At 63.5% G+C, this 57,671-nt stretch carries 48 protein-coding genes and 1 tRNA gene (1 of these 49 cut by a window edge); 12 read left to right on the forward strand and 37 right to left on the reverse strand.

What is annotated here, in order from left to right:
- From exbB to XH80_RS38760, 4 genes are all read right to left on the reverse strand, one after another.
- Positions 1–59: the 5' portion of a tonB-system energizer ExbB gene (gene exbB / locus XH80_RS38745; protein WP_271603159.1), read on the reverse strand. The gene continues 949 nt to the left of window position 1, outside the view; the window shows 59 of its 1,008 coding nt (coding positions 1–59); it begins with the start codon at positions 57–59; the stop codon falls past the left edge of the window.
- Entirely contained in the window at positions 56–745 is a 690-nt protein-coding gene (locus XH80_RS38750) for a Fe2+-dependent dioxygenase (RefSeq protein ID WP_271603160.1), read from the reverse strand. Before XH80_RS38750 ends, exbB begins: the two co-directional genes overlap by 4 nt.
- Positions 746–764: 19 nt before the next feature.
- Entirely contained in the window at positions 765–3,326 is a 2,562-nt protein-coding gene (locus XH80_RS38755) for a TonB-dependent receptor (protein ID WP_271603161.1), read from the reverse strand.
- A 337-nt stretch (positions 3,327–3,663) separates the two neighbouring features.
- Entirely contained in the window at positions 3,664–3,903 is a 240-nt protein-coding gene (locus XH80_RS38760; protein ID WP_271603162.1) for a hypothetical protein, read from the reverse strand.
- A gap of 390 nt (positions 3,904–4,293) precedes the next feature.
- On the opposite strand from XH80_RS38760, the gene XH80_RS38765 reads away from it, so the two are divergent.
- From XH80_RS38765 to XH80_RS38775, 3 genes are all read left to right on the forward strand, one after another.
- Positions 4,294–5,469: an efflux RND transporter periplasmic adaptor subunit gene (locus tag XH80_RS38765; protein ID WP_271603163.1), complete on the forward strand. Its 1,176-nt coding sequence runs from the start codon at positions 4,294–4,296 to the stop codon at positions 5,467–5,469.
- Complete coding sequence (locus tag XH80_RS38770) at positions 5,466–8,606, forward strand: multidrug efflux RND transporter permease subunit (RefSeq protein ID WP_271603164.1); 3,141 nt, start codon at positions 5,466–5,468, stop codon at positions 8,604–8,606. The genes XH80_RS38765 and XH80_RS38770 overlap by 4 nt, the downstream gene beginning before the upstream one ends.
- Positions 8,607–8,669: 63 nt before the next feature.
- The gene (locus XH80_RS38775; protein WP_220001943.1) at positions 8,670–9,239 is read left to right on the forward strand and encodes an invasion associated locus B family protein; all 570 of its coding nucleotides are present in this window, start codon (positions 8,670–8,672) and stop codon (positions 9,237–9,239) included.
- Positions 9,240–9,258: 19 nt separating this feature from the next.
- On the opposite strand, the gene XH80_RS38780 is transcribed toward XH80_RS38775, so the two are convergent.
- From XH80_RS38780 to XH80_RS38845, 13 genes are all read right to left on the reverse strand, one after another.
- Positions 9,259–10,122: an FkbM family methyltransferase gene (locus XH80_RS38780; RefSeq protein ID WP_220001942.1), complete on the reverse strand. Its 864-nt coding sequence runs from the start codon at positions 10,120–10,122 to the stop codon at positions 9,259–9,261.
- A 64-nt stretch (positions 10,123–10,186) separates the two neighbouring features.
- On the reverse strand, positions 10,187–12,193 hold the full coding sequence (locus XH80_RS44175) for an O-linked N-acetylglucosamine transferase, SPINDLY family protein (protein ID WP_442869201.1): 2,007 nt from the start codon (positions 12,191–12,193) through the stop codon (positions 10,187–10,189).
- 268 nt (positions 12,194–12,461) lie between these two features.
- Complete coding sequence (locus XH80_RS38795; RefSeq protein ID WP_271603167.1) at positions 12,462–13,943, reverse strand: porin; 1,482 nt, start codon at positions 13,941–13,943, stop codon at positions 12,462–12,464.
- A gap of 762 nt (positions 13,944–14,705) precedes the next feature.
- Positions 14,706–14,779: transfer RNA gene (locus XH80_RS38800), tRNA-Gln, on the reverse strand.
- Positions 14,780–15,045: 266 nt separating this feature from the next.
- Positions 15,046–16,071, reverse strand: coding sequence for a 4-hydroxythreonine-4-phosphate dehydrogenase PdxA (pdxA, locus tag XH80_RS38805; RefSeq protein WP_271603168.1), 1,026 nt, complete (start codon positions 16,069–16,071; stop codon positions 15,046–15,048).
- Positions 16,068–17,174, reverse strand: a complete 1,107-nt coding sequence (locus tag XH80_RS38810) for a four-carbon acid sugar kinase family protein (RefSeq protein WP_271603169.1) — start codon at positions 17,172–17,174, stop codon at positions 16,068–16,070. Before XH80_RS38810 ends, pdxA begins: the two co-directional genes overlap by 4 nt.
- A gap of 22 nt (positions 17,175–17,196) precedes the next feature.
- Positions 17,197–18,087, reverse strand: a complete 891-nt coding sequence (locus tag XH80_RS38815) for a dihydrodipicolinate synthase family protein (RefSeq protein WP_271603327.1) — start codon at positions 18,085–18,087, stop codon at positions 17,197–17,199.
- Between the two features lie 260 nt (positions 18,088–18,347).
- Positions 18,348–18,551, reverse strand: a complete 204-nt coding sequence (locus XH80_RS38820) for a hypothetical protein (RefSeq protein WP_220001937.1) — start codon at positions 18,549–18,551, stop codon at positions 18,348–18,350.
- A gap of 119 nt (positions 18,552–18,670) precedes the next feature.
- Entirely contained in the window at positions 18,671–19,576 is a 906-nt protein-coding gene (rnz, locus tag XH80_RS38825) for a ribonuclease Z (protein ID WP_271603170.1), read from the reverse strand.
- Between the two features lie 48 nt (positions 19,577–19,624).
- Positions 19,625–20,608 carry an antibiotic biosynthesis monooxygenase gene (locus XH80_RS38830; protein ID WP_271603171.1) on the reverse strand — a complete coding sequence of 328 codons (984 nt, stop codon included), beginning with the start codon at positions 20,606–20,608 and terminating at the stop codon, positions 19,625–19,627.
- 10 nt (positions 20,609–20,618) lie between these two features.
- Entirely contained in the window at positions 20,619–22,016 is a 1,398-nt protein-coding gene (gene guaD, locus XH80_RS38835) for a guanine deaminase (protein WP_271603172.1), read from the reverse strand.
- Positions 22,013–23,248, reverse strand: a complete 1,236-nt coding sequence (locus tag XH80_RS38840) for a multidrug effflux MFS transporter (protein WP_271603173.1) — start codon at positions 23,246–23,248, stop codon at positions 22,013–22,015. The genes guaD and XH80_RS38840 overlap by 4 nt, the downstream gene beginning before the upstream one ends.
- Before the next feature lie 413 nt (positions 23,249–23,661).
- The gene (locus XH80_RS38845; protein WP_271603174.1) at positions 23,662–25,053 is read right to left on the reverse strand and encodes a serine hydrolase domain-containing protein; all 1,392 of its coding nucleotides are present in this window, start codon (positions 25,051–25,053) and stop codon (positions 23,662–23,664) included.
- A gap of 448 nt (positions 25,054–25,501) precedes the next feature.
- Between XH80_RS38845 and XH80_RS38850 the strand changes: the two genes are divergently transcribed.
- On the forward strand, positions 25,502–26,476 hold the full coding sequence (locus XH80_RS38850) for an ABC transporter substrate-binding protein (RefSeq protein ID WP_271603175.1): 975 nt from the start codon (positions 25,502–25,504) through the stop codon (positions 26,474–26,476).
- Positions 26,477–26,701: 225 nt separating this feature from the next.
- Entirely contained in the window at positions 26,702–27,445 is a 744-nt protein-coding gene (locus XH80_RS38855; protein ID WP_271603176.1) for a class I SAM-dependent methyltransferase, read from the forward strand.
- 49 nt (positions 27,446–27,494) lie between these two features.
- Here XH80_RS38855 and XH80_RS38860 read toward each other — a convergent pair whose 3' ends face one another.
- A complete protein-coding gene (locus XH80_RS38860; RefSeq protein WP_271603177.1) occupies positions 27,495–29,609 on the reverse strand; it encodes a methyl-accepting chemotaxis protein in 2,115 nt (704 codons plus the stop codon).
- Between the two features lie 232 nt (positions 29,610–29,841).
- The gene (locus XH80_RS38865) at positions 29,842–30,444 is read right to left on the reverse strand and encodes a TetR/AcrR family transcriptional regulator (RefSeq protein ID WP_271603178.1); all 603 of its coding nucleotides are present in this window, start codon (positions 30,442–30,444) and stop codon (positions 29,842–29,844) included.
- 202 nt (positions 30,445–30,646) lie between these two features.
- On the opposite strand from XH80_RS38865, the gene XH80_RS38870 reads away from it, so the two are divergent.
- Both XH80_RS38870 and XH80_RS38875 read left to right on the forward strand, forming a co-directional pair.
- Positions 30,647–31,888, forward strand: a complete 1,242-nt coding sequence (locus tag XH80_RS38870) for an efflux RND transporter periplasmic adaptor subunit (protein WP_271603179.1) — start codon at positions 30,647–30,649, stop codon at positions 31,886–31,888.
- Between the two features lie 170 nt (positions 31,889–32,058).
- On the forward strand, positions 32,059–35,259 hold the full coding sequence (locus XH80_RS38875; RefSeq protein ID WP_271603180.1) for an efflux RND transporter permease subunit: 3,201 nt from the start codon (positions 32,059–32,061) through the stop codon (positions 35,257–35,259).
- 37 nt (positions 35,260–35,296) lie between these two features.
- Here the strand turns inward: XH80_RS38875 and XH80_RS38880 are convergent, their stop codons facing one another.
- From XH80_RS38880 to XH80_RS38905, 6 genes are all read right to left on the reverse strand, one after another.
- Positions 35,297–35,794 carry a hypothetical protein gene (locus tag XH80_RS38880; protein ID WP_271603181.1) on the reverse strand — a complete coding sequence of 166 codons (498 nt, stop codon included), beginning with the start codon at positions 35,792–35,794 and terminating at the stop codon, positions 35,297–35,299.
- Between the two features lie 94 nt (positions 35,795–35,888).
- Complete coding sequence (locus XH80_RS38885) at positions 35,889–36,335, reverse strand: MaoC family dehydratase (RefSeq protein ID WP_271603182.1); 447 nt, start codon at positions 36,333–36,335, stop codon at positions 35,889–35,891.
- Between the two features lie 387 nt (positions 36,336–36,722).
- Positions 36,723–37,145: a hypothetical protein gene (locus tag XH80_RS38890; protein WP_057758277.1), complete on the reverse strand. Its 423-nt coding sequence runs from the start codon at positions 37,143–37,145 to the stop codon at positions 36,723–36,725.
- Positions 37,146–37,157: 12 nt separating this feature from the next.
- Positions 37,158–37,379: a hypothetical protein gene (locus XH80_RS38895; protein ID WP_057758280.1), complete on the reverse strand. Its 222-nt coding sequence runs from the start codon at positions 37,377–37,379 to the stop codon at positions 37,158–37,160.
- A gap of 113 nt (positions 37,380–37,492) precedes the next feature.
- Complete coding sequence (locus XH80_RS38900; RefSeq protein WP_271603183.1) at positions 37,493–38,311, reverse strand: lytic murein transglycosylase; 819 nt, start codon at positions 38,309–38,311, stop codon at positions 37,493–37,495.
- A gap of 234 nt (positions 38,312–38,545) precedes the next feature.
- The gene (locus tag XH80_RS38905) at positions 38,546–40,405 is read right to left on the reverse strand and encodes a flavin-containing monooxygenase (protein WP_271603184.1); all 1,860 of its coding nucleotides are present in this window, start codon (positions 40,403–40,405) and stop codon (positions 38,546–38,548) included.
- A gap of 224 nt (positions 40,406–40,629) precedes the next feature.
- On the opposite strand from XH80_RS38905, the gene XH80_RS38910 reads away from it, so the two are divergent.
- Positions 40,630–41,739 (forward strand): glycoside hydrolase family 172 protein, encoded by a 1,110-nt coding sequence (locus XH80_RS38910; RefSeq protein WP_271603185.1) that lies wholly within the window; start codon positions 40,630–40,632, stop codon positions 41,737–41,739.
- Positions 41,740–41,770: 31 nt separating this feature from the next.
- Here XH80_RS38910 and XH80_RS38915 read toward each other — a convergent pair whose 3' ends face one another.
- From XH80_RS38915 to XH80_RS38930, 4 genes are all read right to left on the reverse strand, one after another.
- Positions 41,771–42,637 carry an efflux RND transporter periplasmic adaptor subunit gene (locus XH80_RS38915; RefSeq protein ID WP_271603186.1) on the reverse strand — a complete coding sequence of 289 codons (867 nt, stop codon included), beginning with the start codon at positions 42,635–42,637 and terminating at the stop codon, positions 41,771–41,773.
- Positions 42,634–42,840, reverse strand: a complete 207-nt coding sequence (locus tag XH80_RS38920; RefSeq protein ID WP_271603187.1) for a DUF1656 domain-containing protein — start codon at positions 42,838–42,840, stop codon at positions 42,634–42,636. Before XH80_RS38920 ends, XH80_RS38915 begins: the two co-directional genes overlap by 4 nt.
- Entirely contained in the window at positions 42,837–44,888 is a 2,052-nt protein-coding gene (locus XH80_RS38925) for an FUSC family protein (RefSeq protein ID WP_271603188.1), read from the reverse strand. The genes XH80_RS38920 and XH80_RS38925 overlap by 4 nt, the downstream gene beginning before the upstream one ends.
- 165 nt (positions 44,889–45,053) lie before the next feature.
- Complete coding sequence (locus XH80_RS38930) at positions 45,054–45,962, reverse strand: amino acid ABC transporter substrate-binding protein (protein WP_271603189.1); 909 nt, start codon at positions 45,960–45,962, stop codon at positions 45,054–45,056.
- A gap of 190 nt (positions 45,963–46,152) precedes the next feature.
- Between XH80_RS38930 and XH80_RS38935 the strand changes: the two genes are divergently transcribed.
- The 3 genes from XH80_RS38935 (at position 46,153) to XH80_RS38945 (ending at position 49,110) form a co-directional block, all read left to right on the forward strand.
- The gene (locus XH80_RS38935) at positions 46,153–47,394 is read left to right on the forward strand and encodes an amidohydrolase family protein (RefSeq protein ID WP_271603190.1); all 1,242 of its coding nucleotides are present in this window, start codon (positions 46,153–46,155) and stop codon (positions 47,392–47,394) included.
- 36 nt (positions 47,395–47,430) lie between these two features.
- Positions 47,431–48,636, forward strand: a complete 1,206-nt coding sequence (locus tag XH80_RS38940) for an amidohydrolase family protein (protein WP_271603191.1) — start codon at positions 47,431–47,433, stop codon at positions 48,634–48,636.
- A gap of 150 nt (positions 48,637–48,786) precedes the next feature.
- A complete protein-coding gene (locus XH80_RS38945; RefSeq protein WP_271603192.1) occupies positions 48,787–49,110 on the forward strand; it encodes a hypothetical protein in 324 nt (107 codons plus the stop codon).
- 14 nt (positions 49,111–49,124) lie between these two features.
- On the opposite strand, the gene XH80_RS38950 is transcribed toward XH80_RS38945, so the two are convergent.
- From XH80_RS38950 to XH80_RS38975, 6 genes are all read right to left on the reverse strand, one after another.
- The gene (locus XH80_RS38950) at positions 49,125–50,042 is read right to left on the reverse strand and encodes a DUF1932 domain-containing protein (RefSeq protein ID WP_271603328.1); all 918 of its coding nucleotides are present in this window, start codon (positions 50,040–50,042) and stop codon (positions 49,125–49,127) included.
- Positions 50,039–50,908: an ABC transporter substrate-binding protein gene (locus tag XH80_RS38955; protein ID WP_271603193.1), complete on the reverse strand. Its 870-nt coding sequence runs from the start codon at positions 50,906–50,908 to the stop codon at positions 50,039–50,041. Before XH80_RS38955 ends, XH80_RS38950 begins: the two co-directional genes overlap by 4 nt.
- Before the next feature lie 44 nt (positions 50,909–50,952).
- Complete coding sequence (locus XH80_RS38960; RefSeq protein ID WP_271603194.1) at positions 50,953–51,666, reverse strand: PIG-L deacetylase family protein; 714 nt, start codon at positions 51,664–51,666, stop codon at positions 50,953–50,955.
- 50 nt (positions 51,667–51,716) lie between these two features.
- Complete coding sequence (locus XH80_RS38965) at positions 51,717–52,601, reverse strand: amidohydrolase family protein (RefSeq protein WP_271603329.1); 885 nt, start codon at positions 52,599–52,601, stop codon at positions 51,717–51,719.
- A gap of 29 nt (positions 52,602–52,630) precedes the next feature.
- Complete coding sequence (locus tag XH80_RS38970) at positions 52,631–53,341, reverse strand: TetR/AcrR family transcriptional regulator (protein ID WP_271603195.1); 711 nt, start codon at positions 53,339–53,341, stop codon at positions 52,631–52,633.
- A gap of 106 nt (positions 53,342–53,447) precedes the next feature.
- Positions 53,448–54,593 carry a mechanosensitive ion channel family protein gene (locus XH80_RS38975; RefSeq protein ID WP_271603196.1) on the reverse strand — a complete coding sequence of 382 codons (1,146 nt, stop codon included), beginning with the start codon at positions 54,591–54,593 and terminating at the stop codon, positions 53,448–53,450.
- A 121-nt stretch (positions 54,594–54,714) separates the two neighbouring features.
- Between XH80_RS38975 and XH80_RS38980 the strand changes: the two genes are divergently transcribed.
- Positions 54,715–55,965, forward strand: a complete 1,251-nt coding sequence (locus XH80_RS38980) for a DUF763 domain-containing protein (RefSeq protein ID WP_271603197.1) — start codon at positions 54,715–54,717, stop codon at positions 55,963–55,965.
- Here XH80_RS38980 and XH80_RS38985 read toward each other — a convergent pair.
- Both XH80_RS38985 and XH80_RS38990 read right to left on the reverse strand, forming a co-directional pair.
- Positions 55,866–57,173, reverse strand: a complete 1,308-nt coding sequence (locus tag XH80_RS38985; RefSeq protein WP_271603198.1) for a cytochrome P450 — start codon at positions 57,171–57,173, stop codon at positions 55,866–55,868. The genes XH80_RS38980 and XH80_RS38985 overlap by 100 nt on opposite strands.
- 74 nt (positions 57,174–57,247) lie before the next feature.
- Entirely contained in the window at positions 57,248–57,574 is a 327-nt protein-coding gene (locus XH80_RS38990; RefSeq protein ID WP_057758324.1) for a hypothetical protein, read from the reverse strand.
- Between the last annotated feature and the right edge of the window lie 97 nt (positions 57,575–57,671).

The following is a 57,671-nucleotide window of genomic DNA, read 5'->3' on the forward strand; positions in this document are numbered from 1 at the left end:
CAGGCGGCCGCGAGCAGCGCGGTTGCAACGAGGCTTGCGTGGAAAGATGCGAACTTCATACTTCGGCCCAGTTGCGAATGAGGTTGTGATAGATACCCGTCAATTTGACCGTTTCGGGATCGTCGCGCCCGAGCCGTGCCACCAGCGCCTGAATGGCGGTGTCGAGGTCAAAGATCATGCTGCGGGCTTGATCGTCCCGTATCATGCTCTGGAGCCAGAAGAAAGACGCAACCCGGGCCCCCCTCGTCACCGGGGTGACCAGATGCAGGCTGGTCGAGGGATAGAGCACGCAGTCCCCAGCTGGCAACTTCACTTCGTGCGAACCGTAGGTGTCCTCGATCACAAGTTCGCCACCATCGTAATCTTCGGGCTCGCTGAGGAATAACGTGACCGACAGATCGGTGCGAATGCGAAGGCCGGTCAGGCGGTCGCCGCGGATCGCGTTGTCGACATGCAGGCCGAAATAGTGGCCGCTGTCCGCCGCATAGCGGTTGAACAGCGGCGGAAAGATCTGGAGCGGGATTGCGGCCGCCAGGAACCGCGGGTTCGCCGTCAGCGCCGAGATGATGCGATGGCCGAGCTTGCGCGCGACCTCACCGTCCGGCGGCAACTGCTCGTTGCGCTTGACCATGGCTGACTGCGCGCCCGCGGTGGAACGGCCGTCTTCCCATTCGCTGGCATCCATCATGCGGCGAAACTCCGCCACATCATCCTTGCTCAGGACGCCTTCAATGCATGTCAGCATGGCACCTCGTTACTCTCCATCAGTAGCGCGCCGAGATCACCAGATAGGCGGCGCGCCCGGGCGCCTCCAGCACGAACGGCGTCGCGCTCTGGTACAGCGCGTCGTAGTAGCGCTTGTCGAAGATGTTGTTGACGAACAGCTTCACCTGCCAGTTCTTGTTGATCTTGGCTTCCGCGAACGCATCAAAGCGCCAGTAGCTCGGAATCGACGTGCCCTGGTTGGCCGCGAGCAAAGTGCCGCCATAGATCTTGGAGCGGTACACCGCCTGCCCGCCGAGCTCCCAGGTGTCGTTGAGCTGGTACTTCGAGAGCAGGCTGAACGACTCGTGCGCGATGTTGGCAAGCGGACGCCCGACATTGGAGGCGTAGAGTGTCGTATTGGCCGGCGGGGCCAGGGACTTCGTCACCTCCGACTGCATCAGCACGAGGCCGCCGAACACGCTCCATTTGTCCGTGATCTTGCCACCCACCCCGAGATCGATGCCGCGGACGCGATAGGCAGCGCCCGCCGTGATGCACGACACGGTCTTTGCCGGAGCCAAGGGGGCGAAGGTACAGCCAAGCGCCGCCGCCGCCGCCGTGCTGCCGACGTTCTGCGCCTCGCGCGCGTTTTCCTTGGTCGTCTCGAACAGCGCGGCAGTCAGCAGCAGGTGGCGATCGAACAACTCCCATTTGGTGCCGAGCTCTATGGCCTTGTTCTTTTCGGGCCCGAAGATCTGGTTGTTGCCACCGGCCAGATTTGGATTGATGCCGCCATAGGCGGTGCTGGTGCCGTCGAACTCCGAGCCCACGGGATTCGCCGAGGTCGCATAGGCGGCATAAACGCTGCCGTTGGGCAGCGGCTTCAGCGTGAGGCCGAGGTTGTAATCCGGAACCAGGAATTGCGCGGACTGCTGCCCGAAAGCACCCGCCGCCGTGAAAGCCGATGTCTTGATGCTGTAATCGTCATAGCGGAAACCGCCGTTGAGGATGAGGACATCGCGATAATTCGCGCTGTCCATGACGTAGCCGCTGATGGTTTCAATCCCAATCTTGGTCGGCCTGCCGGTCAGGCCCCCCGGTATCGGAAACGGATTGTCGGTGGCCTGAGGATAAAACACGCTGACGCCGGACGTCGATCCCGAGCCGGTGAAAGGCGTCGTCCCGGTCGTGATCTCCGAGCCAAGCCCGGTGTAAGTGTCGATCGACGATCGCTCGTTGTCGTATTCGATGCCTGCAAGCAACGTGTGCCTGAAGCCGGCATGATCGTCGAACTTGTACGTCGCCTCGGTCTGGTTGGCGAACACGTCGGTGGCCTGGTAGCGGCTCTGCGGGTTGGCGCTCACAGTATAAGCCGTGAACGGAGCGCCTGCGGCCAGCGTCGGCGATTCCGGCAGTGTGCCGATGTAGTTCTGCGTCGAGTGCGATTCCCGGATCTTGTTGGTGAGCAGCAGATCGGGCGTGACCTGAACTTCTGCATTGATCGTGCCGATATCCTGGCCGGTCCGGTAGAAATCGCGATTGACGAAGCCGTAGAAATTATTCCGGTTGACCCCGAAGTCCGGGAAAGGCCCGCCTGATGTCGACGACGTGCTCGGCCGATAATACGGCACGCCGAAATCGGGAATGCCCGTCAGCTCGGTGTGGATGTAATTGCCGGTGATCTTGATGGCGTCGGTCGGCTTCCAGGTCGTGGCGACGAAGGCGCCATCGCGGTTGTCCTTGACGCGATCCCGCCCCGCAACGTCGGCATCCTGAAACAGGCCCCCGGCGCGAACGGCGAGCGACGGGTTGATCACCTGGTTGACGTCGAGCGTGACACGCTTGGTCTGGTCGGTGCCAAACGTCGTGTCCATGTTATAGAAGCTCTTCTCGGTCACGGCCTGCTTGGTGACGATGTTGATGGCGCCACCCGCCGTGCCGCGGCCCGCGAAGGACGACGCTGGACCGCGCAGGATCTCGACCTGCTCGGTGAAGAAGTTCTCGCGCACGCTGACGCCGGCATCGCGCACGCCGTCGATGAAGACGTCGTTGCGGGCGTCAAAGCCGCGGATGAAGAAGCGATCGCCGAAAGCGTTGCCGCCCTCGCCGGTGCCGAGGGTCACACCGGCCGTGCTCAGGATCGCCTGCTTCAGCGTGGTGGCGCCCTTGTCCTCGAGGACTTCCTTGCTCAGCACCGTGATCGACTTCGGCGTATCGACCAGCTTCTCCGGAAACTTGCCGCCGGCCTGGACGTGATCGACCTTGTAGGGCGCAGCCGGATCTGCATAGGGATTGCGATCGGGCGACGGTGCGGCCGCATCGACGACCGGGGCCACTGCAGCCTGCTGACGTTGTTGTGCCGCACGCCGCAGCGCGTTGCGGGCGCGGACCTGATCGGGCGTCGGTTTCGCGGTGGTGGAGCGCGGCCGCTCCTTGGGCGCGTCGACGTTGACGGGTGGCAGACTTGTCTGCTGCGCTTGTGCTGCGCTCGATACCGACGCGACTGCGATCAGGCCTGCAACGGTGGAAGCAGTCTTGCCAGCCGTACCATCGAAATTGCCGACCAATGCTTGCCGTACCGCGGTCGAACGCAACGACCGCGGAGCCCTTGCCATACCCATCCTACGCCCCCATTCCAATTGCTGCAGTGTGTCGCACCGTGACAGAGCGACACACTGGTCGTATCGAGCGGGGCAATGAGGGTCAACGCAGTCACGGCATGAGCAACGTTGAATCCATCCAGATCAAAACGATTCTAAATTTGAGTTTGAAACCGTTCTAAGCTCGAGCTTGTAAGCGTTCTAAACTGGAGCCGATGTTTGTCCTTGCGATGCGCGGTTCGTGCATCGCGCTTTGCGTCAAAGCACGGGACGCCTGTCGCAGCAGGCATTGTCGCGCGACACGTTGATGCAGCGGGACATAGCGACACTCGTCTTCGTGCATCATCTTGCGCAGCCGTCAGTCGCTGCTCGGGGGCTTCATCAGCGAGAACAATTCATCGACGGTGCGCTGCGCGGTTGCACGCACGCGATCGGTGTTGTCCATGCCCACGATGTTGACGCCGCCAACGACGGCTTTGATCTCGTCGCGGAAGTCGGTGAGAAAGCGCAAGGGATCGCGCTGCTCATTGGCTACGCGAGCGATCAACCCCGTAATCAGAATCTGGCACGCGATCAGCTTGCCGTTCAATTCGTCCATTCCGCACTCCTGACGTGGCGGCGCCGATATGAACGATGCTGGTTTTGGTGACAACCGAAACGCGACCGGAGCGGTTTAGAACCGTTCTCGCGAAGGCAAATGCGCCCGCACCTGCACAGCGCGTTCGCTCGCGTCCTCCATCGCAACGTCACGACGCCTGCGAGTATTCTCTGTCTCTTGCACGCTCCTCGCTCGTCACAAGAGAATGCAGCACTGCACACCGGCGCGTCACCCGGTTGCCTACGGGGTGCAAAGCTTTCCAATTGTTTAGGATTCTCAACTGATAGTGCTGTTTACACTGGAACTTGGCGTGTAATATACAAGCCTTGCTGGAACCCTTTGATTGCCCCGCCATTCGTTGTTTTGGGCATACAAGCCGATACGCTCACAATGAAAAAGTCACGGCCGATCCTGTGGATTGTCATCATCGCAGCCGTGGCCGCCGGCGGCTATTACGGCTGGCAGCGATACCAGGCCGCGGAGGCCGGGAAAGCCCAGACTGCACAGAAGGGTGCGCCGCGCGCGCCCGCCGTGCCGGTCAGCATCGCGCCGGTCCAGAAGACCGATTTCCCGGTTTACCTGACCGGTCTCGGCACCGTTCAGGGCTTCAACACCGTACAAGTCCGGACCCGGGTGGATGGCCAGATCGACAAGATCGCCTTCACCGAAGGCCAGATCGTCAAGCAGGGCGAGTTGCTGGTCTCGATCGATCCCCGCCCCTATCAAGCCACGCTCGACCAGGCCAAGGCCAAGAAGGCGCAGGACGAGGCTAGCCTGGCCAATGCCAATCTCGAGCTGCAGCGTGCGATGAAGCTCGGCGAATTCGCGACCGCACAGCGCGTCGATACCCAGCGCTCGACCGTCGCCCAGCTCACCGCCCAGATCGCCGCCGACGAAGCCGCGATCGCCAACGCCCAGACCCAGCTCGACTACACCCAGATCACGGCGCCGATCACGGGCGTCGCCGGCCTGCGCCAGGTCGACATCGGCAACATCGTCAACGCCTCGAACCAGACCGGTGTCGTCACCATCGCGCAGGTCGAACCGATCACGGTGATCTTCACCGCGCCGGAGGACCAGCTGCCCTATATCAGCGAGGGCCAGAAATCCGGCGAGCTCAGGGTGATTGCGTTCACCACCGACGGCAAGAAGACGCTGGCCGAAGGCAAGCTTGCCGTCATCAACAACCAGGTTGATACGACCAGCGGGACGATCAGGCTGAAGGCGGTGTTCGACAACAAGGAGCACACGCTGTGGCCGGGACAATCGGTGTCGACGCGGCTGCTGGTGCGGACGCTGAAAGACGCGACCATCGTTCCCGATGACGCGGTCCAGCATTCGACCAACGGCCTCTACGCCTATACCGTCGGCCAGGACAACAAGGCCGAGGTTCGCAAGATCAAGGTCGCCTATTCCATCGACGGACGCTCGGTCATCGAGGAAGGCTTGAGTCCCGGCCAGCAGGTGATCACCGGCGGCCAGTACAAGGTTCAGCCCGGCAGTCTGGTCTCGACGACTGTCGCGAGTTCGGATCCGGTCCAGAAAAACAAGGTCCAACAGGAATGACCGACGGCGGGATTTCGGCACCTTTCATCCGTTATCCCATCGGCACATCGCTGCTGATGGCCGGCATTCTTTTTGTCGGCCTCGTCGCCTATCCGCTGCTGCCGGTGGCGCCGCTGCCGCAGGTGGACTTCCCGACCATCCAGGTCACGGCCAACTTGCCGGGCGGCAGCCCGGAGACGATGGCCTCGTCGGTCGCCCAGCCGCTGGAGCGCCAGTTCGCCCAGATTCCCGGCATCGCGCAGATGACCTCGACGAGCTATCTGGGCACCGCCTCGATCACCATCCAGTTCGACCTCAACCGCAGCATCGACGGTGCGGCGAACGACGTGCAGGGCGCCATCAACGCCGCCAGCGGCCAATTGCCGAAGAACCTGCCCTCGCCGCCGACCTACCGCAAGGTGAACCCGGCCGACTCCCCGATCCTGCTGCTGTCGGCGACATCGGACACACTGCCCCTGACCACGGTCAGCGATTCGATCGACGCCCAGCTCGCCCAGCAGATCAGCCAGATCTCCGGCGTCGCACAGGTCTTCATCGGCGGCCAGCAGAAACCCTCGATCCGCATCCAGGTCGATCCGGCGAAGCTGGTCGCCAAGGGCCTGTCGATGGAGGACGTGCGTAGCCAGATCGCGATCACCACGGTCGACAGCCCGAAGGGCAATATCGACGGCGAGAAGCGCGCCTACACGATCTACGCCAACGATCAGCTCACCCAGTCCAAGGACTGGAACGACGTCATCATCGCCTACCGCAACGGCGGCCCGCTGCGCATCCGCGACATCGGGCAGGCGGTCAGCGGCGCCGAGGATGCCAAGCAGGCGGCCTGGGCCAATGGCAAGCGCGGCGTATTCCTGGTGGTGTTCAAGCAGCCGGGCGCCAACGTCATCGAGACCGTCGACCGGATCAAGGCGACCCTGCCCCGCCTCGTCGCAGCGATCCCGCCCGCGATCAAGATCGAGCTCATCAGCGACCGCACCACGACCATTCGTGCCGCGGTCGAGGACGTCCAGTTCACGCTGCTGCTGACCATCGCCCTCGTGGTCATGGTCATCTTCGTGTTCCTGCGCAGCTTCTGGGCGACGGTGATTCCCACCGTCACGGTTCCGCTGGCGCTGCTGGGGGCCTGCGCCCTGATGTGGGTGTTCGGCTATTCGCTCGACAATCTGTCGCTGATGGCGCTCACGATCGCCGTCGGCTTCGTGGTCGACGACGCCATCGTGATGCTGGAGAACATCACGCGTTACATCGAAGAAGGCGAAAAGCCGCTCGCTGCCGCCTTCAGAGGCTCCAAGGAGATCGGCTTCACCATCGTCTCGATCTCCATCTCGCTGGTCGCCGTGCTGATCCCGCTGCTCCTGATGGGCGGCATCATCGGACGCCTGTTCCGCGAATTCGCGGTCGTGCTGGCGATGACGATCTTCGTGTCGATGTTCGTGTCGCTGACCCTGACGCCGATGATGGCCTCGCGCTTTCTGCGTGCCCATGGCGAAGTGACCCACGGCAAATTCTACAAATGGAGCGAGAGCGCCTTCGACGCGATGCTGCGCGGCTACGAATGGGGGCTCGACCATGCCCTGGCCTGGCGGCGCACCACCCTCGTGGTCTTCTTCGCCACGCTTGGGCTGTCGATCTATCTCTTCGTCCTGATCCCGAAGGGCTTCTTCCCGCAGCAGGACGTCGGCCTGATAACGGCGACCTCGGAGGCCTCGCAGGACATCTCCTTCGCCGAGATGCAGCGCCGGCAGGTCGAGCTCGGCAAGATCGTCATGCAGGACCCCGACGTCGCGACGATCGCGATGAACATCGGCGGCAGCGGCCGCGCCGGCAACAACGGCAACATGTTCATCACGCTGAAGCCGCGCGACAAGCGCGAGGCATCGGCACAGCAGATCATTGCGCGGCTGCGCCCCAAGCTCGAGAAGGTATCGGGCGCCCGTCTGTACATGCAGGCGGCCCAGGATGTCCGCCTCGGCGGCCGGCCGACCCGCACGCAGTTCGAGTTCACCTTGCAGGATGCCGATCTCGCCGAGCTCAACGACTGGGCACCGAAGATCCTGGCCAAGATGCAGACGCTGCCGGAGCTGCGCGACGTCGCCACCGACCAGCAGACCCAGGGCACGACGGTTCAGCTCAAGATCAACCGCGACACCGCCGCGCGCTATGGCATCCAGCCGCAGCTGATCGACGACACGCTGTACGACGCCTTCGGGCAGCGGCAGGTGACGCAGTATTTCACCCAGCTCAACACCTACAAGGTGATCCTGGAGATCCTGCCGGAAATGCAGGGCAATCTCGACAGCCTCAACAAGCTTTATCTGAAGTCGCCGCTGACAGGCGACCAGGTGCCGCTCTCGACCTTCGCGACTTGGACCACCGACCCGGTCCGCCCGCTCTCGATCAGCCACCAGGGCCAATTCCCGGCGATCACCATCAGCTTCAACCTCGCCCAGGGCGTTGCGCTCGGCCAGGCCACCGAGGCCGTGCAGAAGGCGATGGCCGATCTCGGCGCGCCGGCGACGCTGAACTCGAGCTTCCAGGGCACCGCGCAGGCGTTCCAGCAATCGCTCGGCACCGTGCCGCTTTTGATCCTCGCGGCGCTGGTCGTGGTCTATCTGATCCTCGGCATCCTCTACGAGAGCTACATCCATCCGATCACGATTCTGTCGACCCTGCCCTCGGCCGGCGTCGGCGCGCTCGCGATCCTGATGGCCGCCGGATTCGAGTTCAGCCTCATTGCCTTGATCGGCGTCATCCTGCTGATCGGCATCGTGAAGAAGAACGGCATCATGATGGTCGACTTCGCCATCGCGGCCGAGCGCGACGAGCACAAGACGCCGGAGGAATCGATCCGGCAGGCCGCGCTGCTGCGCTTCCGCCCGATCATGATGACGACGATGGCAGCATTGCTGGGCGGCGTGCCGCTGATGCTCGGCCACGGCACCGGCGCCGAGATCCGCCAGCCGCTCGGCTACGCCATGGTCGGCGGCCTCATCGTCAGCCAAGCGCTGACGCTGTTCACCACACCGGTGGTCTATCTCTACCTCGACAAATTCTCCAACCTGTTCAAGGGCGGCTCGGCCGACGAGGATGGGCTCGAGACGTCGGAGCACGGCACCGTCAAGGAAGCCGCCGAGTAGCTTGCGTCGCGACATCCGCGACGCTACAGCCAAGCCCTCGGTTCAAGCCAACGCGGTCACGCCATGCCCATGCAATCCAGACTTGTCGCCCTTGCCGCCGCTGTTCTGTTGTCGACGGGCGCTGCGTCTGCCCAGCAGGGCAGCAAGAAGAACGCGGCTTCCCCTGCCCCCGCCGCCCAGCCGACGCCTGCACCAACCCAACCGCAGGCCGAGAGCACGCCGCCTCAGCCCGGCTGGATCGCGCGCTGCACCAGCGCGAGCCGCGACGCCCCGCTCGAATGCGCGATCGAGCAGAACGCAGTGCTGACCAAGACCGGCCAGACCATCGTCTTGATCAACATCCGCGTCGCGCCCGACACCCGCACGCCGGTTGCGCTGCTGCAGCTGCCTCTCGGCCTCAATCTCCCGCTCGGCGCCAAGCTTCAGGTCGACGAAGGCAAGACGATCGATCTGCAGATCCAGACCTGCGAGAACCGCGGCTGCTATGCCTCGACGCCGATCGCGCCCGACCTGCTCGCGAGCCTTCGCTCGGGCAAGCAGCTGAAGGTCTCCTTTCAGAACATGGCCAAGGAGACGATCGCGATCCCGATGCCGTTGAACGACTTCGCCGCGGCCTACGACAAGATCAAGTAATTTGCGCGGCCAGCTCTGATCAGCGTTGCGGAAGCTGGATGGACGCCATGTAGTCGCGGATCGACCGATCAGGGATCGACTTGCGCGCAATCAGGTGATGAATACAGTTCGCAGCAAGGTCGAATGAGCGGTAGCAATGATGAGCGATCATTGCCAGATGCTTGAGTTGCTCGACCGTCATGTCAGTCGGCCGCATGAAGTTTCGCACATAGACGATATCGGCCTCCAGCAGCTGGTTCATCGCCGCGTAGGGATTGGATGGGTCGCTCAAGGGAGCGATCATACGCCGGTTGATGGCCGTAAAGGCGTGAGGAACGAACCCCTGCTTGCGCAATTCGCCATCGATATCGCCGAATGTCGGCTGCTCCTTGTAAAGGCAAAGAAACGAGACCTCCGTTTGAATGGCGACGGCCTGCTTCAGCTTCTGCCGCCCGCTTCCGAAGACCGCCAGCTCGGAGCCCTGAACGTCGATTTTCAGGAAATCCAGATCCCGGATTTCGGCGATATCGTCGAGCCGGCGGGTCTGAACCGGATGTTCGCTGACGACGCTGCCCCATTCGGAAAATTTCGCAAAATGCGACAGCACATTCTGATCCGGAAGCAGCAGGCTCGTCATTCCCGGGATTCGGCACAGACGCAGCTTTGCCTTGTGCCCATTGCCGACGACATAGTGATAGTAGCTCTCGAGGTCGCTCTTGCGGGCATTGAGCTCTGCAAGCGCTTCGTCCTGCGGTTCAAAGCCAACGACGGTACAAAGCCTTCGTTGCAGCATCGCCTTGTAGGGCGGCTCGCCATCGATCGGATTGGCTCCGACATCCACGACCGCGGTCAGCCGTGCGGGCCGGATGAGATTGTTGAGAAGGTCCGGTTCGTTGTCAGTCATTTCAGGAGAAGCCTCTGGAAGGAATGACATGAGGCTTCACGCCGAGGCGACCTCATGATGAGATTTACACGGCAAACGAGGCCGGCGCTTCGCCAGCGCAATGCCGACGCCACATTTCATCGAAAGCCTTTTCGATGTGCCGCGTCATGCGGGCGGTATCGAACAGCGGCGAAGTGGTCCGCTGCGACACCAGCTTGCTCTTCAGGGCGCTTCGAAGTTCGGAATCATGCGCGATCCGAAGCGCCAAGCTCTCATAATCGTTTAGCGATTGCGTCACCAGTTCAGGCAGGCCGACAGCGTTCAGGATGCTGGCTGCAACGCGTCCCGCAAAGGCGGTGCCGAGGCAGGTCACAACGGGCAAGCCGGCCCAGAGAGCGTCGCTGGCCGCCGTATGGGCATTGTAGGGCAGTGTGTCCAGGTACAGATCGGCGAGTTGGTGGCGCGCCAGGTGCGCGTCGGCAGCCACTTGTGGGGCGAACACGATCCTCTCTGCCGCGATGTCGCGCGCAACGGCCTCACGCTTCAGGTTCTCCCTGGCGATCGGGTCGCCATCAAGCAGCCAGAGGACGCTGCCGGCGGTCTCGGCAAGCAGCCGCATCCAGACATCGAACAGCACGGGCGTGATCTTGGATGTTCTGTTGAACGCACAGTAGACGAACGCATCGTCCCGCAGTCCGACCTCGCTTCTGGCAGGTACATTTGCAAGCGATCGCCTTGCGTCAGTCGCCTGATAGCTGTCCGGAAGGTAAATCACCTTCTCGGCGTAGTGCTTCTGCTCGGCTTCGGGAATGACGATCCGGTCGGCCATGATGTAGTCGATATAGGACGCGCCCATCGTGCCGGCAAAGCCGAGATAGTTGACCTGGATGGGAGCGGCCCGGTGCGCGAGGATTTTCGGCCTCGCGCCCGCGGTGAAGCCTCCGAGATCGACGAGAACCTCGATGTCGAGCTGGCGGATCAGCTTGACCACATCCTCGTCGGCAAGATGGCTGACATCTTCAAAGCGTTCGAATGCTGCCTCCATCCGACGGCGCATCGCGCTGCGGTCATCCGGCCCGTAGGACATGGCGCTGACGGCGAAGCGCTCACGGTCGTGCGCCTCAAAAACCCCGGCCATCAAATTTGCGGTGGCGTGATTGCGAAAATCGGCGGACAAGTACCCGATCCGCAGCCGGGAAACCGGTGACGGCGTTCTGGGTCTCGCCGCACCTCGGTCCGGGGCGACCTCGGCGACGAATGTCTTCGCACAGGTCAATTGGCGTGCGGGAGACGACGAAGCATGAAGGAACATGAAGGGATCGACCGCCACGCCGGATTCGACGGCCTCGTCCAGGCCGGCCTGTTCACGTTCGAAATCGCGCCAATCGGCCCACTTCCGCCTGGCATCGACGAGCTTGCTCAAGGCGAACGGGAAGGCCTTGTTGAGTGCGACAGTTCTTTCGAGTGCTCCGATCGCTTCGTCGTGTCGGCCCATTTGGCCAAGGACCTCGGACAAGACGAAATGAAGCTGCGGATTCGACGGTGCAAGCGCGACGGCTCTTTGGTAGCAGCCAAGCGCTTCGTCGAGCTGACCGAGCTGCCGGAACGCACTGCCCCGGTTGGCGAACGCTGCGCTCGATGGCGCGATCGCAATGGCGCGATCAAATTCCGCGATGGCCCCGTGAAGCTCCTGCCGAGCCATCAGGATCGCTCCGCGATTGAGATGCGCATCGGCGAAATCAGGCGACAGGGCAATCGCTTTCGCGAACCAGGCCAGCGCATCGTCCGTCTTGTCCAATGCACGCAGCACGTTGGCATAGTTGAAAACGACGTCGGGATTGCCGGCATCGACGCGGGCGGCCTTCTTGAGCAGCGGCTCGGCGTCCGCCAAATTGCCGCGCTGAGCGTGCAACAGCCCCAGCATATGCAGCGCGACAGGATGCGTTTTGCTTCCCTTCAGGACTGAAGTATAGGCCCGCTCCGCCTCCAACAGATTGCCCGAACGGTGCGCCGCAATGGCCTGGTCCAGACTAGCCGAGGGATGGAACGAGATGGGGGCCGACGCTCCCTTGTTGCGGCTTTGCTGCGCCATAAGACTGGTTCTGCACCCGACGACGGTTGGTCTCTTGGTGAATTGGTGCAAAAACTCTAGTCGCCTTCGCTAGAGAGAACAACGGCCCGCGCCATCGCGCTGCAAGGCACGAAATCACTGCGCAAATGCCCATTTTCGCACGCGGTAATCGATGCCGACCAACTCGGCTTTTCGATCCTTCGCGCGGTGACGATGTTCAAAGTGACCTGCAAAAAAATGACCCCCAGCGAAACCGCTGGGGGTCTTTGTCGTCGGCTCAGGACTGAGCTTAGAAGTTACGCTGAGCGCGGAGGAGCAGGGCGACCGAGTCCTGGTCCTTCAGCTCATAGAGAGCTGCCGGCTTGGCAGCGGCCGCAAGGCCCGGGCTCGCGATGGTGCCCGAGTACTTCTGGTCAAGACGCGACCAGCTCACGTCCGCCGTGAAGGCCAGGTTCTTCACCGGGGTCCACACGGTGTTGACACCGATCACAGCGAAGTTGAAGTCCGGGTTGCAGTTGCCCGTGAGACCAAGCAACGTGACCATGTTCGCGCAGATCGCGGCCTTGCCGCCGGAACCGTACTGAATGGCGCCGTAGCCACCATAGATCGCGCTCGCCCAGTTCGGGCTCCAGTTGTGGGTGTAGCCACCGCGGAAGCCCCAGGACTTGACGGATTCGATGCCAGAGCCGGTGGTGTAGACACCATCAGCAATGCCGGCGAAGCCGAGGCCCTGATAGGCAATGCCGCTACCGCTGTACATGAAGAAGGTCTGCGGGAACAGGCTCTGGAAGTTGTAGCGGCTCGCACCGTCGGTGTAGACCGCCTGCAAGTTGATCGAGTCACCCGCGCCAGTCGGGATGTTCTTGATCGACAACGAACCCTGGACCGCCCAGCCCCACTTGTCGCCCGGGTGACCCGTGGGTTCCGTCGCGCCGTAGTAGGCAGCATGCATGTCATGCGCAGCAACCGAGATCTGAGCCAGACCCCAGGCCTGGTCAACACGGATCGCACCGGTGATGTCGGGCGAGCGCGTTCCACCCCAGTTGTTGGCGCCGTACGCACCTGTGATGATGCCGCCCGCAGTCGCGCTCGACAGGTTCCACAGGTTCGACTGACCACCAGCGGAGGTCGTTTCATCCTCGAGCGCGATCGAGCCGGTGATGCCCTGGCCGAAGTCAGCGGTATAGGCGACCTGGTTGATACCGGTCACGTGGTTGGAACCGCCCGGAAGGGTATCGGGACCGCCAGCCGGATAGCTCTGCCACGGGGCGTCGAAGATCGAGACCGTGCGGCCGAAGGTGAAGCCGGCGAACTGGATGAACGCATGGTACAGGCCGAGCGAGGCCGAAGTGTTAGGCGTACCATTGAGGGTCGACGGGTTGCTGTTGCTGACAGCTTGCGTATCCCAGGTGAAGACCATGTCGGCGAAGGTGCGAACCACGCCGTACTCGGTCGCCGTGCGCGTATCGACCGTGAGGTCCATACGAGCGCGCATGCCCCAGTAGTTCGTCAGACGGTTGTTCGAACCCTGGTTCGCGCCCTGACGGAAGCCATAGTCGCCGCCCTGGGCCCAGTAGTCAGCGCGGACGTAGCCGCCGAACTTGATGCAGGTATCGGTGCCCGGCATGTAGTAGAAACCCGCACCGTACAGGGAGCAGATCTTCACGTATTCGACCGCCTTGGCCTTCACGGGGAGATCGGCTGCTTGAGCTCCGCCCACGGCGATCAGACCCGCCGCTGAGCCGAGCAAAAGGCTCTTAACCAACTTCATGTTAAACCTCCAAGTTGCTCTTCAGGGAAGGTCACTGACCCGAACGGCCAATTCCCCAACCCCCTTTAAATCACCGCTTTGGCCGCCTTCGCGTCTTCGGACACACCCGCATGAACGCGAGGGACTTAAGCGAAAGACCTAAACGGGACGACCTTGGGATGCCCCCCTCCGTCGCCCGATCACCATGATGGATGGCCGATGCACACGCAACATCCGAACGGGCCCAAACACCGCCGAACAATCCGAATCCGGGCAGGTGTTGCACAAAAATCACGCAACATTTTTTCGGCCAAGATCGAATAATCATTTGATTTTACTTCATAAAATATCGATCACAGCTGCGTGACGCCCAGGGTCCCCGACGGAACCCGCCGCTATGCGGTTTGCAGGCGAACCCTGGAGACCGCACTTCAGGGCTTGGAAAGGTCGAATCGGGCCGCGTGGAAAGAGCGGTCCGCACCACACGTCATCGCAGCAGCGACACGCGCCTTTCAAATTATTACTGTTACGCGGACGCATCAGTTCACGAGCCGTATTTTGCGCGGCGAGTGAAGATCGCAGCTATGCGAAGGCGAATCGCCACGGCCCAGGTCGGTCACAACGCGATGAGCTGCTGAACAGAGATTGCCGGACGAGGATGGTGACCGCGTTCGCTCATCGCAACGTCGGAGCGCGGGCGCGCCGACAACGCGAGCGCGGCGCCGGGCCAGGTGTTCCGCGCTCGGCCGATCAATGGACGATCCAGGCCGGGAATCTGACGCTTGGCTGGGGAACCTGGATTCGAACCAAGACAAACAGAGTCAGAGTCTGTTGTGCTACCGTTACACCATTCCCCAACGGAATAGCCGAACAAATTCAACGTCTTACTGATTTGTCCGACTGTGGCCGGCAGCGCGGTTTGCGCAAATCGCGGCTCAGGCGTGCAGCCTTCTACCTGCTCAGCCATAGGCTGGCAAGCGCGGCTGTGCATCTGGAGGATCGCACGACGATCGCACTTGCCGGATCGATCGAACGCGAGTTCGGCGGGTTCGCCGCCGCCGCCGCTCGCGCGCGGCGACGACGGCTAGAACGCGATGAGATTGGGATCAATCATCATCGCGCTTCAGGAAGCGCCGGCGGCAAGACGCTCGGCATAATCAACGGCCTCGATCAGGCTGTGCTCGTTGGCGATGCCCCTGCCGGCAATGTCGAAAGCGGTGCCGTGATCGACCGAGGTGCGGATGATCGGCAGGCCCAGCGTAATGTTGACGCCTGAGAGCTCCTGCCAGCGACCAGTCGTGGGATCGACCTGGAAGCCGAGCAGTTTTACGGGAATGTGCCCCTGGTCGTGATACATCGCGACCGCCGCATCGAACTGGCCGGCGCGCAGCTTGACGAAGATGGTGTCGCCCGGCACGGGGCCGACGACGTCCAGACCATCGGCGACGGCTTTGGCGATCGTCGGCGCGGAAACGTCGATATCCTGCCGGCCGAAAAGACCGCCCTCGCCGGCATGCGGATTGAGCGCGGCGATCGCGATCTTGGGCTTTGCAATGCCGAGCCGACGCAGCGCGTCATTGGTGAGATCAATCACCATGCGCAGTCGCTCCGGGGTCAGACGCTTCGGCACGTCCTCCAGCGCCACATGGGTCGAGACATGGCTGACGCGCATGTTGCCATGGGCGAGCAACATCACCGAGCCGCGCACGCCGGTGAGATGCGCCAGCATCTCGGTATGGCCCGGGAAGTGGTAGCCGGCCTTGTTGAGCGCTTCCTTGTTCAGGGGCGCCGTGACGATCGCCGCGGTGCGGCCGGACTGCGTCAGCCGGACGCCCTGCTCGATCGCCTTATAGGCAAAGCGGCCGCCATCGGCACTGAGCACGCCCGGCTTGATCGGATCGCCTTCGGCGTCGGCTTGCAGGTAGCAGAGATTGGGCCAGTCGCGATCGTCGGCGGTGACCTCCGGGATCGCAACGTTGGCGCCGAGCGTAGCCTTCGCGCCATCCAGCGCCGCGCCGCTGCCGATGATGAGCAGGCGGAGATCGCCTCTGGCAATCCGTTCCTTCAATCCGACGCAGGCCTTGACGATGATCTCTGGCCCGATTCCGGCGGGATCGCCCATGGTGACGGCGAGGTGACGAGAGGTCATGTCGGACTCTCCAAGTTGAGCAAATGATTGTCCCGCAGCAGATCGCGCCACAACTCGCGCACGCCGAATGCCCCGGATTTCGAGATGACATCGACGTCGGCCCAGCGGCCACCCTGCAGCGTCGAGCGGGGCAGGCCGGGCACGATGCGACCCGTAACCTGAAGCGCATGCGCACCGAGCGCAACGCATACGGCCTTCAACGTCTCGCCGCCGGCAACGATCAGGGTTCCCGGCGGATCGAGGGCAGCGGTGAGCGCCGTCAATTCGCGAGCGATCCGTTGCGCGGCCTCGGCGCGCGACAGGTCATCGGGAAGCGCGAATTTCACAAAGGCCACGCCGCCGTCTTCGAGTTTGCGCTGAACGCGCATGCTGCTTTCACCTTCGGCCAACGAAATTGTCGCCTCACCGCACGCTGCAAGCTGCGCTGCGGTTGCGGCTTGATCCGAGCCGAACAATCCGAGCACGGGCCGCTTAAGTTGAGGCGAAGCATCGGCGCGATGATTGCGCGCAAGCGCACCGGCCAAACCGCCGCTGCCGCACCAGAGCACAGGTCCCGGCATGCGTCGCCCCATTTCGGCGACGCGGTCGAGATCGAGGTCGCTCTCAGCGTCGAAGACCTGAACACCGCCCTGTGACAGCGTGTCGGAACAACCCCGCTGCGCCGCGATGCCCTCCTGCCTTAGCTGATCCAGCAGATTGTCGCCAACGCGATGCCAGTCGCCCTGCACGGTGCGCGCATATTGCTGGCCCTCGACTGTGCGGCGTCCCTGATAGTCGAAAGCAGGTGCGACCACGCAAGACGCCCAATGGCCGGTGTTCAGGCAAGCGCCGAGTTCGGCCGCCCACGCACCACGAAGCAGGCTGTCGACTTTCTTGTAGGCGACCTCGCCGTCCTGAAGCAGCGGCGCCAGCCGAGTGACGATCTCGACACTCTCGGTCTTCGAACGCTCACGAGTGCCGCTGTCGATGGCCAGGCTCCGCAAGACTGACGCAGCGGACGCCTCCGACCAGATCACGTCGAACGGCCCGCACAGGCCGACGAACTCCGCCGCGGCGTCGAGCGCGCCGGTAAGATCGTCGGCAAGCATACGGACGCGCGTCATCGCCATGCCTTGTCGTTAGCCTCTAAGCGGCTTTCGCGAATGCTGCGGCACTTGCGAGCAATTCTTTCACTTGAGCTGCCGGCAAGGTCTCGAGCGGCGGCCGCAGGCGCTGCCAGCCGGCGTGACCTGTGCGCTCAGCCATCAGCGCCTTGAGCGACGGCATCTGCACGAAGCGCGAGACCAACTCGCGCGCCTTGACGATGCGCGCCTGCGCTGCGGCGAGGCTTGCATCGCCGTCGCTGTCGCGGAAATGCTTGAAGACATAGGCAAGGTCGCGGGCGACGAGGTTCGAGGTCGCGGTGATGCAGCCCGCGCCGCCCTTGCGCAGCAGCGGCAGCAGCAGCGGGTCGGCGCCCGTCAGCACCGCAAAGCCCGGGAAACGCTCGACCATCGCGGTCATGTTGGCGAAGTCACCGGAAGAGTCCTTGATGCCGACGATGGTCGACGGATAGTCCTTGCGCAGCCGCTCGATCAGCGCATGCGAGATCGGCTGCATCGACATCTGCGGGATGTGATAGAGCACGATCCTGAGCCTGGGATTGGCGATGCGCTGGATGATCTCGCTGTAGGCGGCATAGACGCCGTCGTCGCTGACGTTCTTGTAATAGAACGGCGGCAGCATCACCACGGTCTCGACGCCGACCGACAGCGCGTGGCGCGTCAACGCAACAGTCTCGGTGAAGGCCGCGACGCCGGTGCCCGGCAGCAACTGGTTGGGCTTGATGCCGCCAGCGATCACGGCCTCCAACAATGTGGTCCGCTCGGAGACCGAGAAGGAGTTCGCCTCCCCCGTCGTGCCGAGCATTGCGATGCCGTCGCAGCCTTCTTCCAGCAGATAGCGGCAATGCGCGATGAAGCGCGCGTGATCAGGCGCGAGCTCGGCGTCGAGCGGCGTCAGCGCGGCGGAGAACACGCCATGCGGGTGCAAGGACTGTGAGTGCGAGGAGTCGGGTTGCAGCGATGATGTCGACAAAGCTTCCTCCGTTCGTTGGATCGACGTTGTTCGAAGTGCGAACATCCATGATCTGATCCGTTGGTAAGAGCCGGCCGCCGCGGCGTCAACGGCCGCGGCTGTCATGCAGGGCATTCGGGCACGGCCAAGGTGCCCGGTACAGGATCTCGCGATCAAGTCGGAACTATCGAGGTGATCGCGGGATGCGATCCAGGCGGCGGCTATTCCGGAACGAGCGTCGCAAGCCCGGCTTCGATGATGCTGATTTCCTCGCTGACCTGCGCGATGGCCTGCTTCGGGTCGACACCGGTCACGGCCACCAATTGCCGCAGGAGGTCCTGGCGATGCGTCAAAATACCTTCGAGCGCACGGCGATCGTTCAGCCTCACATAGCCCTCGACGATCAGTTCAACGGAACGCGACATCAATACTCTCAATACAACCTGATTTCTGATCTCGCGAAAATACCGCGCTGACGCGCGGCTGCGGGAATGAAGTCGCGTCAACCTTGACCGGTAAGATTAATGAACGTGCAACGCACGGCCTAAACAGTGATCCGATCCAGATCAGCGGCGATCCTGACGCTCGGGAAGATCCTTGCAGCTTCGGCCAGGATCTCGTCGTTCTCATAACGACCCGACAGATGAGTCAGAACGAGCTGCCGGACGTTGTTGGCAGCCGCGAACCGCGCCGCCTCTGCTGCCGTGAGGTGGCCGTAGTCTCGCGCCGTCGCAGCATCCTTGTGCAGGAACGTCGCCTCGATCACGAGCAGATCGGCAGCCGCGACGTGCGTCGAAAGTCCCTCGGTGGTCTCGGTGTCGCCGATCACCACCAACTTCTTGCCGCCGCTTGGCGGCCCCAGAACATCCTCCGGGTCAATCGTCCGGCCCCCTTCAACGACGATCGGCCGACCTGCGGCCAGCTCACCGCGCATGGGTCCATCGGGCACACCAAGTGCCGAGAGACGATCAGACAACAGATGACGGCGCGCCGGACTCTGGAATGAGAAGCCGAAACTGTCGGTGTCGCGATGGCGGACCGGAAAGCAGTCGATGCTGAAGTCGCCTGCGTTGATGACCTGCCCTTCCGACAGGGGCACAAACTCCAGTGCTATCGGCGCCCTTCCCGCGCCCCACAGGCCTGCAAGCATGCGGATCACGATATCGAGCGTTTCAGGCCCGCCATGGATGGTCATCACGTCGGAAGTCTGCCGAAGCCCCATCGTCGAGAAGAGACCGGGGATGCCCAGCACGTGATCGAGATGTCCATGCGTGAGAAGAATGCGATCGAGCCGCCGAAAGCCGGCGCCACTTCGCAGCAACTGGCGCTGCGTTCCCTCCCCGCAATCGATCAGCATGCGCGTGCCCGCGGCCTCGAGCAGGAGCGCCGGATGATTGCGTTCAGCAGACGGAACGCTTGCGGAGGTGCCAAGGAATGTCAGGGCGAACATGGTGGTCAGTTGTCCAGCGGATCGGCCGAGGCCCGCCCCCAGACGGCCTCACCGTCCCCAATGCCACGTGAGCAGCAGTGCGTATAGCCCCATTGATGCGGCATAGAGTGCAGCAAGCAGTGCGTAGCCCGCGATCTGACGGCCAAACGCGGCCTTCGGCGCGATCCACCAATCGAGCGCCTTGAACGCAGTAGGCACGAGCCACCAGCCGAGCAGCTGAGTGCTGACGAGATTGCCGACGAAGAGCGACAGCCAGATCGGCACCCCATGGCTGTCGATCAGCGGATGGCTGATGAAAGTGCCCCAGAGATAGACCACGGGATAGAGCACCAAGAGGACGATGAGGTTGCTCTTCCAGATCAGGTTCAAACTTTGCTCCGGGGCCTGGGCCTTGCCGGCCGGGAACCAGAAATTGAAGCCGTAGCTTGCCCTCTTCACGCTCATGCCGGCGTTGAAGCGCGCACCCTCTTTCAACAGCGTCTGCCGCAAGGGCGAGTCGAGCCAGGCGCTGAGGTTCGCATCGCTGTCGAACGACAGGATGATGATCCACTCATCGTGCAGGCCCGGAATTGGCCGCTCGATCTTGTGGCGGAGGAATCCCTTGAACTCGGCTTCTGCGGCCTGAATGCGCTGCTGCCATTTGAGGAAGTCGTCCTCCAACCCAACTGGCACCTTGAAGGAAATGACGGCGGAGACGGCGCTGTCGCGCTCGACGCCGGTATCGGGCAGGATATGGACATCCTCCGAACCGACGAAGTAGCGCTGCACCTCCGCGATCAGTTTCGCCCGCACCTCGCTCTGAAGCCAGGCGCGCGCCGCGGCCGGGCTCGCAAAACGCACGATCGTCACCCAGTCGACATGCGCCGGCGGCTGTGGCGGAACCACCTCCTGGCCGAGAAAGCCGGGCCATGCCTTGAGCACCTCGCCCACCTCGCCGTTCCATCGGGCGAACGCGGCAAAGCCATCGTCGGCGATCCGGCGCTGGATGACGAGTGCGACCGCCTGACCGGCCTTGTCGGGTGATCCGTTCATCGCGTCCGTTTCAGCTCTTCTTGTAGAGACGCTTGCCCATCACCCAGGTCTCGTCGACGCAGCGATCGTCACCGACCATCATGACGGCGAACAGCATGCTCGCGGCCTCATCCATCGTGCGCGGACCGGCGCCGTCGGCGATCAGCGACTGGTGCCAGGCTTGCGCGATTTGCCCGCCGTTGGGATCGAGCGCGACGAAATCGGCCTCCTTGCCCGGCTCGAAATTGCCGAGCTTGTCGTCGATATAGAGACCTTCCGCCCCGCCGAGCGTGATCGACCAGAAGCCACGATAGGGCGAGAGCTTGTTGCGCTCGGCTTCGGCAAGATCCTTGCGCGCCGGATCAATGCTGCCATCGAGCAGCGTGTTGTTGCACATACCGACCTTGTAGGCGTCATCTAACACGGAGATCATCGAGAAGCGGTTGCCGCCGCCGACGTCGGTGCCGAACGACATTTTCACGCGATGCTCCGGATCGGTGGCGCGGCCGAGGCGGAACAGGCCGCTGCCGAGAAACAGGTTCGAGCACGGGCAGAACACCACCGCCGCCCCCTTCTTCGACATGCGGCGGAACTCGTTGTTCGAGAGGTAGACGCCGTGGCCGCCGGAGAATTTCGGGCCGACCAGATCGAACTTCTCGTAGACGCCGAGATAGTCCTGGCAGTCCGGATGCTCGACCAGCACCCCAGTGCACTCGGCCGGGTTCTCGGAGATGTGGGTATTGACCCAGCAGTCGGGATGCTCGTGCTTGAGGCGCTGGCACGCCTTCAGCAGCTCCGGCGAGGCGCCGAAAGCAAAGCGCGGCGTGATGGCATAGAGGTTGCGGCCCTTGTTGTGGTACTGGGCGATCAGCCGCTTGCTGTCGCGATAGAAATTCTCGGGAGTATCGATGAAATCGGCGGGTGCGTTGCGATCGATCCCGGTGAGGCCGGCGATAACGCGCATGTTGCGGCGCGCCGCTTCCTCGAACAGCTCTTCGGTCGAGACCGGCGAGGAGCTGGTAAAGGCCTGGCAGGTGGTGGTGCCGGACGCCAGCAGCGCGTCGAGGAAACGCTTCACGCCCTCGCGCGCGTAATTGCGATCGCGGTATTTGAGTTCTTCCGGATAGACCCATTTCTGCAGCCAGGGCAGCAGCTGCTCGCCATAGGCACCCAACACGCGGGTCTGCGGCAAATGGATATGGCCGTCGATGAAGCCGGGGACGATGATGCGATCCTTGATGTCAGTGATCTCGACGCCCGGATGCGCGGCCGCGATCTTCTCGTAGGGCCCGAACGCCTTGATGATGCCGTCGGTGACGACCATGAGGCCGTCCTGATGGAAGCGCGCTGCGGCCTGCTCGTTGCCGACGTGCTTCCAGGGATCGTCGACGAAGTCGAAGAACGTGCCGCGAATACCGACTGTGGTCATGACGTGATTCCTTCTTGTGTCTGGGTGGCCTGGCGCGCCGCGGGCAACGAGATCGCGAGCAGCACGCCCGCGATGGCGCAGAGGCCGAGATAGAGCAGTCCGATCGGCGCCTGTGTCTCTTCGGGCAACACCGCCGCGATCGCCATGGCGCCGCTGACGGCGAGATAGCAGAGCGCGCTGATGAGGCCGCCGATCAGGCCATGGTCCCGCTCGAACAGGCCGAGCCCCATGCCGTACATCATCGGGCACAGCACGCCGCAGCCGCCGAGCACCAGCGCGCCGCCCAGTGTGATCGACGCGAAGTCGAGGCCGAGCGTCATGCCTGTTCCGGTCAGGACGCCGGCGCCGGCAACAAACAGCGCGAAGGCGCCGAAGCCGAGCAGCCGGGCCGGCAAAAGCTGCGCGAAATGCGCGCAGCCGAGTTCGCCGGCGAGATTGACGCCGCCAAGGCCGAGCGCGACGAGGCCGTAGATGGCCGCGGAGTAACCGAGCCCGGTCTGATAGAAGAACGGCGCGACGACGCCGAACGCCAACTGCGCGCTGGCGGCCGCAGCGAAGACCAGCACGAAGGCGAGGAAGCCCGGACGCAGCAGCGCATCGCGCAGGATGCCCGCGGTGCGGCGCGGATCGAATGGCGCACGTCGTTCGGCTGGCAGCGTCTCGGGCAGGAGGAACACGACGATCATGGCGACGGTGCTTGCGGCGATGGCGATGACGATGAAGACACCGCGCCAGGATGTGAGGTCGACGATGAAGCCACCGGCCGCCGGCGCAAGCACGGGTGCGAGCCCCCAGGCGGCGCCAAGCAGACCGGAGATCGCGGTCAGCTCACGGCCGCGATAGCAGTCGGCGGCAACCGCATAGGCGACCACGAGGCAGGTGCAGCCGCCGATGCCTTGCAGGAAACGCAATCCCAGCAGCAGCGAGGCGCTGGTGGCCATCGCACAGGCGACGCTCATGGCGATGAGCATCGCAAGACCCGCGAGCAGGACGCCGCGACGCCCGAGCGTATCGGAGGCAATGCCGACAGGCACCAGCGCGAGGCTCATGCCGAGCATATAAGCGGTGACGGTGTTCTGCATCGACGCGGAGTCGGTCGCCAGATCCACCACCATCTGCGGCAGGCCCGGCGTATAGGCATCGAGCGGAATCTGGCTGAACGGCACGACGCACAGCAGGATCGGCACGATCCCCCGCTTGGCGCGACCGGCGTCCGAAGCAAGTGCAGTCATGAACAACGCCCCCACAGTGCCCGCGGGCCCCGTCTTTCGTGCGCGCAATGAGACGCGACGATGCGGGTTGCGGGTCTTGACGCGCGGGACCGTGTCACAACTTTATGTAGAAATTCTTAGAGGTCCGGTTTCGATGCGCTTAGCCGTTGTTCGGGCGCCTTGCGGCGTGAGGACGCCCAGTCGAAAACGCGAAAACAACCCCATGCACAGTACAAATCACTGGCGAATTTCGCGTCTCGCGCCGCGCGCCGCGCTGACGCCGGGAGGCTTGACACGTCGGGCAAAACAGGCGCGCGACGGCATAATCTCCAGTCGTGAATCCGCAATCGCTCCGAACCATTAACTGTTCGGAAGCCATCGCCGTTGCGAACGCGGCTTGCTCCGGACGTCGCGAGCCGATTGCTGCATGCAGATCACTGAGGCATCGCCATCCCGTCGATTTGCATGACACCAAGCTGGTCGAACAACTCGATCCGTTCACCGTTCAGCACTGGAACGTAGCAGCGACGTCTGGCATCCGAGATTAAGAGACAGAGCCTATCCCCCGCGACCGTCCATGTCCCGGCCGCAGGTCCGAAGGCCTCGTCCCAGTGCGGATAAGTCATCCGGCCGTCGGGCTCGAATCGCATTGTGAGCGGACCATTCCTGAGCTTGGCACCGAAGCTGATCGTCTTGCCCTGGAGTTTTGCGAGAAGGGTCTCACCTGTCGGTCGTTCGCCGGCCGCTGCGGTGAGCGAGGCATCGGGCCCCGGATCATAGCCCTCGGCCTTCAGGATCAGCCAGAACAGCCTGCCGATACTACGAAAAGAAGGTTCGGTGAAGGGCGTGTCGCGGTCGACACGATGCACCACGACGAGGTCGAGCGCGGGCACGACCAAGGCGTATTGGCCGCCGGCACCTTGGGCCAAAAAGCTGCCTTTCGGCAAAGTGACCGTAGGCGCAACGTCACCGCCCAGAAAACCGATCCACCAGAGATAGCCATAGCCCGGCAGGGGTGCCGCTTTCGAATGGCTGCGCGTGCTCTCTTCCACCCACTCCCGCGGCACGATCTGGTGTCCGGCCCAATTGCCTTTGCGCAGATAGAGAAGTGCAAAACGCGCCAAGTCCCGAGCGCTCATGCGGATCTCATAGGCGGGGTGGATAGATGCTTCGCCGCGGACGTAGCTGCCATCCTGTTGGCGGTAGTCCTGCATGCCGATTGGCTTTGCGATTCTTAGGTCGAGCGCCTCGAAGATGCCGCTGCCAGTTGCGTGCTCGTAGATCGTGCCGAGCGCGTTGAAATCCCAATTGTTGTAATACCAGAAGGTGCCGGGCGGGTGGCTGCCGCGCGGCGGTCTCATCCTGGCCATATCAGGCGTCTCATAGAGCGCCGCGTGGTAGACCCCGGAACGCGCTTCGAGCAGTTCGCGCACCGTCGCGCCCTTCTCGAACCCGGTCAAGCCAGGCGGATTATCGTCGATGCCGAGTTCGCCAAGCGTGCTGTCGAGGTTGATCAGGTGATCCGACACTGCGATGCCGACCAGGGCGCTGAGCAGGCTCTTGCGGATTGAAGCGACTTCCATTGGCTTCGTCGTATTGCCCCACTCGGCCACCACCTTCCCGTGCTGAACGATCACAACCGCGCTCGAGCCAATCTGATCCGAAAAGGATCGCGCTTGGGCCAATTCGGTCTCTGACCAGCCCAATTCTGCAGGAGTGACGCGCTCCCACTCCGCTGCCGGGAAACCATCTTCAGCTGTGGCAGCCTCGAACCGAACCAAAGCGCCGAGCAGCACGAGGGCGAAAATAATCTGGCGAATATACATTGCATCCCACCCGCTGCGAGCCTGACCTGATCGCTGCACAATACTCATTAACGGATTGGCGGAACCAGGCAGAACGCCTGTTGAAGTATTTTCTTTGGATTCCCGCCAGCGCAGAGACGCACTATCAACAGTACGGCAGATGCAAGTTGCCGCGGTCAGCCAGCAGATGCGCCGCGTCGTGGGCGTTGTCCCCATCTACGGTGTGCTAGGCGATCCGACGAGGTTGCCTCAGCTGGCGGCCTCCTTCATTTTGGAAGGTCGCTTGTAGGCCCATCTGCGAAGTGGCGCCTCGCCTGCCGGAGCTCTGCTCACTTCGTCAGAGCAGACCAAATTTGCTCAACCTGAGTTCTTCGCTGTTTGACCCTCAGCGGACGGTCACGACCTGTTTTAGCCCTATCGAAAATTGGACCGAGCCGATAGGCTGCTACTATCTGGACCGGTAATAGCCATGAGGCGACGTAGTGTTCTCGGCATTTTGAGTGGCGCGGCGTTGTTGCCGGTTGCGACGTATGGGCAAAAGCGAGCGATGCCGTTGCTTGGCTTCCTTGGCGTTTCGAGCCTCGCAGATCAACAACCCCGCGTCGATGCCTTCGTTCGGCGCATGCGCGAGCTGGGCTGGTTCGAAAACAAGACGATCTTATTTGAGTATCGATGGGCGGAAGGCCGGTCGGAGCGATATTCTGAAATCGCAGCTGAGTTTGCCAAACTCAAGGTCGATCTCATCGTGACCGCAGGTGCTGGGCCGGTATTGGCCGTTAAACGGGCGGCACCTGAAATCCCAGTCGTGTTTGCGATAGCGACTGATCCGGTCGCGACAGGCATCGTCAGTAGCCTTGCGCATCCCGGTGGCAATGCCACCGGCTTGTCTTATCTCGGGCCCGATCTTGCCGGCAAGCGCGTGCAGTTGTCGCGCGAGGTCATCCCTGGCTTGTCCCGACTCGGAATTATGGCCAATCGGCTTGCTCCCGGTCCGATGCTCGAGCTGCAGGACGTTGAAAACGCCGCCATCAAGATTGGTATCGCAGCCACTCTCCTCAAGATTGTCGCACTCGATGACATCGAAGCTGTGTTCACATCGTTTAAGGACCGATGCGATGCGCTTTATGTATGCTCCGATCCTCTAGTTAACGCTGGACGTTTTCGTATCGTCAGTCAGGGGCTCGCGGCGAGCGTACCAACGGTGTTTGGCGAACGCGACAGTGTTAGCGCCGGTGGGCTATTCTCCTACGGTCCAAACGTTCCTGACATGTATCGGCGTGCTGCGGATCTTGTTGATAAGATACTTCGCGGCACCAAGCCTGGAGAAATTCCAGTCGAACAACCCACCAAAATTGAGTTCGTGATCAATCTCAAGACCGCCAAGGCGATTGGCCTGGACGTTTCACCAATCATTTTGGCGCGAGCCGACGAAGTTATTGAGTAGACGATGGATCGGAGAATGACTGCTTATAGCCCGTATGCGAACCTTCTCGCGTCGCATCGGACGTCCGCTTCTAGGGGCAGAGCAGGCCTGTAAGTCGGCAGGCCAAGGTCTCGCGAAATGACGCCATAGCGATCCTCATGGGTTGCAGACGTCGATAATGCAGGTGACCTCTATCTGCGACTTCGATATGTTGCAGTTTGCTGCCAGGTTGAGGGGAGTCCAGCCATGGCGACGTCAACTGCCAACGGCTATTCGAGCAGAGTGAGCGAGTATGTCTCCGGGCGTCCCGAATATCCGGTGGCCTTGCTCTCTGACCTGCCGCAGTCCGACACGATCATCGATCTTGGCGCTGGCACTGGGAAATTTACTGAGCTGTTGGCACTGAGCGGAAAGCACATTCTGGCGGTGGAACCGATCGCTGAGATGGCTGCGCGCATTCCGGTCGATCGTCTGGCGGCAGTTGAAGTCCTTATCGGTAGTGCCGAGAGCATTCCGGCGCCTGATAGAGTTGCGGGTCTGGTTTGTTGCGCTACCGCCTTTCATTGGTTCGACTATGAAAGGGCGACACGGGAGATTTTTCGAGTTCTGAAGCCGAATGGCGCTCTCGCTTTGATCTGGAATGTGCGAGACGAGCGCGTACCCTGGGTCGCGGCGTTTTCTAGGATCATGGATGGCTATGCGAGTGATACACCGCGGCAGTCTACCGGCAAATGGCGCGTGATCTTCGACGATGCGCGCTTTCGCCACCTGGAGAGTAAAAGCTATCCATTCAGTCAATCCATGCCGCCCAGCGGAATCATGGACCGCGCCCTGTCGACCAGCTTCATCGCTGTCTTGCCGAGTGAGGAACAGGACCGCGTTCGCACTGCGGTTGATAGCATCATCCAAAATGATCCCGCGCTGATCGGGCACCACATCGTCGCGTTTCCTTACGTGACGGAGCTGCACCTATTCGCAAAACAGGGCTGACCGCAATCCTCGGCCCGTCGGTCGTATCCCATTCACTTGCTGCGGTGGGTTACGCCGCGCGCATGTCTTCCAGGAACTTCCCGACCTCGAGCTTGAGCCGGCCGGAGTCTGCGGCGAGCAACTGGGCGGTGGCCAACACATGCGAGGAGGCCGAGCCGGTCTCGCTCGCGCCATGCCGGACGTCGGTGACGTTTGCGGAGACCTGCTGGGTGCCGTTCGCCGCCTGCTGCACGTTGCGGGCGATTTCCTGCGTGGCCGCGCCTTGCTCTTCGACGGCGGCAGCGATGGCCGAGGAGATTTCCGACAGCTTCTCGATCGTGCCGCTGATCTCCCTGATCGCGCCGACCGATTCCTGTGTCGCGGACTGGACGCTAGTAATCTGTTGACGGATTTCCTCGGTTGCCTTCGCGGTCTGCTGCGCCAGCGCTTTCACCTCGGAGGCGACCACGGCAAAGCCGCGGCCGCTATCGCCGGCGCGCGCCGCCTCGATGGTGGCGTTCAGCGCCAGCAGATTGGTTTGGCTGGCGATCGAGTCGATCAGTTCCACGACGTCACCGATCCGACCCGCGGCCTGCGACAATTCGCTGACGCGTTCATTGGTGCGGCTAGCCTGCTCAACCGCGTCTCCGGCGATGCGTGCGGATTCCTGGACCTGGCGGCTGATCTCGTGGACCGAGGAGGTCAGTTCCTCGGTGGCGGAGGCTACCGACTGCACGTTGGCGGAGGCTTCATTTGAGGCGTCTGCGACCGCCATCGACAGCACCTTCGACCGATCGGCCGTGGTGTTCAGTGTACCGGCGGAAGCCTCGAGTTCGGTCGCCGCGGACGAAACCGTGTTCACGATCTCGCCGACCATGGCCTCGAAATTGCGCGTGATGGTCTCGACGCGGCGGCTGCGCGCGATCTGCGCTTCGGCGTCACGCGCGACTGCCTCGTCCGCGAGTTTCTTCGCGATCAGCGCATCCTTGAAGATCTGGAGCGCGTTTGCCATGGTACCGATCTCGTCGCCGCGATGTCCGTCCGGAATTGCGACATCGAGATCGCGGTCGGCAAGCCGCAGAGTCGCGCCCGTCAGTCGAGTCAGCGGGCGGATGACCTGGCGCATCACCGCGACGACGACTGCGAGCGAGGTGGCGAACACGACGAAGAGAGCCGCAAGCGCCCAGACGAGCCGGGTCTGCGCCTGCCCGATCGCTGCGTCATTGGCCCTGTGGGCAAAGCTCAAGGCGGCGTCGCGCAGACCCAGCACGCTGTTCAGGACGGTCCCCCAGTCGGCCTCGCCGACCGGGGAAGGACGCCCCTCGCGTGCGGCCGCGGCGACGTCGCGAAACCGTGGCTCGCCTTCATCCATCAGTGTCGTGCGCACCGGCTTGATGGCGTTCACGAGCTCAGGCGCATCTCCGGCATTGTGCACACCTTGCTCGATCTGCTTCCAGATCAGCGCGACCTGGCCGCTCAGCTCGGTCGCTTCGACGATCTGTGCCGCGGACATGGGCTGCTTACGGACCAGAAGGCCGAGGAGGGCCGCACGGGAGCCGTTGATCGCGCGCATGGCTTGCGCTCTTTGTGCGAGCTCCGCCGACGGCAGCAGATTTTCGATGTCGCTTCCGACGCGCGACAGGCTGATCAAGGCTTCGCTTGTCGCCGCCGTGAGCGCATCGACCGCGCGGGCCAGACCGTCGACGATGGCCGACTGGCTGTTGGCGGGGCGCTGCGCCTTGGGCTGCATCGCCGCCTGACGCGCGACATTGCGCGTATTCTGCAAGGCTGTTTCGGCGGCTTCGATCGATCCCGCCGGCAGCTCAGCCGCGCGAATGGCCTGCTTTGCGGCACCGATCGCGGCATCCGTGGCGGCGAGTGCCTTGTCCAGAGCGGACAGGTTCTCGGGCGTGGCAGCATCGGTCAAACCCATGACCGCGAACCAGGCGGAGCGTTCGGCCGGGATCCGGCTGTTGGCCTTCATCACCAGTTCGAATGCGGACAGCGCGCGCGCCGCACTTTCGCTCTTGCGGAGATCGCCCCATCCGCTCCAGGCGATTGCTGCCGCGAAAGCCACCGCGAGAAGGCTCGTGATCAGATTGCCGGCCAGCAACCGCCATCGCAGGCTGATGCCCTTCTGTCGACTGACGGATGAGCGTTCCGGCGAAAAGGAAAGATCTGACATCATGGCACCAGGCAAAATCGCGCGATTGAGCTGTGGAAGGTATCGATGGGTCGCTCGCCCGGGCACGGTACTTCGCAATCGCAACCAAACCCTTACGCTTCGAGCCCGCGCATTTACGGATGCCGATCATCGACCTGACGCACGGACTGACGTCCGCGATGATCTTGAACGGGCGATGCCATGCCCGACGCCTGCTCATCGCGAGGCCACCCCCTACCAACGGCGGCGTAGCCTAGTCCCGCGCCGACTGCGCCTCGACGGCCTGCACCGCTACGCTCGCCACCTGACGCAGCGCCTCTCGGTCGGAGCCCGACGATGCCATCACGCCCATGCCGACCGATACGGCCGACACATAGCGCGCGAGCGCGGCGGGATCGGATGCCGGCTTCAGGTCGCCCTCCGCCTTTGCACGGATGAAACGCTCGCGGAGCTGGTCTTCGTTCTGGGCTCTGCGCGCGGCAAGCTCGAAGGGGACGTTCTCGGAGCCAGTACCGCAGGCGATGCCGCCTTGCACGAGCAGGCAGCCGGGCGGATTGGCGGGATCGGTCTGCTTCTCGGCGATGCCCATCAGCATCCGCTCGGCGACCTCGCGGGCGGTCGGTGCGGACACCACCTCGTCCATCCAGGCGCCGCGTAATTTGGTGTAGCGGTCGAGCGCGGCCTTGAGCAGGCCTTCCTTGTTGCCGAAACAGGCATACAGGCTCGGCGGGTTGATCCCCATGGCCTCCGTGAGCTGGGCAATCGTGGCGCCTTCATAGCCGTGGCGCCAAAACACTTCCATCGCCCGGTCCAACGCGACGTCAGCGTCGAATTCGCGGGGGCGTCCCATGCCCATGTCACTGATCTCCTCGGATTCGGCGCCGTCCCTCGATCTTAACGCCAGCTCCTATCTATTTGTTCTATCGTTCTTTTCTTTTCCGCCTTCCCATTCTTGCGGTAAGTGGCTACAATTTTCTTAGCGAAAGGTACATAAGTATCTTGCGCTGCGATATCCAGCTCCACATCTGTAGTGAACACTACATATCTGGAGCGCGCAAATGCCCCCCACCCAAAAAGTCTCTCGTCCCGGCCGCATCCGCCGTCTTCTCGGTGGCGTTGCTGTTGTGGGCGCCCTCGCCGTGGCCGGCTCGATCGCGACCGGCCACTACCTCCGTTCGGCCCAGGCCACCGCAACGGCGGCGGCGGCCGAACAGGCCGTGCCGGTGACGGTCGCTCTGATCGAGCCGAAGCAGACCGTGCTGTGGGACGATTTCTCCGGCCGGCTCGAGGCCATCCAGCGCGTCGAGCTGCGGCCGCGCGTTGCCGGTGCGATCCTGTCGACCAATTTCACCGAAGGCGCGCTGGTGAAGGCCGGCGACGTTCTCTTCAAGATTGATCCGGCGCCTTATGCCGCCGAGGTGGACAAGGCTGCCGCACAGCTCGAAGCCGCGAAGGCGCGCGTCGTCTTCACCCAGAGCGAGCTCGAACGCGGCGCGCAGCTGGTCGGCAACGCCGTGGTGACGCGGCGCGATTACGACCAGCGCGACAACGCCAATCGCGAGGCCATCGCCAACGTCAAGGCGGCCGAAGCGACGCTGCAGACCGCAAAGCTCAATCTCGACTACACCGAGGTGCGCGCGCCGGTTGACGGCCGCGTCGGCAAGATCGAGGTCACCGTCGGCAATCTCGTCGCTGCCGGCACCGCCTCTCCCATCCTGACCTCGCTGGTCTCGGTCAATCCGATCTACGCCTCGTTCGATGCGGATGAAGAGGTCGTGCTGCGGGCGCTGAATTCGATCGCGGATGGCAGCGGCAAGCGCGGCAATCTCGACCAGATCCCGGTGGAGATGACGACGTCAGGCGGCCTTTCGGCCAAGGGCCACATCCAGCTCATCGACAACCAGGTCAACGGCCAGAGCGGCACCATCCGCGTCCGCGCGGTCTTCCAGAACGACGACGGGCGTCTGATCCCCGGCCAGTTCGCCCGCGTGCGGATGGGCCAGCCGATGCAGCAGACCCTGGTGATGATCGACGAACGCGCGATCGGCACCGACCAGGACAAGAAGTTCGTGATGGCTGTAGGCGATGACAGCCGCGCAGTGTATCGGCCGATCACGCTCGGCGGCGCGGTCGACGGCCTGCGCATCGTCACCGCGGGGCTGAAGACTGGCGATCGCATCGTCGTCAACGGTCTGCAACGCGTGCGTCCGGGCGCCCTCCTCAAGACGGAAGTGGCGGCGATGGGTGCGCGCGGGCAGCAAGCTTCCAACCACAGCAACCAGGACGTGGTGCAACGCTAGTGTTCTCCGTCATTCCGGGGCGCGCATAGCGCGAACTACGGTGCGCAATTGCGCACCTGAGAATCTGGAGATTACGAAACTCCGACTATCTCACCTCTGGATTCCGGGTTCGCGGGCTCTGCCCGCGCCCCGGAATGACGGGAGAGGTGTCTCTCGCGCAAGGCAAGTTCATGAATCTCTCGAAATTTTTCATCGATCGTCCGATCTTCGCCGGCGTGCTGTCGGTGCTGATCTTCCTCGCCGGGCTGATCTCGCTGTTCGCGATGCCGATCTCGGAATACCCTGACGTGGTGCCGCCCTCCGTCCTGGTGCGGGCGACCTACCCTGGCGCCAATCCCAAGGTGATCGCGGAAACGGTGGCGACGCCGATCGAGGAGCAGATCAACGGCGTCGAAGGCATGCTCTACATGTCTAGCCAGGCCACCACCGACGGCGCGATGACGCTGACGGTGACGTTCCGCCTCGGCACCGACCCCGACAAGGCGACGCAGCTGGTGCAGAACCGGGTGCAGCAGGCCGAGCCGCGCCTGCCGGCCGTGGTGCGCCAGCTCGGCATCATCACCAAGAAGTCGTCGCCCGACCTCACCATGGTCGTGCATCTGCTGTCGCCGAACAACCGCTACGACATGACCTATTTGCGCAACTACGCGGTGCTGAACGTCAAGGATCGCCTGGCGCGGATCGACGGCGTCGGCGACGTCCAGCTCTATGGCGCCGGCGACTATTCGATGCGGGTCTGGGTCGATCCGCAGAAGGCGGCCGAGCACGGTCTGACCGCCAGCGACATCGTCAAGGCGATCCAGGCGCAGAACGTCGAGGCCGCCGCCGGCGTGGTCGGCTCGTCGCCGAACGTCAGGGGTATCGACCTGCAGCTCTCCGTCAATGCGGAGGGGCGGCTCGCCAACGAAGAGCAGTTCGGCGACATCGTGGTCAAGACAGGCACGCGCGGCGAAGTCGTGCGCCTGCGTGACGTCGCGCGCATCGAGCTGGGAGCCTCCGAATACGGCCTGCGCTCGCTGCTCGACAACAAGCAGGCGGTGGCGATCCCGATCTTCCAGGCGCCCGGCTCCAACGCGCTGCAGATTTCCGATCACGTCCGTGCCACCATGGCGGAGATCAAGAAGAACATGCCGGAGGGCGTGTCCTACCAGATCGTCTACGACCCCACCCAGTTCGTGCGCTCCTCGATCGAGGCCGTGATCCATACGCTGCTGGAGGCGATCGCGCTGGTGGTGCTGGTCGTGATCCTGTTCCTGCAGACCTGGCGCGCCTCGATCATCCCGCTGCTGGCCGTGCCGGTGTCGATCGTCGGCACGTTCGCGGTGATGCACGTGTTCGGCTTCTCCATCAACGCGCTCAGCCTGTTCGGCCTCGTGCTCGCGATCGGCATCGTCGTCGACGACGCCATCGTCGTGGTCGAGAATGTCGAGCGCAACATCGAGGCCGGGCTGTCGCCGCGCGATGCGACCTATCAGGCGATGCGCGAGGTCTCGGGGCCGATCATCGCGATCGCGATGGTGCTGATCGCGGTGTTCGTGCCGCTCGCCTTCATCTCCGGCTTGACGGGACAGTTCTACAAGCAGTTCGCGCTGACGATCGCGATCTCGACCGTGATCTCGGCGATCAACTCGCTGACCTTGTCGCCGGCGCTGTCGGCGCTGCTGCTCAAGGGCCACGACGAGCCGAAGGATCGGCTGACGATCATTCTCGAAAAGGGTTTTGGCTGGTTCTTCCGCCGCTTCAACCGGGCCTTCACCTACTCCTCGAACAGCTATAGCGGCACGGTGACCAAGGTGATCTCGGGCAAGGCCGCGGTGATGGGTCTCTACGTCGTCCTCGTCGGCGTCACCGCTTTCCTGTTCCAGCAGGTGCCTGGTGGCTTCGTGCCGGGCCAGGACAAGCAATATCTGGTCGGCTTCTCGCGCCTGCCCGACGGCGCCACGCTCGACCGCACCGAAGAGGTGATCCGCAAGATGAGCGACATCGCGCTGACCCAGCCCGGTGTCGAGAGCTCGGTTGCCTTCCCGGGCCTGTCGATCTCCGGCTTCACCAACTCCTCCAACGCCGGCATCGTGTTCTCGACGCTGAAACCGTTCGACGAGCGCAAGGATCCCTCGCTGAGCGGCCCTGCGCTCGCCGCCGAGCTGAACAAGAAATATGCCGGCATCCAGGAAGCCTTCATCGCCATGTTCCCGCCGCCGCCGGTCAACGGCCTCGGCACCATCGGCGGCTTCAAGCTGCAGATCGAGGACCGCGCGGGCCTTGGCTATGAAGCCCTGAACGACGCCACCAAGGCGTTCATGGCGGCGATGCAGAAGGCGCCGGAGATCGCCGGCGTGTTCTCGAGCTTCCAGGTCAACGTGCCCCAGCTGTTCGCCGATATCGACCGCACCAAGGCGCTGCAACTGGGCGTGCCCGTGACCGAGGTGTTCAACACGCTGCAGATTTACCTCGGCTCCTACTACGTCAACGACTTCAACAAGTTTGGCCGCACCTATTCAGTCCGGGTCCAAGCCGACGCGCCGTTCCGTGCCCGTGCCGACGATATCAGGCAGTTGAAGGTGCGCTCGTCCTCCGGCGACATGGTGCCGCTGTCGGCTCTGCTCACGATCCGCCAGAGCGCGGGTCCGGAGCGCGCGATCCGCTATAACGGCTTCCTGTCGTCCGACATCAACGCCGCCGCTGCGCCCGGTTACTCCTCCGGCCAGGCGCAGGAAGCGGCGACGCGCATCGCGGCAGAGATGCTGCCACCCGGCTTTGCCTTCGAATGGACCGACCTCACCTATCAGGAGTTCATCGCCGGCAATTCCGGGCTCTGGGTGTTCCCGCTGGCGATCCTGCTGGTGTTCCTGGTGCTGGCCGCGCTCTATGAGAGCCTCACTTTGCCGCTGTCGATCATCATGATCGTGCCGATGGGCCTGTTGGCTGCGATGTTCGGCGTCTGGCTCTCCAAAGGTGACAACAACGTCTTCACCCAGATTGGCCTCATCGTGCTCGTGGGACTCTCCGCCAAGAACGCGATCCTGATCGTCGAATTCGCCCGCGAGCTTGAATTCGCCGGCCGCACGCCGATCCGGGCCGCGATCGAAGCGAGCCGGCTGCGCCTGCGTCCGATCCTGATGACGTCGATGGCGTTCATCATGGGCGTGCTGCCGCTGGTGCTCTCGACCGGCGCCGGTTCCGAGATGCGGCGCGCGATGGGCGTTGCCGTGTTCTCCGGCATGATCGGCGTCACCGTGTTCGGCCTGTTCCTGACGCCGGTGTTCTATGTGCTGCTGCGGACCATCACCGGCATGAAGCCGCTGGTGCATCACGGCAGCGACATCAGCGCGGCACCGGTGCAGGGCTCGGTCGCCAATCCCGGGCACTAAAGCCTGATGGGACCGGACAACCAGATCGCGCCTCGATCTATTTCCGGTTCTCCTCGCAGAACTTCAGCGCGGCGAGCGCCTCGCCGGCGTGCGGGATCTGCATCTCGATGCTGTCGTCGTCATCGTCCTCGAAGTCCAGCGTCAGACGCTTGGCTCTCGAGAGGCGGTCCATGATGGACTGATCGTACTCGAAGATGCCGCGCACGGTGGTCTTGTCCATGACCTCCCACTTCGCCTTCGCCATGATGTCGGCGTCGTCGGTGCCGACGTCGGCACGCAGGATCTCGCCGACCTTGTCCCACTCCCAGCCATCATAGATCATCACGATCACGATGGCCTTGTCCGAATAGGTGATGACGATGACGTAGTCGCGGTTCTCGTCGTCCTTGTCCTTGTAGCCGCGGCTCGCGTTGCAATGGGTGTCCTGGGTCCGTTTCTCGATGGTCCAGTCGCCGACCTTGGATTGCTGCGCCACCGCTGGCCCGGCGATCAAGGCCGCGGCGAACAGTCCAGCGGCAAGGCAGATTAGTTTCATGTCAGCCTCCAGCGCTTCCCCGCGCCAAGCTGACCACCTCTGCCGGAAAGCCGCAAGGGCCGGCTCGACGCGGCCGCCGGCGAAGGGGGGCCGGCTACGTTCGCCTTGGCACGATCGCGATCGGGGTGAAGGTGTAAACCTCCTCGCCGTTCTGATTGAACATCGTCCACTTCACCATGGCGATGCCCTGCGGCTTCGACTTCGACGGCGTCAGGCTCATGACCTCGCCGATCAGATGCAGCCGGTCGTTGGGCCGCACTGGAATGGTCCAGCGCAAGCCGTCGACGCCGGCGCCGATCAGCGGGTGCGGCCCGAAGGGCCGGGTCTGGATCGCCAGATTCATGGCGATCGCCGCGGTGTGCCAACCCGAGGCAGCCAGGCCCTTGAACAGGGTGTCCTTGGCGGCTTCGTGATCGAGATGCATCGGCTGCGGGTCGAACTCGGCGGCGAACCGCTTGATGTCGGCTTCGCTGACCACGACCTCGGGGGATTTGAAGCGCATCCCGACGGTGAGATCGTCGAACCAGGCGACCTGAGCCATGATTTTGCCTCGAAATGTGACATGCCGCGCGCGCAATGCACACGACCAAAAGGTGGATCGTTCAGGGGATGTAGCGGTTCGGCTGCCCGCAGAATAGCTGCCGGTTCCCCGCGAAACCCGTTTCCTATCTCGACGAAACACGCCTGAAACAGAGAGCCGGTTATCTAGTTGTCAAAATCATATAGGGACGTGCGCCATGCAATTCTTCCTCGACCTGATCAGCGAATATGCCTGCTGCCAGCACCTCGTCGCCCAGCCGCTTGGGGAGGACGACATATGATCGAGCTCATCTCCGTTGTCCTCGCCCTGTGCAGCATCGCCGTCTTCGCAGCGCACGCGGTGGACGCCTATCGCACCACCCACTTCTAGCCAACAGTGGCGGCGCGGTTAGAACGGTCGCCGGTAGAAGTGCTCTGAATGCGTCGCCGGCGGAAACCGGTTGGCGAGCGCCAGCGCCCCCTTTTCGTCCGTCTCGAGCGCGATCTTCTGCGCCAGCATGACGTCGCCCGGCACCAGGAAGCCTGACGGGACGAAGCACCACCCCATCGTTGCATTGCCTGACGCATCGACCTCGTGGACGTTGGCGGCCGTGCCGTAGTGGATGCGATAGCGCTTGCCGCTATCGCAGCCGATGACGTCGAAATGCCGGTACTGCTCGAACTGAGCGCGCTGCTCGTCGGAGAGCCATTCAGCCAATAACCGCCTCCCCCGCGCCTCGGGCGTGTTCTCGCCGAAGAAGCGCCGGTAGAGCTCGCGGAGCGCGTGCAACCGCGCCCGCGCGGGCGCGCGGAGTCTGAAGACCGCGATCATGGACCGTTCAGATCAACCGCCGACCAGGCGGGGATAGAACAGCGTTTCGTGCGCGGTCGGGTCGAACGATTTGATACGCGTAACTTCGCCGGGGCCGGTCCGATACGCGGCGGTGAAGCCCGCACCGGTCAATTCCCGAAAGCGTTGTTCGGCCTGCGCCAACGCTTCGGCATTTTCGGGATCAAACTCGTGGCGTGTATCGCCAGTCTGGTCCATCACGATCTGGGTAGCCATGTTGAGTTCTCCTCATGCCCAGCCCTGAACTTGATCTAAGCAAACCTCGTGCCGTCGGTTCCTGAAAGCAACAACTTTCTCTCTGAGACGTCCAGTCACGCCTTGCGGAGCACTCAACGCACCGCCGCCGTCCCGCCACCCCCGTCGATCTGCCGGCCCATCAGCGCAATGGCCTTTTGGTAGACGCCGGCCGCATTCCAGGCCTGGATGGCGGCGAAATTCGGCTCGCCCGGCTGGTAACCGGCTCCCGCACGCCAGCCATTGGCCTTGAGGAAGTTCGCCGTCGAGCTCAGCGCGTTGGCGGCGACGTCGAGATTGCCGGTGCCATAGGCCAGGATGTTCTTGGGCATGAACTGGGTCTGGCCGACCTCGCCATGCATGGAGCCGCGGGTCGCCCCTGATAGCACACCGCGGTCGACCAGCTTCAGCGCCGCATAGAGCTGCTCGGTGAAGAATTCGGGGCGACGGCAGTCATAGGCCAGCGTTGCGATCGACGAGAGCATGTTCTGGTTGCCGCGCTGGCTGCCGAAGCCGGTTTCCATGCCCCAGATCGCGATCAGCGGTCCCGGCGGCACGCCGTAACGCTGCTCGATCGAGGCGAACATCGCCGCCTGGGATTGCTTCAGAGACCGGCCGCGCGCCACGATGGTGGTGGCGCCACGCTTGGCCAGGAACTGGTCAAGCGACAGCGAAAAACTGTGCTGGCTGCGGTCGGCATTGATGGTGGCGCTGGCGTAATTGGTCTGCATCAGCGCCGCGATCGCGGTCTGGCCGATGCCCTTGCCCTGCGCTTCCGCGCTGAACTCGCGCTTCCAGGCCTCGAAACCGCCGGGCCCGTTGCCGCATTGCGCAGCCATGGCCGAGGGAGCCAGGGACAACAGCAGCGCGGCCGCGCCGATCATCGCCGTCGCAACGGTCCTGCCCTCGGTCATTCCTGCACTTCCTTCTCTCAGATTTGCGCGACCGGCTCGCGCGCGGGCATGATCCTACGTCAGCCGGATCAGCTCAAGCCCCGACCGGTGCAATCAATGCAAGCAATGCGCTTGACATGAATCAAAGGCTGCCGTCGGTCCCGAGCAGGAAATCCACCATGAGGCCCTGGTGCTGCCGGTACATGTCTGTTCCGGTCGCGGTGACGCAGCCGTAGGGGGCCGGGATCATGCCGTTCATGCGGAGATCGGAGCGCCGTCGCTCTTCGCGTCGGCGCCATAGGTCAATTCCAGTCCGTCCAGATTGCCCTCCTTGCGCCAGATGGCGAGCAGCCTGAGAAACGCCATCGGTCCGCGCCAATACTGGCTATTGCGCGCCGCGATCGGATCGAACACGCCTTCATTGTTGTAGTAGCCCGGCGTGCATTCGGCGAGATAGGTCTGGCGGCCCACCGCGGCCTTCACCACCTCATCGACCCAGGCGTTCTCGGCCGCGAGCGTCGGCTCCAATGTCCTTGCGCCGCGCTTGCGCGCCTCAGATATCACATAGGCGATGTGCTGCGATTGCTCGTCGATGATGTGCGGGAAGTTGGCGCTCTGGCCGGCCTGCACGGTCACGATCAGGAAGCAGTTCGGGAAGCCGCGGCTGTAGAAGCCGTGCATCGTCTTGACGCCATCGCGCCAGCGCGCGGACAGGCTCATGCCGTCGCGGCCGTAGACTTCAAACCCCATGCGGCGCGCATAGTCGGTGCCGACCTCGAAACCGCTGGCATAGATCAGGCAGTCGAGCTCATAGGCCTTGCCGCCGGCGACGACCGCATTCTCCGTGATGGCTTCGACGCCCCTGCCTTTGGTATCGACGAGATGCACATTGGGACGGTTGAACGTGTCGAGATATTCGTCGTGAAAGCACGGCCGCTTGCAGAACGCCTTGTACCAGGGCTTCAGCGCCGCTGCTGCCGCCTCATCCTTCACGATCGCATCGACGCGGGCGCGGATCTCCTCCATCTTGCGATAGTCGGCCTGCTCGATCACCTTCAGCGCCTCTTCCATCGAGGCGACCTTATGCTTCTGGCGGCGCGGCGCCAGCAGGATCTCGCCGAGCAGGCCGGTCCAGCCGTCCTGCACCAGATCCTGCTCGAACGGCTCGCCTGAAATCACCGCAGTGAAATTGTCCATCCGCTCGCGTTGCCAGCCGGGCTTCAGGCTTTCCACCCAGGCGGCATCCGTCGGGCGGTCGGCGCGCACACCGATCGCGGACGGCGTGCGCTGGAACACGTAGAGCTCTTTGGCCGAGCGGCCGAGATGCGGCACGCATTGCACCGATGTGGCGCCGGTGCCGATGATGCCGACGCGCTTGTCGGCAAGCCCGGTAAGACCGCCCTCCGCGCTGCCGCCGGTGTAAGCATAGTCCCACCGGCTGGTATGGAAGCTGTGACCCCTGAAGCTCTCGATGCCGGGGATACCGGGCAGCTTCGGCCGACTCAGCGGGCCTCCCGCGAGAATCACGAAGCGCGCGCGGATGCGATCGCCCCGATCGGTCTCGACCAGCCAGCGCCCCTCCTGCTCCTGCCATGTCATGCACGAGATGACGGTCTGAAACAGCGCACGCGCGTACAGATCGAAATGGCGGCCGATGCGGCGCGAGTGTTCGTAGATCTCCGGCGCGCGCGCATATTTGCGAACCGGCATGTATCCGGTCTCTTCCAGCAGCGGCAGGTAGATGTAGCTCTCGGTATCGCAGGCCGCGCCCGGATAACGATTCCAGTACCAGGTGCCGCCGAAATCGGCGGCCTTTTCCACAATGCGGAAATCGTCGATACCGGCCGCGCGCAGACGCGCGCCACACAACAGGCCGCCGAAGCCACCGCCGACAACAAGCACTTCGGTTTCTTCGCTTAAGGCTTTGCGCGCAAAACCGGCATCGGCCCAGGGATCGTCGAGATAGCGGGCAAAGTCGCCTGTTACCTCGACATATTGCGCCTTGCCCTCGGAGCGCAGACGCAGGTCACGCTCGTCGCGATAACGCGCACGCAAGGCCTCGATGTCGATCGTAGGTATGCCGGCTGTTTCGGTCTTGTGTCTTTCCGCTGACATCGATCTCCTCCACCGCGGGCCGCTGCTTCGCCGGCAGCTTCCGCCACTTAGCCCCGAAAAAGTGACGCATGCAATCGCGTCCATCGGAGATGGCGGGAACGCCCTCTTCCTCTCGTCGTCGGCAACAGGGAGCGACCGTGCTTTCGCTACGCCGTCATCTTCATCTTTTGGTAGATTCGGCAGCGATATATCCCTGATATCGCTAACTCCTGATCGAGGACATCATGGCGTTTTCCGGATTGGGCCTGCATCTCGGCAATCTGTCGCGCCTGTCGGACGCGCAGACGCGGTCGATCAGCCCCGAGAATTTCACCGGTGAAAAGGGCAAGGGCGGCATCTCCGTCGATGGCCCGGCAGCGCGTCAGGCCCGCGACCTCGGCCGGGGCTGGAAGGTGTCTCCCTATGTCGTGATCGAGCCCGGCGCGACGTTCACGCTCGCGAACATCGAGGGCCAGGGCGCGATCCAGCAGATCTGGATGACGCTGGCGCGCGGACGGCTTCGCCATTCCATCCTGCGCATCTACTGGGACGACCAGGCGCAGCCGAGCGTGGAATGCCCGGCCGGCGATTTCTTCGCCTGTGGCTGGGAGGAATTTGCGCAGGTGTCGTCGCTCGCGGTCTGCGTCAATCCGGGACGCGCCTTCAATTGCTATTGGGAAATGCCGTTCCGCAAGCGCGCCCGCTTCACGCTGGAGAACCGCAGCGAAGAGGCGCTGACCGTCTACTACCAGATCAACTACACCCTGACCGAGGTGCCGGAAGACTGCGCCTATTTCCATGCGCAATTCCGCCGCACCAATCCGCTTCCTTTCAAGGAGGTCTACACCATTCTCGACGGCATCAATGGCCGCGGCCATTATGTCGGCACCTACATGGCCTGGGGCGTCAACAACAACGGTTGGTGGGGCGAAGGCGAGATCAAGTTCTTCATCGACGGCGACGGCGAATTCCCGACCATCTGCGGCACCGGCACGGAGGACTATTTCTGCGGCGCCTATAATTTCGATCCCCATGTCGCGCATGCCGGCCAGGGGCAATCCCGCTATGTGGAGTTCACAACGCCCTATGCCGGCCTGCCGCAGGTGATCCGGCCCGACGGCGTCTACAAATCGCAGCAACGGTTCGGCCTGTACCGCTGGCACATCCCCGATCCGATCCGCTTCCAGAGCGACCTGCGCGTGACCATCCAGGCGCTCGGCTGGCTGCCCGGCGTCAGGGAATCGAAATATCTCCCGCTGCAGGACGACATCGCCTCGGTCGCGTTCTGGTATCAGACACTGCCGACGGCAATATTCCCTGAGCTGCCCGGGCCGGACTATCTGGAAATAGCTTAGGGCGTGATCCAGAAAAGCGTGCAACGCGCCTTCAATTCAACACCTCCACCGTCGCCGAGCGCCCCGCGACCAGCGAGATTGCCTCGGGCACGGGATCCAGCGCGATGCGCACGGGCACGCGCTGGGCGAGACGCACCCAGCTGAATGTCGGATTGACGTTGGCAAGCAGATTCGCACCCTCGGCACGGTCGCGGTCCTCGATGCCGGCAGCAATGCTCTCGACACGGCCGGTAAGGGTCGCCTTCTCGCCCATCAGACGAACCTGAACCTTGTCGCCGACGCGGATGCGCGCAAGCTTCGTCTCTTCGAAATAGCCCTCGACATGCAGCGTGTCGCTGTCGACCAGCGCCATCACGCCCCTGCCCGCGGAGACGTAAGCGCCGGGCCGCAGATCCATGTTGGTGATCACGCCATTCACGGACGCCCGGACCTCGCTACGATCGAAATTGAGCTGGGCGACCGCGCGATCGGCGACCGCGGCATCGAAGGCGGCCTTGGCCTGAAGCTGGGTCGCGAGTACCTGCTCCTGCTTCTGCTGCGACACCGCGTCCGTCGTCAGCGCGGTATAGCGCTTCAGATCGGCATTGGCCTGGTCGAGCGTGGCCTGATGACCGGCGACAGCCGCATCGGCCTGCCGCAGCGCCAGCGCAAAGCGCTCACGATCGATCCTGAACAGCACGTCGCCGCGATGGACCTTCTGGTTGTCCTTGACCAGCACTTCGGTGACGAAGCCGGAGACATCGGGCGCGACCTGTACCACGTCGGCCCGCACGCGGCCGTCGCGGGTCCAGGGCGATTCCATGTAGTAGCCCCAAAGCTCGCGGCCGACACCGATCGCGGCGATAACAGCGATGATGGTCACCGCAAGCCGGCCGAGCCAGGCAAGATTTCCTTTCATGAGAGATACTCCGAGAGATAGACGACGCCGCCGAGCAGGCAGACGAAGACTGCGAAATCGAACAGCGCGCGGTGCCAGACCAGGCGATAGAGGTCGAAGCGCTGCATGATCCGGCGCAAGAGCGCGCTCAGCACATAGGCGACGATGATCCAGAGCAAGAGCGCCGGCACGAGCACACCGTAGATGTCGATCACATATCTCATGCCGCCACACTTGCATCTGCGCGCGGCCGATAGGCCGGCGCGTCCGGGAATAGGCCGCGCCTGATACCGACGAGGCCGATCAGCGCGTCTTCCCGCGCGGTGTCATTGGGATCCTTCACCGCCTGGCCCAGCGCTCGGTCGACGCTGGCCAGAAGCTCGCGCGGCATGCCCTCGCCCGCGTAGTTGCGGCAGGCGACGGCGAGCTGGTCGAGCATGTCGTCGATGACTGATATGGTCGACGCCGCGAGCCCGTAGCGCGCCCGGCGCAGATCGATGATGTTGATGCCGATGCGGAGCTGCACGAGGCTATCGGCGTCGCGCCGGTCGCTCTCGGACAGGAAGGCGATGCGCTGCACCAACAACCCGAGACGGTGCAGCATGAGCCCGGCGAACTCCGCGCGGTCGCGTTTGCCGCGCCGTTCGGCAGCGATCGCGATCGTGATCCAGCTCGACAGCACCAGGCGGTTGGCGATCCACTCGGCGCCCACCCCCCGCGCGATCCGCGTCACGACCTCCGCCATGATGACGCCGACGAAGAACGCGACAGCGGAATTGGCAAAGGACGCAAAGTCGGCCGCGTAGGTCGATTGCAGCGCGAGCAGCGTCGCGGTGTTGGCGGCGAGCGCCATGCCGGTGCCCGCCGTGGCGGGCCGGCTGATCAGCAAGCCATAGAGCAGGAAAGTCGGCGCCAGCGCAACGATCAGGACCTCGATATGGGAGATCGCGGGAATGATCGCGAACAGATAGATCGCGACCACGACGATGCCGACCAGCGACCACAGGCCGAAACTGCGGATGAATCGCGCGGGCTCATCCTGCGCGGCGAAGAACGAGCAGGCCACGGCCGCCATCATCGGCGCCGAGGCGCCGTCCGGCCAGCCCGTGCCGATCCAGAACGCGCAGGAGATCAGGATCGCCACGGTCGCGCCCGCTGCCGACCACAGTGCCAGGCCGCGATCGCGGTGACGCACCGGCGCAGCGCCAGCCTCGGATCGAAACGCCAGATCGAGCGTGGAGACGTTGCGGTTCTCGGCAATCGCCTCGGTCAGCGCACGGCAGTCGCGCGAGAGGTCAACCAGATCGCGCAACCGTGCCAGCAGGCTGGTGGTGATGATCCGTTCCCAGGACGCGCTGTCGTTCAGCCCCGCCTGCTGCTCCGCTATCGCGCCGCGGACACGGTCGGCCGGCTGCCGCGCGCTGACGTCGCTTCCAATCCATTGCGCAAGCTCGTCCAGCAGGCGCTTCAGCTCGGGCTGCCGCTGCAGGGCCTCCTCGCCCAATGCAGCCAGACGGTCCTCGATCGAGGCGATCACGGGCAGCAAGGTCAACATCCGCAGCCGGATTTCGCCGAGGCCGGTCACGGCATTGCGGTCGGTCAGGCGATCATAGGCAAGATGAGTTGAGAGCGTGTCGATCTCGACGATGTCGGTCGCGAGCTTGAGGCGCTTGTCGCGGCGCGTTTCGTCGGTCGCCGCCCGCAGCAGAACGACCTGGCTGAGGCGGCGTGCATCGGAAAGCCAGGTGTCCACGCGATGAGCCACGGCCGGCGCGACGCTGCGGGGGAACACGATGGTCGAGACCAGGCTGGCACAGATGATCCCGAGCGAGATCTCCTCCAGCCGCGCCACCGCGGTGTCGAAGATCGCACCTGGTTGGGACACCGAGGGAAAACCGATCAGGGCCACCGTGTATCCCGCCAGCATGAACAGATAGCTGCGCGGCGTGCCGTCGAGCAGCGACAGATAGAGACAGAATCCGACCCAGAGCGCGATCGCGAGGCATAGCAGTTCCGGCGCATTGACCAGATTTGGCACCAGCACCACCGTCATGGTGGCGCCGACCAGCGTGCCCATCACGCGGAAGAACGCCTTCGAGCTGGTGGCGCCGGCCAGCGGCTGCGAGGTGATGTAGACCGTCGCCATCGCCCAATAGGGCCGCGGCAGGTCCATGGCGAGCGCAATGACAAGCGCCAGCATCGAGGCGGCAAACGTCTTCAACGCGAAAATCAAGTCCGCGTGGCGGACCAGAAACGACTCACTTTCGCGCATGACTATTTCGCCTCTGGAAGCGCCGCTGCCCCGATGCGCTGTGCGTCGCGAAGGTTATCGCAAGTTCGTCCCCACCGATATCCTTCGGACCTCGCCCACCCCTTTCGGATGTAGCGTTTTGGCACGGGTCTCTCCCAGCGCTGAGAGGTGGAAGCCGCCCTCGCCTCACTTCACCGCATACACGTCCGGATCGGCGCTCGAGCTCGGGTTCTTGAAGGCGGCGCGCAAGGCCGGCGACATCGGAACGTTGTAATTGATGCCGTTCGGCGGGGTCGGCGATTCCAGCCACTTCCTGTAGAGCACCTCGATCTCCGGGCTTGCGTAGAGCTCGGCGGTCGCGCGATCGGCCAACGCCTTGAACGGCGCGTCGTCCCGACGCAGCATGATCCCGTAGGGCTCTGGCTTGGAGAAGGTCTCGTCGCTGATCATGAACTGCGCCGGCTCCTTCGAGCGCGCAATGGCGACCGCGAGCTGAATGTCGTCGAGCGCGTAGGCCTGCGCGCGGTCGGTCTCGAGCAGCAGGAAGGCCTCGGCCTGATCCACGGCCGGCATGATCTTGATGCCGAGATCGCGCTCGGTGTTGACCTTGGCGAGCTGGTTCAAATTGACCGAGCCCGCCACAGCCGTGACCGCCTTGCCCTTGAGGTCGTCGATGGTGTTGATCTTCGCGGCCTTCTTGGCGGCAAAGCGCGTCGCGCTGAGGAAGTGCGTGTTGGTGAAGGCGACCTGCTTCTGGCGGTCGGCATTGTTGGTGGTCGCCGAGCAGTGCAGGTCGAGCGTGCCGTTGACCATCAGCGGGATGCGGTTCGACGAGGTCACCGCGACATAGTCGACGGCAATGTCGGGCATGCCGAGTTGCTTCTTCACGGCGTCCACGATTCTGAGGCAGATATCCATGGCAAAGCCGACCGGCTTCTGGTTGCCGTCGAGATAGCTGAAGGGCACCGAGGCTTCCTGATAGCCCAGCGCAATTTTCCTGGTCTCCTTGACCTTCTGGAGCGTACCGGAGAGATCTTCGGCAGACGCTGCGCCGGCAAGACAGGTGACGGCCAAGAGAACGGCGGGTAGACGCATCGAAAGCTCCTGAAAAGGTCGCGCCGCCATGCCGGGCGCAATCGAGGCGGTGATAGCCCAGCCGCCCGCCAGCCACCAGACCGGCCTGGGTCTACCAGCTATCGCGGCTTTCGATATGGCGGCAGGCCCTTCGTCTCCGCTACATTGGCACGATCGTAGGACTCGCCGATCTATCAGCCAGATCTTCTCCATGACCGCCCAGACCGCTTTCGACCTGATCTTCCGCAAGGCCCTGCTACGATCATCCCCGACACCCGTCGATATCGGCGTGAAGGGCGGACGCATCGCTGCGATCGAACAAAATCTCGCCTGCGAGGCCGTCGAGGTCGATCTCGGAGGACGGCTGGCGGTGCCCGGATTCGTCGACACCCACATCCATCTCGACAAGGCCTGCCTGCTCGAACGCTGCGGGCACATCCACGGCACGCTCGGCGATGCCATCCGCGCCGTCTCGGCGATGAAGCGGGATTTCAGCACCGACGACGTCCATGCGCGCGGCGCCAAAGTGCTCGAACGCGCCATCGTGCACGGCACGACGCGGATGCGCACCCATGTCGAGATCGACCCGCGTATTGGCCTGCGCAGCTTCGAGGCGATCAAGGCGCTCAAGCGCGACTACGACTGGGCGATTGATGTTGAGCTTTGCGTGTTCCCGCAGGAAGGGCTGACCAACGATCCCGGCGCCGACGAGCTGCTGGTTCAGGCCCTGCGTGACGGTGCCGATGCAATCGGCGGCTGCCCCTATACCGACACCGACCCGAATGCGCATCTGGCACGCATCTTCGACCTCGCCCAGGAGTTCAATCTCGATGTTGACCTTCATCTCGATTTCGATCTCGATCCCTCCTGGTCGCATCTCGACGAAGTCGTCAGGCAGACCGAGCAACGCAATTACGGAGGCCGCGTCGCAATTGGGCACGCCACAAAGCTTTCGGCCCTACCGCCGGAGCGGCTGAAGGCCGCCACCGCGCAATTGGCCAAGGCCGGCGTCGCCGTTACCGTGCTGCCGTCGACCGACCTTTATCTGATGGGGCGCGAGGCCACCCACAACGCGCCGCGCGGGCTGACGCTGGCGCACAAGCTCGCGGGCGAGGGCATCGTCTGCTCGATCGCGACCAACAATGTGCTCAATCCGTTCACGCCGTTCGGCGATGCCTCGCTGCTGCGAATGGCGAACTTCTACGCCAATGTCGCCCACGCCGCCGTCGGCGATTTCGACACCTGCCTCGATCTCGTCACCGAGCTGCCGGCGCGGCTGATGAATCTCGGGGATTACGGGATCGCGATCGGCAAGCCTGCCGATCTCGTCGTGCTCGATACCAACGACAGCCGCTTCGCCATTGCGGAGCTGCCGGATATCCTGATGGGATTCAAAAGCGGGCGGCAGACGTTTGAGCGGTCGCCGGCCAGGCTGCTTCGCCCGCGAAACTGAACCAGGCGCGACACATCGACCCGACGGAGCAACCGGATGGCCTTCGACAAAATCTTCCTGAACGCGCGCTTCGATGGCGGGGCGCGGCATCACATCGCGGTCAAGGATGGCCTGATCGCTGCGGTTCTGCCGGCCGACGCGCCCGCTGGCGGCGCCGAGACTATTGATCTCGGCAATGCCCTTGTCGTTCCCGGCTTTGTCGAAGGCCACATCCATCTCGACACCAGCTTCTACGGCGACGCCTGGCGTCCGCACAAGCCGTGCACCAATGGCTTCAATGTGCACGAACGCGTGGCCTTCCAGGCCGAGAACATGGCCGAGGCGGCGCCGATGGACGTGCGGGCGCGCAACCAGCTCGATCTCTGCATCGGCAACGGCTCCACGCAGATGCGCAGCCACGTCATGGTCGATGGCTCCGTCGGCCTGAAATCGCTCGAGACGATCCTGCGCGTGCGCGAGGAATACAAGAGCTTGATCGACATCCAGCTCGTCGCCTTTCCCCAGAGCGGCATCCTGACCAGCCCGGGCACGCCGCAATTGCTCGATGAGGCCATCGGCCTCGGTGCGAACCTCGTCGGCGGGCTCGATCCCGCCAGCTTTGATCGTGACGTCGAGAAGCACCTGGACGTCGTGTTCGGCGTCGCCGAAAAGCACGGTGTCGACGTCGACATCCACCTGCACGACATGGGCACGCTCGGCGGCTTCGAGATCGAGCAGATCGCCGCGCGCACGCGCGCGCTCGGCATGGAGGGCCACGTCGCCATCAGCCACGCTTACGGGCTCGGCGATATCACCCTGGACCAGCTCAAGAGCGTCGCCGACATCCTCGCCCGCTCCGGCGTCGCGATCATGACCAACGCCCCGGGCGCCCGCGCCTTCCCGCCGATCCTTATCCTGCGCAGCGCCGGCGTCACCGTGTTCAGCGGCAACGACAATATCAGGGATTCCTGGTGGCCCTATGGCGACGGCGACATGCTGCGCCGGGCGACGACGCTCGGCTATCGCTCGGGCTTCAACACCGATGAGGAGCTACGTGTCGCCTTTGACGTCGTTACCGTGTCAGGGGCCAGGGCGCTGCGACTTGAAGGCTACGGCCTGCATGTCGGCGCCCAGGCCGATTTCGTGGCGTTGAACGCCGAGCATGTTCCGGAGGCCGTGGTCGCCGTGCCGCAAGGCCGCGCTGTCTACAAGGCAGGTATGCTCGTCGCGCGCGACGGCAGGATTGCCGGGAAACGTCCCTGATCCCCACCGCTTTCCGGCCGGATTCATCGCCAATCGCCCCCAAGATGGAGTCCAGTAGAATCCCGGACCGTAGCTCCACGCGTTGCTAGAAAGGTGGCCCTAACCATAATTGGGCACGCGCACTGACCATCTGCGTTCTCCGGGGAAGTTATGGATACGTTCGGCGCATTCAGCAGCCTTGATTATCAATCCATCCGGGCCAGGACGCCCGCCGAGACCGCCATCAAGCGATTGAGCGGCATCGGCGAGGTGCTGTCGGGGCTCGACACCGCCACGATCCGCTCGCCGGACGATATGGCCCGCGCGCTGCGCACGCTCGATACCGCCGACAAGTGCATTCGCATGATCCTGACCGAATTCAAAAGCGAGCGTACCAAGGACGTCATCCGCGAAGCCGATCGCCTGATTGACTCGATCGAACTCGCCCGCGATGAAATCTCGGGCCTGCACCACGCCGGCGAAGCCGCGAGCTGAGCGCTTGCTCGGCGCTAACGCTTGATCTTTGCGAGAATACGATCCGCCTCGGTACGCCAATCCGCGCTGCGAGCGAATTCCTGCGTACCCTTCGGCCCGAACACCCCCTCATCCGCGAGATCTGCGACCCAGGCCTGACGCTCGGCGGTGCTCTCCGCCGACCAGGGCGTCAGGCCGGCCTCACGCACCGTCTCGGCGACCTCACGCACCTCTTCGGCGCGGCGACGGCCGTGCTCGATCACCCGCTGGAAGAAATAGGCGCCCTGCTTCTCCCAGTTGATGCCGGGAAACGTCTCCGCGAGTGAAGCCAGCACCGCATCCTCGACGCCATAAGCGCGTGCGGTCGTAAAACTTTCGATCACCATGGCCTCCAGGCCCTTGATCATGATGCTGCGGCACATCTTCACGGCCGAGGACACGCCGAGCTTGTCGCTGGCGACCTTGGCCGCAAAGCCGATCGCGTTCAGCAGCGGCTCCAGCTCCCTCGCACCGGGGCCACCAAGCAGCAGTGGCACCTTGATGCGATACGGCGGCACCGAGGTCATCACGGCGCCCTCGACATAACGTCCGCCAGCGCCATCGATCAGCGCTGCTGCACGCTGCTTGGCGCCCGGCGAGGCTGAATTGAAATCGAGAAACCAGGTGCCCTTGATGATCGCATCAGCGCAGGCTTTTGCCACCGGCACGGCCTGGCTGGCGGTAACGGCCGAGATGATGAAGTCGGATTTTGCGGTCAGTTCGGCATGAGACGCTGCGAGCATCACGCCGAACCTCGCAGCATGTTGCTTCATCGCAGCGCCCTGCCCGCCTCCGAGCTTGATGTCGTAAGCCGCGACCTTGATGTCCTGCTGGCGCAGATCCTCGGCCAGGATCCGGCCGACCTCGCCATAGCCCACCAGCCCGATCTGCCACCGCTTCGGATCTGCCATCAGTTCAGTCCTCGTGTCGTCGCGTCAAAAAGCTCCTCGATCGCATAGCGGCGCGGAATCAGCGCCTGCTGGAATGCGTAGTCGACGATCAGCTCCAATGGTTTTCTGTTCGCTTCAATGCCGAACGGAAACAGATCGGGTGTCGCCGCCGGCCCCATCTGCTCCTTATTCCGCTTGAGCAGATCATAGACAGCAGCGACGATTTCGGGGCGCGTTTTCGCGAGGCTTTCCGTCACGACCACGAGATGATTGACCGGCACGACGCCGCGGCGCGCATACCATTTGGCGGCTTCCGTCGCGGGATCGGGGAAGAGCGACTTCAGCTTGGGATTGTCAGTGGTCTCGCCAAGGACGGCGTCGACCTCGCCATCCAGCAGCATCTGCAGGACCTTCTTGTCTGTCGGCGCCCGCTCGGTGGTGTCGACATATTCGGCGACGTGCGGATCCTCGAACGTCACCCATTTGATCTTGTCGAGATTGACACCGTAATCGTTGGCGAGGATGCCCCGGATCCAGGCCCCGGTCGTCGTGGTGAACGAGCGGATGCCAACGCGCTTGCCTTCGAGATCATCAGGTCCAAGCGTCCCGCGCGCGGGGTTGTACAGCGCATAGGCATGCTGGAAGCGGCCGAGCATGGTCGCCGGCAACAGCACCAGCGGCTTGCCGTGCGCCTTCGCCATCAGATAGGTGACGATGGCCATCTCGCAGACGTCGAACGCCTGCTCGCGCACCATCGGTTTGAACGCCGTGTTGGTCGGCGTGTACTCGATGAAGTCGAGTTCGAACAGATCGGCGCGAAGCTCGCCGCTCTTCACCGCCTTGACGTGAGGGTGATTGCCGAGCACGGCCCTCAGCTTGAGACGATCCATCGGCGCGCCCCCCGATCAGACGATGTTTCGAACGAGGACCGGCTTCATGCCAGCTCCTCCGCAACCGTCGGAAACAGGCGCTGATAGGCTTCGCCATAGGTCATGGGCACGCCCGTGTTGCGGCTGCCCTGGATGCCGCGGTTGAGCGCGACGCGCTCGTAATAACCCCAGAGATGTTTTTGCGCGGCGAGGATCTGAAACGCCTCGTATTTCTCCTTCCAGACCTCGTCGATCTTGAGCAGCAGGTCCGGCTTGTAATTGCACTGCTCGGGCTGGTGCGGCTCGAACAGGAACACCGGTGGCGCGGAATATTTGTACTGCGCGCCGGGCTTATGGCCCATCGCCTGCGCGACCACGCGCGTCTCCTGGGCGAAATGCGCCGCGTTCGGATGGTCGAAATTGTAGGGGTCTTCCAGCGCGTGCGTCAGCACGAAGCTCGGATTGAGTTCGCGGTAGATGTCGACCATGCGGTCGAAATGCGCCTCGGTCAGCTTGAGCGGATAGTCGCCGCAATCGAAAAATTCGATCTCGGCACCCAGCAGCTTTGCCGCCCGCTCCGCCTCGTCCTTGCGGCCGGCCTTGACCGATTGCAGCGTCGCGCCCTTCTCCTTCCAGGCGAACTGGCTCTCGCCGCGCTCGCCAAAGGACAGGCAGACGATCTTCATGCGATAGCCCTTCTTCGCATGCAGCGCGATGGCGCCGCCGGCACGCCAGACGAAATCGCCGGGATGGGCGGTGATCACGAGACCGGTTTTCATGGGAGAACTCCCCTCTTCTGAAGTAGACGCCCTGTCGATCGCCACCGTGGTCATCCGTCGAATCCAAACAGGCGCGCGGGATTATCGACCAGGATCTTTTGCTGGAGCTTCGGCTCCGGCGCGAACAGCGGGATCAGGTCGACAAGATCGCCGTCATTCGGCATCACCTTGACGTTGGGATGCGGCCAGTCGGTGCCCCAGATGACGCGGTCCGGTGCGGTCTCGACGATCTTTCGCGCGAAAGGCACGGCATCGGTGAAGGGCGGACCGGCCGAGGACACACGCTCCGAGCCGCAGATCTTGACCCAGCATTTTTCATCGCGCCACAGCAGCTCGATCAGGATTTTGAACGGGAGCTGGTCGAGCCCTTCGGCGGCCTTGACCCGCCCCATATGGTCGATCGTGTAGCTCAGCGGCAGCCTGGTCAGCATGTCGGCATAGTCAGGCAGATCGATCGCATCGAAATGCAGATCGATGTGCCAGCCGAGCGGCGTCACCATCGCGACGATGCGGTCGAAAACGCGCTTGTCGGGCACGCCGCCGAGATGGCGGACGAAATTGAAACGGCAGCCGCGGAAGCCGCCTTCGTGCAGCACGCGCAAGCCCCGCTCGGTGATGGTGTCGTCGATATTGGCGACCGCGCGGTAGGCGCCGTTGCTCTGCGCGATGGCGTCGAGCGCCACCGTGTTGTCGGTGCCGTGCACGCTGGCATTGACGATGACCGCGCGCTCGACGCCGAGCTTGGCGTGCAACGCCTTGAAGTCCTCGAGCGGCGCATCCGGAGGCGTGTAGGATCGGTCGGGCGCGTAAGGATATTTCGCGCCGGGGCCGAAGATGTGGCAATGCGCGTCGCAGGACAGTTTCGGCAGCCTGAACTTTGGCGTGCGCGTGTTGGGATCGGGCGGTGGAATGGTGGGCGTGTACGTCATCGTCATCACTTGAACCGCCGAGCGAGACGTTTCTTTCAAGTCTTGTTGCTTGCGACAGTCGGCCGCCGCGCCGGCACGGCCTGATCCAGCGCTGGCGCCTGGAACGCGGCCACGGTCGCCTGCACCATCTGCTCGATGGCATTGGCGGCATCGCTGCCGTCGGCCTCGCCGCGCGACAGGCGCGAGACACGTTCGGGCGTCACGAGCGAGTAGTAAAGCGCGCCGAGCAGGAAGTGGCTGCGCCAGACGATGTCGGTGCGCGGAATGTGCGGCAGGCTCTCGTGGATCGCGTCGATGAAGGCGTGGCTGGTGTCATCGAACGTCTGAGCAATGATCTTTCGCGCCACGTCGTTGCCCTCGGCCGACATCACCGCGCGCAGCCGCGTGAAACGAGCGCCGCCACCGGCAAGATCACTGCCCGAGGTGAAGGCCGGCACCACATAGGCCCGAACGATGGCTTCCAGCCGGTCCTGCAGATCGCGCACGCGCCTGGCGGCGGCGAGCAGCTCCGAGCGGCGCAAGTTCATCGGTCCGCAATGGCGCCGGTAGATCTCCAGCAGCAGGCCGTCCTTGGTCTTGAAATGATAGGTGACGCTGCCGGGATTGGCGCCGGCCGCGTGCGCGATGTCGCGCACCGAGACGGCGTTGAAGCCGTTGGTGGCGAACAGCTCCTCGGCCGCGGCGAGAATCGCCTCGCGCATGTTCGGCTTGCGGGCCGTTTCCTTGCTGGCGGGCTTGCGTGCCATGCTATTTGTACTATCGTACAAAAGAACAGGTCTCGTCAACAAAAACCAGCGGCAACGTCCGGAAAGCTGAAGGCTGCCGACATCCGCACTCAGCGAGGCTCTCCTCTCAGTTGTGCGCGCCCGCCCGCATCTTCTCCGGCGCGGCCGGACGCCGGAGCAACTCGGCATCATCGCCCCCACCCTGCGGGATCAAGATGGCGCGCTCGCGCGGCAGTGCCTCCGGCATCTCGTCGCGGATGAAGGCGATCAGCTTCTCCCTGACCTCGCAGCGCAGGTCCCAGGATTGCGGCGCGTTGCGCGCGCTGACCAGCGCGCGCAACTCGATGGTGCGCTGGTCCGCATCGATCACCTGGAGATTGACCACCGCACCGTCCCATAGCTTGGATTCCTTCACGGCTCCCTCCAGCCAGCGCCGGATGCGCGGCACGTCGGCGCGGTAGTCGACATGGAGCGCGATGACGCCGATCAGGGAGGCCGTGTCGCGCGTCCAGTTCTGGAACGGCTTTTCGATGAAATAGGACAGCGGCACCACCATGCGGCGCCAGTCCCACAGCCGGATCACGACATAGGTCGCGGCGATGTCCTCGACCCAGCCCCACTCGTTCTCGATGATCACGGCATCCTCGATGCGGATCGGCTGGGTGATGGCGATCTGCAGGCCCGCGATCAGATTGCTGAGCAGCGGCCGCGCCGCCAAGCCGACGATGATACCGGCCGCGCCGGCGGAGGCGAACAGGCTGACGCCATATTGCCTGACCGAGTCGAACGTCATCAGCGCCGTCGACACCGTGATGATGACGATAATGATGTCGGTCACGCGCTTGAACACGCGCACCTGGGTCACGTGCTTGCGCGCAACGAAGTTTTCGCTGACGTCGCGAAAATTCTGCAAATAGCGCGCCGCGCTCATGTCGACGATGCGGATCGAGATCCAGCCAATCAGCGCGATGAAGGCAACCACGAACAGGCGCGTCAGCGGGTTGCGGAACGCATCGTCCAGCGGCGCGAGCGGCAGCACCAGCGCGACGGCGGCAAGACACAGCGCGAGCTGGGCCGGCCCCGCCGTGCGCTCGATGAACACGCTCAGCAGCGGAAGCCGGGTTCCGAAGGTGCGATTGAGCAGCCAGGCTGCGAGTCGATAGAACGAGAGCGCGATCAGCATCGCCCCGGCGACCAGGCCGAGACCGATAAACCATGACGGTATCCACCCGAACATCCTGTCGATGTCGGTCATGACGGCTTGGCGATTCATTCATGTCCCCGCAATTGCGTTGGCGACCCAACGCTCTTTCGGCGGCTTCGCTCCCACGCCCAGTGCAATGCAGCATCCCTCTGGTGCAACCGTCGCCGAATTGCGCTATGTGTGGGCAATCATGACTCGCCGAACCGGCAGCGCCGATCTTCCCTTGCACACCGGACGAGTTCCGCCGTGGCTGGCGAGCCGCATGGCATCGCTGGGTGCCATCGTCACGCAAGCGATCGTGCTGCATTATGGCCGCGACGCATTCATGCAGCGGCTGTCGCATCCGTTCTGGTTCCAGTCGTTCGGCGCCGTGATGGGGATGGACTGGCACTCCTCAGGCATCACGACGTCGGTGATCGGGGCGCTCAAGCGCGGGCTCGGCCCGCTCCAGGACGAGCTCGGCATCTATGTCTGCGGCGGCCGCGGCCGGCATTCGCGCAAGACGCCGGACGAGTTGTCGCAGCTCGGCGACCGCGTCGGCTTCGACGGCGCAAAGCTCACGCGCGCCAGCCGCCTCGTGGCCAAGGTCGACAGCGCCGCCGTGCAGGACGGTTTCGACCTCTATCTGCACGGCTTCTTCGTCACCGCCGACGGCAAATGGACGGTGGTGCAGCAGGGCATGAACGGCGACAAGCGCCAGGCCCGCCGCTATCACTGGCATTCTGAAGCGTTAAAGAGTTTCGTCGACGCGCCCCACTGCGCCATCGACGGGCCGCAGCAGGGCGAGATCGTCAACCTCACCGACCATCGCGCCGACATCTCGCGCAGCGCGCAGCTCGAGCTGCTCAACGAGCTCGGCCCCGATCGCATCCTCACCGAATTCGAACGGCTTTCGGGCACGACGCCCGAGCCGGCGCAGGCCCTGCTGCCGCATCTGATCATGCCCGCGCATCATGACGTCAGGCCGAAAGACGTGTTCGCACGCCGCCTGCACGGCACGCTCGCGGCCGCAGCCGAGCGCGGACCGGTCGATTTCCCTGAACTGTTGCTGACGCCGGGCGTCGGTGCGCGCACCGTGCGATCGCTGGCGATGGTCGCCGAAGTCGTGCATGGCGCACCCTATCGTTTCAAAGATCCTGCGCGCTTCTCGCTCGCCCATGGCGGCAAGGACCGGCATCCCTATCCGGTTCCGATCAAGGTCTATGACGAGACCATCCGCGTGCTGAAGGGCGCGATCCAAAGCGCGAAACTCGGACGCGAGGAAGAGATGCAGGCGATCAAGCGCCTCGACGACCAGGCCCGGCGGCTTGAGCGCACCGCAAACGGGCCATCGGTCGAAGCCTATATCGCCGGTGAGCGTGAGGCCTCGCCCGATCTCGATGGCCGTTCCGTGTTTGGCTGGGAGCGCGATCTCATGGCGTCGCGCAAATCGACGGGCTGACGGTCGGACGCGATCACCGGGAGCTTCGCGATCGCACGCAGGCCCGGTCGCTTGCGCCAGTGAACCTGCGAAGCATCGACTGCGAGAGCAAGCCGTGGCCAGCGGGTGAACAGTGCCTCGAGCGCGCAGGCTGCCTCGATACGCGCGAGCTGATGGCCAAGGCAGAAATGAATACCCGTCCCGAACGACATGTGCCGGTTCGGCTTGCGTTCCAGATCCAGGCGCTCCGGCTGCTCGTGCACCGCCGGATCCATATTCGCGGCGGCGAGCATCACCATGACGCGATCGCCCTTCTTCAACGGCACTCCCGCAAGCTCGATGTCTCTACGCACGTAGCGTGGCTTCGAAAACTGCACCGGGGAGACGAAGCGCAAAAACTCCTCGACGGCGAGCGCGGCGCGGCTCCAGTCCTGTTCCATCCAGTCCCGCAATCCAGGATTCCTGAGCAGCTCGTAGACCGAGCCGCTGATCAGATGCGTGGTGGTCTCCGAGCCCGCCGCCAGCAGCAGGAACACCATCGATACCATTTCGTCCGGCGTGATCTCGCCGCCCTCGCGTTCGACCTGGACCAGTTCGGCAATCAGGCCCTCGCCGCCCCGCTCGCGCGCGATCTGCAACTGTTCCTGGAGGTAAGTCCGCATCTTGCGGAACGCGAACAGCAAGCGAAAGAAGCTGACGACGTTCGTCAGTGAAGACATCGCATTGGCCCAGGCGATGAAGCGCGGACGATCGGCCATCGGCAGGCCGAGCAGCTCTGAGATCACCGACAGGGGCAGAATGCGCGCATAGCGCTCAACCAGATCGGCCGGGATGCCGTTCGCGAACAGCTCATCGGCCAGACCATCCGCAATGGCGCGGATGCGCGGCTCCATCGCAACGATGGCCCGGCGGCGAAAGGCTTCGTCCACAATGCTGCGCAGCCTGGTATGGTCAGGCTCGTCCATCGTCAGCATGTTGTTGGCGATGGTCTTGACCAGCCCCGGCATCCACCAGCGCAGGCCGGCGATTTCGCCGTCTTCCTTGCGCAGCGTGAAGATCGTACTGTCCTTCAGCACTTGCGCCGTCGCATCGTGAGTGGTGGTGATCCAGACGTCACCGACGAGGGGGAAATGCGTGGCGACCACAGGGCCCTGCGCGCGCAGCGCGGCAACGGCCTTCGGCGGATCGCGAAAGAAGGCCTCGCTGGTGAAATCGAGGCGCGGTGCCATGGGATCACCAAATTGGTTCGTGGCGCCTCAACCAGATGGTGAGCGAAGCCACCGGCGCAAGGGCCGGAACCGGGCTATCCCCGCCCCGGCGAGCGTGGCCCCGCCTTGCGCTGCTGCTGCGTCGTATAGGCATCCCAATGGCTCCAGCTGCCATTGCTGAGGCTTTGCAGATCGGTGCCGAGCGGACGGCGCGTGCGCTTGTCATGCTCGGCGATGACGCGTTCGGACTGCGCAATCTTGCGCTTGAGTTCCCCGATGGTCTTCTGGGTCTCGCCGCTGCGCTTGGAGGACGCAATCTCGCCCATCGTGAAGCGCGCGGTCTCGAGCGCCTTCAACTCGGCGCGGTTTTTCTTCAACTGAACCCGGTGCCAGGCGATGTTGCTGTCGCTGTCCGCAACCATGTGGGAACTCCGCTGATTCGCTCCCACAGTGTATCAAGCGCCGAATCGGCGGGGCAACGCCCGGCCGAAGGCGAAAATGCGGTCTTATTGCGAGAAA

It is taken from the genome of Bradyrhizobium sp. CCBAU 45384 (assembly GCF_028128665.1).
GTDB lineage: Bacteria > Pseudomonadota > Alphaproteobacteria > Rhizobiales > Xanthobacteraceae > Bradyrhizobium > Bradyrhizobium manausense.

Bases quoted from the DNA above. Each gene is read 5' to 3' on its own strand.
- XH80_RS38750 (WP_271603160.1), bottom strand. From the start codon at position 745: ATGCTGACATGCATTGAAGGCGTCCTGAGCAAGGATGATGTGGCGGAG.
- XH80_RS38755 (WP_271603161.1), bottom strand. From the start codon at position 3,326: ATGGGTATGGCAAGGGCTCCGCGGTCGTTGCGTTCGACCGCGGTACGG.
- XH80_RS38760 (WP_271603162.1), bottom strand. From the start codon at position 3,903: ATGGACGAATTGAACGGCAAGCTGATCGCGTGCCAGATTCTGATTACG.
- XH80_RS38765 (WP_271603163.1), top strand. From the start codon at position 4,294: ATGAAAAAGTCACGGCCGATCCTGTGGATTGTCATCATCGCAGCCGTG.
- XH80_RS38770 (WP_271603164.1), top strand. From the start codon at position 5,466: ATGACCGACGGCGGGATTTCGGCACCTTTCATCCGTTATCCCATCGGC.
- XH80_RS38775 (WP_220001943.1), top strand. From the start codon at position 8,670: ATGCCCATGCAATCCAGACTTGTCGCCCTTGCCGCCGCTGTTCTGTTG.
- XH80_RS38780 (WP_220001942.1), bottom strand. From the start codon at position 10,122: ATGACTGACAACGAACCGGACCTTCTCAACAATCTCATCCGGCCCGCA.
- XH80_RS44175 (WP_442869201.1), bottom strand. From the start codon at position 12,193: ATGGCGCAGCAAAGCCGCAACAAGGGAGCGTCGGCCCCCATCTCGTTC.
- XH80_RS38795 (WP_271603167.1), bottom strand. From the start codon at position 13,943: ATGAAGTTGGTTAAGAGCCTTTTGCTCGGCTCAGCGGCGGGTCTGATC.
- pdxA (WP_271603168.1), bottom strand. From the start codon at position 16,071: ATGACCTCTCGTCACCTCGCCGTCACCATGGGCGATCCCGCCGGAATC.
- XH80_RS38810 (WP_271603169.1), bottom strand. From the start codon at position 17,174: ATGACGCGCGTCCGTATGCTTGCCGACGATCTTACCGGCGCGCTCGAC.
- XH80_RS38820 (WP_220001937.1), bottom strand. From the start codon at position 18,551: ATGTCGCGTTCCGTTGAACTGATCGTCGAGGGCTATGTGAGGCTGAAC.
- rnz (WP_271603170.1), bottom strand. From the start codon at position 19,576: ATGTTCGCCCTGACATTCCTTGGCACCTCCGCAAGCGTTCCGTCTGCT.
- XH80_RS38830 (WP_271603171.1), bottom strand. From the start codon at position 20,608: ATGAACGGATCACCCGACAAGGCCGGTCAGGCGGTCGCACTCGTCATC.
- guaD (WP_271603172.1), bottom strand. From the start codon at position 22,016: ATGACCACAGTCGGTATTCGCGGCACGTTCTTCGACTTCGTCGACGAT.
- XH80_RS38840 (WP_271603173.1), bottom strand. From the start codon at position 23,248: ATGACTGCACTTGCTTCGGACGCCGGTCGCGCCAAGCGGGGGATCGTG.
- XH80_RS38845 (WP_271603174.1), bottom strand. From the start codon at position 25,053: ATGTATATTCGCCAGATTATTTTCGCCCTCGTGCTGCTCGGCGCTTTG.
- XH80_RS38850 (WP_271603175.1), top strand. From the start codon at position 25,502: ATGAGGCGACGTAGTGTTCTCGGCATTTTGAGTGGCGCGGCGTTGTTG.
- XH80_RS38855 (WP_271603176.1), top strand. From the start codon at position 26,702: ATGGCGACGTCAACTGCCAACGGCTATTCGAGCAGAGTGAGCGAGTAT.
- XH80_RS38860 (WP_271603177.1), bottom strand. From the start codon at position 29,609: ATGTCAGATCTTTCCTTTTCGCCGGAACGCTCATCCGTCAGTCGACAG.
- XH80_RS38865 (WP_271603178.1), bottom strand. From the start codon at position 30,444: ATGGGCATGGGACGCCCCCGCGAATTCGACGCTGACGTCGCGTTGGAC.
- XH80_RS38870 (WP_271603179.1), top strand. From the start codon at position 30,647: ATGCCCCCCACCCAAAAAGTCTCTCGTCCCGGCCGCATCCGCCGTCTT.
- XH80_RS38875 (WP_271603180.1), top strand. From the start codon at position 32,059: ATGAATCTCTCGAAATTTTTCATCGATCGTCCGATCTTCGCCGGCGTG.
- XH80_RS38880 (WP_271603181.1), bottom strand. From the start codon at position 35,794: ATGAAACTAATCTGCCTTGCCGCTGGACTGTTCGCCGCGGCCTTGATC.
- XH80_RS38885 (WP_271603182.1), bottom strand. From the start codon at position 36,335: ATGGCTCAGGTCGCCTGGTTCGACGATCTCACCGTCGGGATGCGCTTC.
- XH80_RS38890 (WP_057758277.1), bottom strand. From the start codon at position 37,145: ATGATCGCGGTCTTCAGACTCCGCGCGCCCGCGCGGGCGCGGTTGCAC.
- XH80_RS38895 (WP_057758280.1), bottom strand. From the start codon at position 37,379: ATGGCTACCCAGATCGTGATGGACCAGACTGGCGATACACGCCACGAG.
- XH80_RS38900 (WP_271603183.1), bottom strand. From the start codon at position 38,311: ATGACCGAGGGCAGGACCGTTGCGACGGCGATGATCGGCGCGGCCGCG.
- XH80_RS38905 (WP_271603184.1), bottom strand. From the start codon at position 40,405: ATGTCAGCGGAAAGACACAAGACCGAAACAGCCGGCATACCTACGATC.
- XH80_RS38910 (WP_271603185.1), top strand. From the start codon at position 40,630: ATGGCGTTTTCCGGATTGGGCCTGCATCTCGGCAATCTGTCGCGCCTG.
- XH80_RS38915 (WP_271603186.1), bottom strand. From the start codon at position 42,637: ATGAAAGGAAATCTTGCCTGGCTCGGCCGGCTTGCGGTGACCATCATC.
- XH80_RS38920 (WP_271603187.1), bottom strand. From the start codon at position 42,840: ATGAGATATGTGATCGACATCTACGGTGTGCTCGTGCCGGCGCTCTTG.
- XH80_RS38925 (WP_271603188.1), bottom strand. From the start codon at position 44,888: ATGCGCGAAAGTGAGTCGTTTCTGGTCCGCCACGCGGACTTGATTTTC.
- XH80_RS38930 (WP_271603189.1), bottom strand. From the start codon at position 45,962: ATGCGTCTACCCGCCGTTCTCTTGGCCGTCACCTGTCTTGCCGGCGCA.
- XH80_RS38935 (WP_271603190.1), top strand. From the start codon at position 46,153: ATGACCGCCCAGACCGCTTTCGACCTGATCTTCCGCAAGGCCCTGCTA.
- XH80_RS38940 (WP_271603191.1), top strand. From the start codon at position 47,431: ATGGCCTTCGACAAAATCTTCCTGAACGCGCGCTTCGATGGCGGGGCG.
- XH80_RS38945 (WP_271603192.1), top strand. From the start codon at position 48,787: ATGGATACGTTCGGCGCATTCAGCAGCCTTGATTATCAATCCATCCGG.
- XH80_RS38955 (WP_271603193.1), bottom strand. From the start codon at position 50,908: ATGGATCGTCTCAAGCTGAGGGCCGTGCTCGGCAATCACCCTCACGTC.
- XH80_RS38960 (WP_271603194.1), bottom strand. From the start codon at position 51,666: ATGAAAACCGGTCTCGTGATCACCGCCCATCCCGGCGATTTCGTCTGG.
- XH80_RS38965 (WP_271603329.1), bottom strand. From the start codon at position 52,601: ATGACGATGACGTACACGCCCACCATTCCACCGCCCGATCCCAACACG.
- XH80_RS38970 (WP_271603195.1), bottom strand. From the start codon at position 53,341: ATGGCACGCAAGCCCGCCAGCAAGGAAACGGCCCGCAAGCCGAACATG.
- XH80_RS38975 (WP_271603196.1), bottom strand. From the start codon at position 54,593: ATGAATCGCCAAGCCGTCATGACCGACATCGACAGGATGTTCGGGTGG.
- XH80_RS38980 (WP_271603197.1), top strand. From the start codon at position 54,715: ATGACTCGCCGAACCGGCAGCGCCGATCTTCCCTTGCACACCGGACGA.
- XH80_RS38985 (WP_271603198.1), bottom strand. From the start codon at position 57,173: ATGGCACCGCGCCTCGATTTCACCAGCGAGGCCTTCTTTCGCGATCCG.
- XH80_RS38990 (WP_057758324.1), bottom strand. From the start codon at position 57,574: ATGGTTGCGGACAGCGACAGCAACATCGCCTGGCACCGGGTTCAGTTG.